General features: G+C 69.6%; 55 protein-coding genes (2 of these 55 only partly in view). 31 read left to right on the top strand and 24 right to left on the bottom strand.

The window, feature by feature from the left end; all coding sequences use genetic code 11:
* Together EAS64_RS07995 and EAS64_RS07990 are read right to left on the bottom strand one after the other, a co-directional pair.
* Window positions 1-441 carry the 5' portion of a 2OG-Fe(II) oxygenase gene (locus tag EAS64_RS07995; RefSeq protein ID WP_145851979.1) on the bottom strand. The gene continues 207 nt to the left of window position 1, outside the view, so 441 of the gene's 648 nt are visible here — the first part of the coding sequence; it begins with the start codon at window positions 439-441; the stop codon falls past the left edge of the window.
* Window positions 442-782: 341 nt separating this feature from the next.
* Window positions 783-1589: a GntR family transcriptional regulator gene (locus EAS64_RS07990; protein WP_145851978.1), complete on the bottom strand. Its 807-nt coding sequence runs from the start codon at window positions 1587-1589 to the stop codon at window positions 783-785.
* 248 nt (window positions 1590-1837) lie between these two features.
* On the opposite strand from EAS64_RS07990, the gene EAS64_RS07985 reads away from it, so the two are divergent.
* The 4 genes from EAS64_RS07985 to ligA all read left to right on the top strand — a co-directional run bounded on the left by EAS64_RS07985 (window position 1838) and on the right by ligA (window position 5615).
* Complete coding sequence (locus EAS64_RS07985; protein ID WP_145851977.1) at window positions 1838-2026, top strand: hypothetical protein; 189 nt, start codon at window positions 1838-1840, stop codon at window positions 2024-2026.
* 161 nt (window positions 2027-2187) lie between these two features.
* Window positions 2188-2373: a hypothetical protein gene (locus EAS64_RS07980; protein ID WP_145851976.1), complete on the top strand. Its 186-nt coding sequence runs from the start codon at window positions 2188-2190 to the stop codon at window positions 2371-2373.
* A gap of 62 nt (window positions 2374-2435) precedes the next feature.
* Window positions 2436-3503, top strand: a complete 1068-nt coding sequence (locus EAS64_RS07975; protein ID WP_246115564.1) for a uroporphyrinogen decarboxylase/cobalamine-independent methonine synthase family protein — start codon at window positions 2436-2438, stop codon at window positions 3501-3503.
* Window positions 3504-5615, top strand: coding sequence for an NAD-dependent DNA ligase LigA (gene ligA, locus EAS64_RS07970; protein ID WP_145851975.1), 2112 nt, complete (start codon window positions 3504-3506; stop codon window positions 5613-5615). It begins immediately after the preceding gene.
* A gap of 8 nt (window positions 5616-5623) precedes the next feature.
* On the opposite strand, the gene gatB is transcribed toward ligA, so the two are convergent.
* From gatB to EAS64_RS07930, 8 genes are all read right to left on the bottom strand, one after another.
* The gene (gene gatB / locus EAS64_RS07965) at window positions 5624-7108 is read right to left on the bottom strand and encodes an Asp-tRNA(Asn)/Glu-tRNA(Gln) amidotransferase subunit GatB (RefSeq protein ID WP_145851974.1); all 1485 of its coding nucleotides are present in this window, start codon (window positions 7106-7108) and stop codon (window positions 5624-5626) included.
* Window positions 7109-7110: 2 nt separating this feature from the next.
* Window positions 7111-8598, bottom strand: a complete 1488-nt coding sequence (gatA, locus tag EAS64_RS07960; RefSeq protein WP_145851973.1) for an Asp-tRNA(Asn)/Glu-tRNA(Gln) amidotransferase subunit GatA — start codon at window positions 8596-8598, stop codon at window positions 7111-7113.
* A 2-nt stretch (window positions 8599-8600) separates the two neighbouring features.
* The gene (gene gatC / locus EAS64_RS07955) at window positions 8601-8894 is read right to left on the bottom strand and encodes an Asp-tRNA(Asn)/Glu-tRNA(Gln) amidotransferase subunit GatC (RefSeq protein WP_145851972.1); all 294 of its coding nucleotides are present in this window, start codon (window positions 8892-8894) and stop codon (window positions 8601-8603) included.
* A 149-nt stretch (window positions 8895-9043) separates the two neighbouring features.
* Window positions 9044-11218, bottom strand: coding sequence for an acyltransferase family protein (locus tag EAS64_RS07950; protein ID WP_281283207.1), 2175 nt, complete (start codon window positions 11216-11218; stop codon window positions 9044-9046).
* Window positions 11215-12690 carry an AMP-binding protein gene (locus tag EAS64_RS07945; RefSeq protein ID WP_145851970.1) on the bottom strand — a complete coding sequence of 492 codons (1476 nt, stop codon included), beginning with the start codon at window positions 12688-12690 and terminating at the stop codon, window positions 11215-11217. The genes EAS64_RS07950 and EAS64_RS07945 overlap by 4 nt, the downstream gene beginning before the upstream one ends.
* On the bottom strand, window positions 12690-13091 hold the full coding sequence (locus EAS64_RS07940; protein ID WP_145851969.1) for a VOC family protein: 402 nt from the start codon (window positions 13089-13091) through the stop codon (window positions 12690-12692). Before EAS64_RS07940 ends, EAS64_RS07945 begins: the two co-directional genes overlap by 1 nt.
* A gap of 19 nt (window positions 13092-13110) precedes the next feature.
* Entirely contained in the window at window positions 13111-13875 is a 765-nt protein-coding gene (locus EAS64_RS07935; RefSeq protein ID WP_145851968.1) for a phosphosulfolactate synthase, read from the bottom strand.
* Window positions 13872-14501 carry a histidine phosphatase family protein gene (locus EAS64_RS07930; protein WP_187365758.1) on the bottom strand — a complete coding sequence of 210 codons (630 nt, stop codon included), beginning with the start codon at window positions 14499-14501 and terminating at the stop codon, window positions 13872-13874. Before EAS64_RS07930 ends, EAS64_RS07935 begins: the two co-directional genes overlap by 4 nt.
* 197 nt (window positions 14502-14698) lie before the next feature.
* On the opposite strand from EAS64_RS07930, the gene EAS64_RS07925 reads away from it, so the two are divergent.
* Window positions 14699-15400, top strand: a complete 702-nt coding sequence (locus tag EAS64_RS07925; RefSeq protein ID WP_145851966.1) for a response regulator transcription factor — start codon at window positions 14699-14701, stop codon at window positions 15398-15400.
* A complete protein-coding gene (locus tag EAS64_RS07920; protein ID WP_145851965.1) occupies window positions 15397-16767 on the top strand; it encodes a sensor histidine kinase in 1371 nt (456 codons plus the stop codon). Before EAS64_RS07925 ends, EAS64_RS07920 begins: the two co-directional genes overlap by 4 nt.
* Here the strand turns inward: EAS64_RS07920 and EAS64_RS07915 are convergent.
* Complete coding sequence (locus EAS64_RS07915; protein WP_187365757.1) at window positions 16736-17482, bottom strand: CE1 family esterase; 747 nt, start codon at window positions 17480-17482, stop codon at window positions 16736-16738. The genes EAS64_RS07920 and EAS64_RS07915 overlap by 32 nt on opposite strands.
* A gap of 4 nt (window positions 17483-17486) precedes the next feature.
* On the opposite strand from EAS64_RS07915, the gene EAS64_RS07910 reads away from it, so the two are divergent.
* Window positions 17487-17789 (top strand): hypothetical protein, encoded by a 303-nt coding sequence (locus tag EAS64_RS07910; protein WP_145851963.1) that lies wholly within the window; start codon window positions 17487-17489, stop codon window positions 17787-17789.
* A 107-nt stretch (window positions 17790-17896) separates the two neighbouring features.
* Here EAS64_RS07910 and EAS64_RS07905 read toward each other — a convergent pair whose 3' ends face one another.
* The 4 genes from EAS64_RS07905 to EAS64_RS07890 all read right to left on the bottom strand — a co-directional run bounded on the left by EAS64_RS07905 (window position 17897) and on the right by EAS64_RS07890 (window position 20835).
* The gene (locus tag EAS64_RS07905; protein ID WP_145851962.1) at window positions 17897-18853 is read right to left on the bottom strand and encodes a ketopantoate reductase family protein; all 957 of its coding nucleotides are present in this window, start codon (window positions 18851-18853) and stop codon (window positions 17897-17899) included.
* A 65-nt stretch (window positions 18854-18918) separates the two neighbouring features.
* Window positions 18919-19893, bottom strand: coding sequence for an NYN domain-containing protein (locus EAS64_RS07900; RefSeq protein ID WP_342782023.1), 975 nt, complete (start codon window positions 19891-19893; stop codon window positions 18919-18921).
* Between the two features lie 74 nt (window positions 19894-19967).
* Window positions 19968-20339: an ArsR/SmtB family transcription factor gene (locus tag EAS64_RS07895; RefSeq protein WP_145851960.1), complete on the bottom strand. Its 372-nt coding sequence runs from the start codon at window positions 20337-20339 to the stop codon at window positions 19968-19970.
* A 13-nt stretch (window positions 20340-20352) separates the two neighbouring features.
* Window positions 20353-20835: a winged helix-turn-helix domain-containing protein gene (locus EAS64_RS07890; protein WP_145851959.1), complete on the bottom strand. Its 483-nt coding sequence runs from the start codon at window positions 20833-20835 to the stop codon at window positions 20353-20355.
* On the opposite strand from EAS64_RS07890, the gene EAS64_RS07885 reads away from it, so the two are divergent.
* Window positions 20826-21587, top strand: coding sequence for an MIP/aquaporin family protein (locus EAS64_RS07885; protein ID WP_145852423.1), 762 nt, complete (start codon window positions 20826-20828; stop codon window positions 21585-21587). The genes EAS64_RS07890 and EAS64_RS07885 overlap by 10 nt on opposite strands.
* A gap of 145 nt (window positions 21588-21732) precedes the next feature.
* Here EAS64_RS07885 and EAS64_RS07880 read toward each other — a convergent pair whose 3' ends face one another.
* Window positions 21733-21930: a GNAT family N-acetyltransferase gene (locus tag EAS64_RS07880; protein ID WP_222849075.1), complete on the bottom strand. Its 198-nt coding sequence runs from the start codon at window positions 21928-21930 to the stop codon at window positions 21733-21735.
* A gap of 281 nt (window positions 21931-22211) precedes the next feature.
* Between EAS64_RS07880 and EAS64_RS07875 the strand changes: the two genes are divergently transcribed.
* Entirely contained in the window at window positions 22212-24872 is a 2661-nt protein-coding gene (locus tag EAS64_RS07875) for a phosphoenolpyruvate carboxylase (RefSeq protein ID WP_145852422.1), read from the top strand.
* A gap of 102 nt (window positions 24873-24974) precedes the next feature.
* Here the strand turns inward: EAS64_RS07875 and EAS64_RS07870 are convergent, their stop codons facing one another.
* Window positions 24975-25895, bottom strand: a complete 921-nt coding sequence (locus EAS64_RS07870; RefSeq protein WP_145851958.1) for a helix-turn-helix transcriptional regulator — start codon at window positions 25893-25895, stop codon at window positions 24975-24977.
* A 103-nt stretch (window positions 25896-25998) separates the two neighbouring features.
* On the opposite strand from EAS64_RS07870, the gene EAS64_RS07865 reads away from it, so the two are divergent.
* The 6 genes from EAS64_RS07865 to EAS64_RS07840 all read left to right on the top strand — a co-directional run bounded on the left by EAS64_RS07865 (window position 25999) and on the right by EAS64_RS07840 (window position 31648).
* Window positions 25999-27540: an MFS transporter gene (locus tag EAS64_RS07865; RefSeq protein ID WP_145851957.1), complete on the top strand. Its 1542-nt coding sequence runs from the start codon at window positions 25999-26001 to the stop codon at window positions 27538-27540.
* 47 nt (window positions 27541-27587) lie between these two features.
* Window positions 27588-28319, top strand: coding sequence for an alanyl-tRNA editing protein (locus tag EAS64_RS07860; protein ID WP_222849074.1), 732 nt, complete (start codon window positions 27588-27590; stop codon window positions 28317-28319).
* Between the two features lie 43 nt (window positions 28320-28362).
* Window positions 28363-29127, top strand: coding sequence for a biotin--[acetyl-CoA-carboxylase] ligase (locus tag EAS64_RS07855; protein ID WP_145851955.1), 765 nt, complete (start codon window positions 28363-28365; stop codon window positions 29125-29127).
* A gap of 76 nt (window positions 29128-29203) precedes the next feature.
* Entirely contained in the window at window positions 29204-29743 is a 540-nt protein-coding gene (locus EAS64_RS07850; RefSeq protein ID WP_187365755.1) for a PH domain-containing protein, read from the top strand.
* A 67-nt stretch (window positions 29744-29810) separates the two neighbouring features.
* Complete coding sequence (locus tag EAS64_RS07845; RefSeq protein WP_145851953.1) at window positions 29811-30485, top strand: response regulator transcription factor; 675 nt, start codon at window positions 29811-29813, stop codon at window positions 30483-30485.
* Window positions 30486-30640: 155 nt separating this feature from the next.
* Entirely contained in the window at window positions 30641-31648 is a 1008-nt protein-coding gene (locus tag EAS64_RS07840) for a sensor histidine kinase (protein ID WP_187365754.1), read from the top strand.
* Window positions 31649-31702: 54 nt separating this feature from the next.
* Here EAS64_RS07840 and EAS64_RS07835 read toward each other — a convergent pair whose 3' ends face one another.
* Window positions 31703-32620 (bottom strand): GtrA family protein, encoded by a 918-nt coding sequence (locus EAS64_RS07835; RefSeq protein WP_145851951.1) that lies wholly within the window; start codon window positions 32618-32620, stop codon window positions 31703-31705.
* A gap of 132 nt (window positions 32621-32752) precedes the next feature.
* A complete protein-coding gene (locus EAS64_RS07830) occupies window positions 32753-34165 on the bottom strand; it encodes a purine-cytosine permease family protein (RefSeq protein ID WP_145851950.1) in 1413 nt (470 codons plus the stop codon).
* Between the two features lie 205 nt (window positions 34166-34370).
* On the opposite strand from EAS64_RS07830, the gene EAS64_RS07825 reads away from it, so the two are divergent.
* The 7 genes from EAS64_RS07825 (at window position 34371) to EAS64_RS07795 (ending at window position 42954) form a co-directional block, all read left to right on the top strand.
* Window positions 34371-35513, top strand: a complete 1143-nt coding sequence (locus tag EAS64_RS07825) for a 5-(carboxyamino)imidazole ribonucleotide synthase (protein ID WP_145851949.1) — start codon at window positions 34371-34373, stop codon at window positions 35511-35513.
* A gap of 88 nt (window positions 35514-35601) precedes the next feature.
* Window positions 35602-37101 (top strand): helix-turn-helix domain-containing protein, encoded by a 1500-nt coding sequence (locus EAS64_RS45660; RefSeq protein WP_246115563.1) that lies wholly within the window; start codon window positions 35602-35604, stop codon window positions 37099-37101.
* A 42-nt stretch (window positions 37102-37143) separates the two neighbouring features.
* Entirely contained in the window at window positions 37144-37611 is a 468-nt protein-coding gene (gene purE / locus EAS64_RS07815) for a 5-(carboxyamino)imidazole ribonucleotide mutase (protein WP_145852421.1), read from the top strand.
* Between the two features lie 205 nt (window positions 37612-37816).
* A complete protein-coding gene (locus tag EAS64_RS07810; RefSeq protein WP_145851948.1) occupies window positions 37817-38020 on the top strand; it encodes a hypothetical protein in 204 nt (67 codons plus the stop codon).
* Window positions 38021-38109: 89 nt separating this feature from the next.
* Window positions 38110-39273: an acyl-CoA dehydrogenase family protein gene (locus EAS64_RS07805; protein WP_145851947.1), complete on the top strand. Its 1164-nt coding sequence runs from the start codon at window positions 38110-38112 to the stop codon at window positions 39271-39273.
* 82 nt (window positions 39274-39355) lie between these two features.
* Window positions 39356-41092 (top strand): ABC transporter ATP-binding protein, encoded by a 1737-nt coding sequence (locus tag EAS64_RS07800; protein ID WP_145851946.1) that lies wholly within the window; start codon window positions 39356-39358, stop codon window positions 41090-41092.
* On the top strand, window positions 41089-42954 hold the full coding sequence (locus EAS64_RS07795; protein WP_342782022.1) for an ABC transporter ATP-binding protein: 1866 nt from the start codon (window positions 41089-41091) through the stop codon (window positions 42952-42954). The genes EAS64_RS07800 and EAS64_RS07795 overlap by 4 nt, the downstream gene beginning before the upstream one ends.
* Before the next feature lie 104 nt (window positions 42955-43058).
* On the opposite strand, the gene EAS64_RS07790 is transcribed toward EAS64_RS07795, so the two are convergent.
* On the bottom strand, window positions 43059-44036 hold the full coding sequence (locus EAS64_RS07790) for a LacI family DNA-binding transcriptional regulator (protein WP_222849073.1): 978 nt from the start codon (window positions 44034-44036) through the stop codon (window positions 43059-43061).
* A gap of 254 nt (window positions 44037-44290) precedes the next feature.
* Here EAS64_RS07790 and EAS64_RS07785 point away from each other — a divergent pair, with 254 nt between their 5' ends.
* On the top strand, window positions 44291-45658 hold the full coding sequence (locus tag EAS64_RS07785; RefSeq protein WP_145851945.1) for a ricin-type beta-trefoil lectin domain protein: 1368 nt from the start codon (window positions 44291-44293) through the stop codon (window positions 45656-45658).
* On the top strand, window positions 45655-47805 hold the full coding sequence (locus tag EAS64_RS07780) for an RICIN domain-containing protein (RefSeq protein ID WP_222849072.1): 2151 nt from the start codon (window positions 45655-45657) through the stop codon (window positions 47803-47805). Before EAS64_RS07785 ends, EAS64_RS07780 begins: the two co-directional genes overlap by 4 nt.
* 148 nt (window positions 47806-47953) lie before the next feature.
* On the opposite strand, the gene EAS64_RS07775 is transcribed toward EAS64_RS07780, so the two are convergent.
* Together EAS64_RS07775 and EAS64_RS07770 are read right to left on the bottom strand one after the other, a co-directional pair.
* A complete protein-coding gene (locus EAS64_RS07775) occupies window positions 47954-48181 on the bottom strand; it encodes a hypothetical protein (RefSeq protein ID WP_145851944.1) in 228 nt (75 codons plus the stop codon).
* A gap of 216 nt (window positions 48182-48397) precedes the next feature.
* The gene (locus EAS64_RS07770) at window positions 48398-49051 is read right to left on the bottom strand and encodes a hypothetical protein (protein WP_187365753.1); all 654 of its coding nucleotides are present in this window, start codon (window positions 49049-49051) and stop codon (window positions 48398-48400) included.
* A gap of 239 nt (window positions 49052-49290) precedes the next feature.
* On the opposite strand from EAS64_RS07770, the gene EAS64_RS07765 reads away from it, so the two are divergent.
* Window positions 49291-49686 (top strand): hypothetical protein, encoded by a 396-nt coding sequence (locus tag EAS64_RS07765; protein WP_145851943.1) that lies wholly within the window; start codon window positions 49291-49293, stop codon window positions 49684-49686.
* Here the strand turns inward: EAS64_RS07765 and EAS64_RS07760 are convergent.
* Complete coding sequence (locus EAS64_RS07760; RefSeq protein ID WP_187365752.1) at window positions 49570-50367, bottom strand: class I SAM-dependent methyltransferase; 798 nt, start codon at window positions 50365-50367, stop codon at window positions 49570-49572. The genes EAS64_RS07765 and EAS64_RS07760 overlap by 117 nt on opposite strands.
* A 146-nt stretch (window positions 50368-50513) precedes the next feature.
* On the opposite strand from EAS64_RS07760, the gene EAS64_RS07755 reads away from it, so the two are divergent.
* The 5 genes from EAS64_RS07755 to EAS64_RS07740 all read left to right on the top strand — a co-directional run bounded on the left by EAS64_RS07755 (window position 50514) and on the right by EAS64_RS07740 (window position 54852).
* Window positions 50514-51017 carry an RNA polymerase sigma factor gene (locus EAS64_RS07755; RefSeq protein WP_145851942.1) on the top strand — a complete coding sequence of 168 codons (504 nt, stop codon included), beginning with the start codon at window positions 50514-50516 and terminating at the stop codon, window positions 51015-51017.
* Window positions 51014-51742 (top strand): hypothetical protein, encoded by a 729-nt coding sequence (locus tag EAS64_RS44600; protein ID WP_222849071.1) that lies wholly within the window; start codon window positions 51014-51016, stop codon window positions 51740-51742. Before EAS64_RS07755 ends, EAS64_RS44600 begins: the two co-directional genes overlap by 4 nt.
* Window positions 51739-52512: an ATP-binding cassette domain-containing protein gene (locus EAS64_RS07750; protein WP_222849070.1), complete on the top strand. Its 774-nt coding sequence runs from the start codon at window positions 51739-51741 to the stop codon at window positions 52510-52512. Before EAS64_RS44600 ends, EAS64_RS07750 begins: the two co-directional genes overlap by 4 nt.
* 73 nt (window positions 52513-52585) lie before the next feature.
* Complete coding sequence (locus EAS64_RS07745) at window positions 52586-54190, top strand: hypothetical protein (RefSeq protein ID WP_145851940.1); 1605 nt, start codon at window positions 52586-52588, stop codon at window positions 54188-54190.
* Window positions 54187-54852, top strand: a complete 666-nt coding sequence (locus tag EAS64_RS07740; RefSeq protein ID WP_145851939.1) for a hypothetical protein — start codon at window positions 54187-54189, stop codon at window positions 54850-54852. The genes EAS64_RS07745 and EAS64_RS07740 overlap by 4 nt, the downstream gene beginning before the upstream one ends.
* A 59-nt stretch (window positions 54853-54911) precedes the next feature.
* Here the strand turns inward: EAS64_RS07740 and EAS64_RS07735 are convergent, their stop codons facing one another.
* The gene (locus EAS64_RS07735) at window positions 54912-56330 is read right to left on the bottom strand and encodes an MFS transporter (protein WP_187365751.1); all 1419 of its coding nucleotides are present in this window, start codon (window positions 56328-56330) and stop codon (window positions 54912-54914) included.
* A 128-nt stretch (window positions 56331-56458) separates the two neighbouring features.
* Here EAS64_RS07735 and EAS64_RS07730 point away from each other — a divergent pair, with 128 nt between their 5' ends.
* On the top strand, window positions 56459-56572 hold the beginning of the coding sequence (locus tag EAS64_RS07730; protein ID WP_145851937.1) for a hypothetical protein. 315 nt of this gene lie beyond the right edge of the window; only the first 114 of its 429 coding nucleotides appear in the window; it begins with the start codon at window positions 56459-56461; the stop codon falls past the right edge of the window.

Below are 56572 nucleotides of genomic sequence, written 5' to 3'. Positions count from 1 at the left end.
CGCAATGCCTCGTGCCGCCGTGTCATTAGCGACGACGAGTTCGCCGCCTGAGGCGTGGTCGGTGAAGAAGAGCAGTCCGGTCAGCGGGTTGGAGTCGACGTGGCACTCGAACCGCATGCTTGTTCCCCGCTGGACGTTGAGCACGATGCCGTATCGGTCGTCTTGAGCGGCGCTGACATGCTCTGCGGAGATCTCGTTGGCGAGCTCGAGCATCTCGTTCCTGTAGGCCTTGTAGAGCCAGGGAACGTGGTTCCGCACCTGGTCGGCGTGGACGCGCCCGCGGGCGATCCGCTGAACGTCTGAGCTCTCCCGCGAGATGACCGGGGTGCGCGGGAACTCGCGAATCTCGGCGGCCGCCGCCGCAGCGGCGACGTCTTCCCGCCAGCCCGACGGGAGCCAGTCGTTCAGGTCAAAGGTCGTCCAGCGAAATCTCGGTGCCATCGAACTCTCGTTAGGAGCAATCAGTTTTCGTTATGTCTGTACCGCCAAGGTCTTGACCGGCAACCAGCGAGCGCGTGCCGTCGACGTCGCGGGAACGACGCCGACGGCACCCGGTGCTACCCCGCGAGGGGGTCGTAGTGCTCGTATCGATACTGCAGGGAAGGACGTGCGTGGAATTTCGCCATGGCCACTCCTCCTGTTCCGATTACCAATGAGTAACCCTATACTCAGGTATCCCCATAACCTCTCAAGTCACAACGCCTGCCAGCCTTGTGACCCGCGCCCGCTCGTGGCAAGCGGGAGCTCTCTTGTCCTGCTACTTCTTGTGCCCTAGGGCCGGTTCACGCTGGATGGAATCCGTCGTCGCCATACTGCGGAGCGGGAAGCTCGTCACCCACGTTCACGATGAACTGGTTCCGGTCAGTGGGGAAGACGGTCACGGTTACCCGCATCGGCGTCTTGTGCTGGTCGAAGGCTGTACGGAAGATCTCGAAGACCGTCGCGTCGTGGGAGATCCTGAAGAATTGCTGCTCGTTCTCGTCCGGGCTGCGTACCGTGACCCAGTCGCGGTACCCGACCTGCACGAGCCCGATGGTTTCAGCCAGGTACTTGACGGTCCCCCCCGCGATGTCCTCCGGCATCAGCAGTCGGGTTGCCCCCCTGGTGATGAAGTCGAAGGGGTAGAACGAGGTCTGCAGCGACCACGGCACGCTGTCGATGAATCGCTCCTGGTGCCTGCTGACGACCTGCATGTCTGGTGGCACGCGAAGTCGCCTGGTGATCCCCTCATGAGAGGTCTGCACCGTGACCCTCGGCAGGGTTTCAAAGGGCGTGCGGTGCTCCGCGCTCACCTGTGACAGATAGGAAGCGCCCTCGTCGCCGCCGTCACCGCTCCTGGGGTCACCGGTTAGCACCGTCACGAAGGGCTCGACCTGGAGAGTCACGAATGTGCCCTGCCCGGGGCGCGTTTCAATGAGGCCAAGGCCGGTGAGCCGCTTGATGGCGTCGCGGACGGTGTTCCGCGACGCTCCGTACTCTCCCCTGAGGTCGAGTTCGGTAGGCAGCTGGCTGCCCTGCGCGTACTGCCCGGTGTCGATTTTCTTCCGCAGATCCTCGGCGATCTGCTGGTACATCGGCTGCTTGGGCATGCCCTCCTCCTCTCCTCGGCAGCACCTTATACCAGAGGTTGGGACTGCTGGTATGAGCTGGTGTGTTGGTCCTAGCCTGGCGGGCCGTATGGACCGGTATTTTCCGGTTTATCGAGTGGTTTGTACCCGGCCGTCTGTGGTAGAACCAGATTATCCCAAAGGTTGGGATGACTAGAACAAGCTGGATGGGTTGGAAGGTCGGTTTAGTTCCTGACAATCCGACCAGCTAGAGCCGCATGGAGGCCACAGTGGCCGCTCTCATCACCATCGCGATCGTCATGTCCATGGCCGGCGTCCTGCTCGGTGCCTACATCAAGATCTGCTGCGCGATCCGCCGCGAGGACCGGATGAAGGGATCGCTCCGGTTTGACGCCCCAAGCCAGTCCGCGCGCAGTGCGCGCAACCTGGTCGGCATCAGCAACTCCAAGTGGGATTAAGCCGGAGCCGAGCGGGGACCGCCTGACGCCGCCGGGGGCCGTCAGGCGGTCCTCCGGGCCCTAGCCGCGGACGGGGCGGCTAGGGCCCGGAGGAGACCAGCGAGTCGACGGGGGACGGGGACTTAGATGGCATTCGGCACACAAGGACGGGAACCGGAGCGGTGAGCGGGATCGGGCTGGCGGCAGGCGTCATCGGCATGTTCTTCGCCGCGGGGATCGTGGCAGGCGTGCTGATCGTCGCGCTGCCGCGAATGCGGCGGCGGCGCCGCGACATGCACCAAGATGACGGCTGGCGGGCGCCGTCAGGCCTTGGCGGCGATGAGCCGCCACGCTGGCCAGGTGCGTGACACGACGACGCGGACGAGCGGGGCTTGGGCCGCCGTCGGAGTCGGCGGCTAAGCTCGACAGCGTGGCCGAAAAGCAAGCGTTTCCGTGGGCGCCTGGCGTCGCGACCGGGATCGGGTCGATGCCAGGAGACAACCCGATGGAGGCGGCGCGGACCATCGCGGGTGAGCTGCCCGACCTGCCGCACCTGGCGGAACTGCCAGGGCGCGGGCCAGGTGCCGACATCACCGGCCGTGCCGCCGCCCTGCTCGTCGACATCCCTGTCGAGCTCGCCGGGCCGCGCGGCTGGCGGATCGCGGAGCGGCCGGGACGCGACCTGCGCCGTGCCAGTTCGATGCTGTCCGCTGACCTGGACGCGATGGAGGAGACGCTCGACGGGTACGCGGGGCCGCTCAAGATCCAGCTGGCCGGACCGTGGACGCTCGCGACGACGCTGGAACAGCCGCACTCGCTGAACCCGGCACTCGCCGATCCAGGCCTGGTCGCCGATCTCGCCTCTTCGCTCGCAGAAGGCGTCGCCGCCCATGTCGCCGAGGTTGCCAAGCGAATCCCCAGGGCGAAGCTGCTTGTGCAGTTCGACGAGCCCGCCCTGCCTGCCGTGCTGCACGGCGCGGTGCCGACGCCGAGCGGCCTGTCGCGGGTCCGCGTCGTCGAAGACGAGGTGGCCAGGGAGAGGCTGCGCACGGTGCTCGCCGCCACGCACAGCTATACGGCGGTGCACTGCTGCGGTCACGACATCCCGTTCGGGATAATCATGAGCGCCGGCGCGGACGGAATCTCTTTCGACCCGGGTCAGCTGCGCAAACAAGACCTTGACGGATTCGCCGAGGCGGCGGAGGCCGGCCTCGGCATGCTGATCGGCGCGCTGCCGACGACGGGGCCGCGGGATAGCGCGCAGACGGGACGGTCCGGCCGCGACGAACGGGAGCGGCCGGTGCCGGCGGACACCGCCAGGATCGTCAGGGACCTGTGGCGGAAGATGGACCTGCCGTCGGCACAGTGCGCGCCGCAGGTGGTGATCACCCCTGCCTGCGGTCTTGCCGTGGCGTCGCCGAAGCAGGCGCGTGACGCGCTTCGCTGGTGCCGGGAGGCGGCTCAGGTGCTGCCGGAAATGATGGGAGAGCTCGGGTAAATGGAGCTGACGGAGGCCAGGCAGCGGCACGCGGAGCTCAGCGAGCATCTGCTCGACGCCCAGTACCGCTATCACGTGCTTGACTCGCCCACGATCTCCGACGCGGAGTATGACCAGGGCATCATGACGCTGAACGAGATCGAGGACAAGTACCCGGAACTGCGGACGCCGGACTCGGCGACGCAGAAGGTCGGCGGCATGATCTCGACGCTGTTCACGCCGGTGACCCACCTGGAGCGGCTGCTCAGCCTGGACAACGTGTTCTCCGCCGAGGAGTTCGGCAACTGGGCGGACCGGGCGGCCAAGCTCGGCGGGACCGGGCCTTACCTGTGCGAGCTGAAGATCGACGGCCTCGCGATCGACCTGGTCTACGAGCGCGGCCGCCTCGTCAGCGCCGCCACCAGAGGCGACGGGCGGACCGGTGAGGATGTCACGCTTAACGTCAAGACGATCAAGGCCGTCCCCGCCCGCCTCACCGGGGATGACGTGCCCGAGGTGCTCGAGGTGCGGGGCGAGGTGTTCCTGTCCGGGCAGGCGTTCGAGCGGCTGAACTCCTCGCTCCAGGAGGCGGGCAAGCCCGCCTTCGCCAACCCGCGCAACGCCGCCGCGGGCTCGCTGCGGCAAAAGGACCCGCGGATCACGGCCTCGCGCGCGCTTGGCGCGATCGTGCACGGCATCGGGCGGATCCAGGGTTCAGGTGAGATCGCGGGCGCGACGGCAGGACCGGACGCGGAGGGCCATCTCGAAGGCGCCCCCGACACGCAGTCCGGCTGGTACGAGCGGCTGCGCGCGTGGGGCCTGCCGGTCAGCGACCGCTACAAGGTGGTCGATGACCTCGCCGACGTCCAAGCCTACATCGAATACTACGCCGACCCCGGGCACCGGCACGAGACGCCCTACGAGATCGACGGCGTGGTGGTGAAGATCGACCCGACCGAGGTCCAGCGGACGATGGGCGCGACTAGCCGGGCGCCGCGCTGGGCGATCGCGTACAAGTACCCGCCGGAGGAGGTCAACACCAAGCTGCTCGACATCCGCGTCGGCGTCGGCAGGACCGGGCGGGTCACCCCGTTCGCCGTGATGACCCCGGTCAAGGTCAGCGGCTCGACCGTGGACCGCGCGACACTGCACAACGAGGACGAGGTCAAGCGCAAGGGCGTGCTTATCGGGGACACGGTGATCCTGCGCAAGGCGGGCGAGGTCATCCCCGAGGTGGTCGGCCCGGTCACCGAGCTGCGCACCGGGGACGAGCGCGAGTTCCTGTTCCCCCGCGAGTGCCCGGAATGCGGGACTCCGCTGCGCCGGGACGAGGGCGAGGTCGACTGGCGCTGCCCGAACAACGTGGCGTGCCCGGCGCAGCTGCGCGAGCGGCTGTTCTACCTCGCCTCGCGCAGCGCGCTCGACATCGAGGCGCTCGGCTACGAGGCGGTCGTCGCGCTGCTCAACGACGGGCTGGTGACGAACGAGGGCGACCTCTTCGGCCTGACCGACGAGAAGCTGGCGGCGAGCCCGTTCTTCGTGAACAAGGCAGGCGGGCTCAAGCTCGTCGCGCACGCGCTGCTCGCCAACCTCGATGAGGCCAAGACCCGGCCGCTGTGGCGGATCCTGGTCGCGCTGTCCATCAGGCACGTCGGGCCGACCGCGGCCCGGGCGCTCGCCGACGCGTTCGGCTCGCTCGACGCGATCGCGTCCGCCTCACCGGACGCGCTCGCAATCGCCGAGGGCGTGGGCCCGACGATCGCCGCCTCGGTGGTGGAGTGGTTCACCGTCGACTGGCACCGGTCCATCGTGGACAAGTGGCGGGCGGCGGGCGTCCAGCTCGAGACGCCAGGCTTCGACCCGTCGGCGGCATCGGCGCGGCTGCTCGCCGGGGTGACCGTGGTCATCACGGGCACGCTGCCCAACTTCAGCCGCGATGAGGCCGCGGAGGCGGTCCGCGCCGCCGGGGGCAAGGTGTCGTCCTCGGTGTCGAAGAAGACCAGCTTCGTGGTGGCGGGCGAGAATGCGGGCTCCAAGCACGACAAGGCCGTCGAGCTCGGCGTCCGGATACTCGACGAGCCCGCCTTCAAGCTGCTGCTCGAAGGCGGGCCAGACGCGATCCCCGAGGCTTAGGCCGCGGTCTAGGCGAGGCGCTCCACGATCAGGTCCTTGACCCTGGCGGCGTCCGCCTTGCCGCGGGTGGCCTTCATCACCGAGCCGACGAGCACCCCGGCCGCCTGCGGCTTGCCGCCGCGGATCTTCTCCGCCACGTCAGGGTTGGCCGCGATCGCTTCGTCGATGGCGGCGAGCAGCGCGGAGTCGTCGCTGACGACGGCGAGACCGCGTTCGGCCACCACCTCGTCCGGCGTGCCCTCGCCGTCCAGGACGGCCTCGATGACCTGCCGGGCAAGCCGGTCGTTGAGCGTGCCAGCGGCCACGAGGGCGGACACGCGCGCCACGTCGGCCGGGGTGATCGCCAGCTCGGACACCTCGACGCCAGAGTCGTTGGCGCGCCGCGCCAGCTCGCCGAGCCACCACTTGCGTGCGTCCGCCGAGGAAGCGCCCGCCGCGACGGTCTCCTCCACCGCGTCGAGTGCGCCCGCGTTGCGCAGCGCCTCAAACTCGAGTTCCGACAGCGACCACGCCTCGATCAGCCGGGCCCGGCGGGCGGACGGCAGCTCTGGCAGCGACTTCCTGATGGTCTCCACCCAGTCGGCGGCCGGGGCCACCGGCACCAGGTCGGGCTCGGGGAAGTACCGGTAGTCCTGTGCCTCTTCCTTTGACCGGCCTGAGGTGGTCGCCCCGGTGTCCTCGTGGAAGTGCCGCGTCTCCTGGATCACCCGGCGGCCCTCATCGAGCACCTCGGCCTGGCGCGCGACCTCGGAGCGGACGGCCCGCTCAACCGAGCGCAGCGAGTTCACGTTCTTGGTCTCGGTCCGCGTGCCCCACTTGTCGGACCCGATGAGCGCGATCGACGTGTTCACGTCGCACCGCATCGAGCCCTCTTCCATCCGCACGTCGGAGACGTCGAGCGACCGCAGGACGTCGCGCAGCTCGGTGACGTACGCCTTCGCGACTTCGGGTGCGAGGAACCCGGTGCCCGGGACCGGCTTGGTGACGATCTCGACCAGCGGGATGCCCGCCCGGTTGTAGTCGACAAGGGAGTACTCGGCCCCCTGAATGCGCCCGGTCGCACCGCCGACGTGCAGCGACTTGCCGGTGTCCTCCTCGAGGTGCACGCGCTCGATGCCGACCCGCACCGTCTTGCCGCCGACGGCCACGTCCAGGTACCCGTCGGAGCACAGTGGCTCGTCGTACTGGGAGATCTGGAAGTCCTTCGGCATGTCCGGGTAGAAGTAGTTCTTCCGCGCGAACCGGCACCAGGAGGCGATCGAGCAGTTCAGCGCCAGCCCAATCTTGATCGTGTACTCGATGGCCTTGGCGTTGACGACCGGCAGCGAGCCAGGCAGGCCGAGGCACACCGGGCAAGTGTGCGTGTTCGGGTCGGCGCCGAACGTCGTGATGCAGCCGCAGAACATCTTGGTCGTGGTGCCGAGCTCGACGTGCGTCTCAAGACCGAAGGTCGGCTCGTACTTCTGCAGCGCTTCTTCGTATGTCGCGGTCACAGCTAAAACAGCCCTTTCGCCTCGGCGAGCAACGGGTGCCCCCACCGTTCGGTAAACGCTGCCTCGACCGCCGCGGCCACCCGGTAGAGCCGGTCGTCGGCCAGCGGCGGCGCCATTATCTGCAGGCCAACGGGCAGGCCGTCCTCCGGCGCCACTCCGATCGGCACCGAGATCGCCGCGTTCCCGGCCAGGTTGGACGGGATCGTGCACAGGTCAGCCAGGTACATCGCCATCGGGTCGTCGGCGCGCTCGCCGATGTCGAACGCGGTGGTCGGCGTCGGCGGCGAGATGAGAACGTCCACCTGGCTGAAGGCGTTCTGGAAGTCCCTGATGATCAGCGTCCGCACCTGCTGCGCCTTGCCGTAGTAGGCGTCGTAGTAACCGCTGGACAGGGCGTAGGTGCCGAGCATGATCCGCCGCTTGACCTCGGCGCCGAAACCCTGCGCCCGGGTGACCGCCATGACCTCCTCGGCCGAGCCGCCCCCGGCCCGCAGGCCGTACCGCATCCCGTCGAACCTGGCCAGGTTGGACGACGCCTCGCTTGGCGCGATCAGGTAGTACGCGGGGAGCGCGTACTTGAAGTGCGGGCAGCTGACTTCGGTGACTTTCGCGCCGAGCGATTCGAGCAGTTCGACCGCCTCGGTGAACCTGGTCATCACGCCTGACTGATAGCCGTCGCCGGAGAACTCGCTGACGATGCCGATCCTGAGCCCGGCCACGTCACCGTGGCGGGCGGCCTCGACCACCGGCGGCACCGGGGCGTCGATCGACGTGGAGTCCATCGGGTCGTGGCCCGACATGACCTCATGCAGGAGGGCGGCGTCGAGGACCGTCCGGCCGAACGGCCCGGGGGTGTCAAGGGATGACGCGAACGCGACCACGCCGTACCTTGAGTTGCCGCCGTAGGTCGGCTTGGTGCCGACGATCCCGCATACCGCGGCCGGCTGGCGGATCGAGCCGCCGGTGTCGGTGCCGAGCGCGAGCGGTGCCTCGTAGGCGGCCACGGCGGCGGCGCTGCCGCCAGAAGAACCGCCAGGGACCTTGGACAGGTTCCATGGGTTGTGCGACGGCCCGTACCCGGAGTTCTCGGTGGAGGAGCCCATCGCGAACTCGTCCATGTTGGTCTTGCCGATGAGGACGGCCCCGGCGTCCCGCAGTCGCCGCGTCACAGTCGACTCGTACGGCGGTACCCAGCCGTCGAGGATCTTCGACCCGCAGGTGGTCGGCAGCCCGATGGTGGCGAACAGGTCCTTGACCGCGACGGGGACGCCGGCGAGCGCGCCGAGCGGCTCGCCCGCCGCCCGCTTGCGGTCCACCTCGCGCGCCTGCGCGAGCGCGTCCTCGGCGTTCACGTGCAGGAACGCCTTCACGGAACCGTCTACCGCGGCGATCCTGTCCAGGTGCGCCGCGGCGACCTCAACCGCCGATGCCTCGCCTGAGGCGACGGCGGCGGAAAGTTCGGCCGCCGTCTTCTTGATCAGCTCGCTCATCCCTACTCCTCGACCAGGATCCGCGGGACCTTGAACCGCTGCAGCTCTACGGCAGGCGCGCCGGACAGCGCTTCCTCCGGGGTGAGGCAGGCGATTGGCTCATCGGCGCGGAACACGTTGACCAGGCCGGTCGCGTGCGTGGTTGGCGGGATGCCGTCCGCCGCGACCTCCTGCACCTGCGCGACCGACGAGATGATCTGGTCGAGCTGCGGGGCAAGGTGGTCAAGCTCTTCGTCGCTGAGCGCGAGCCGGGACAGCCGGGCCAGGTGAGCGACCTCGTCGCGGGTAATCGGCATGACCCCATCCTAGGGCGCACGGAGCGTGAACCCGTAAGCGATTAACCGGCTGGTAACGGCGGCCGCCAAAGACACGCAGTAAGCAGCGTGTCACTTAGCGTAAAGCTGGTCGATGCCCGGTTACACGGGTCAGGTGACGTCTCAGCCGGTTACGACCTCGGCTGCGCCGCGAGCTTGGTGTTGGTGAAGAAGGCCCAGATCACCTGCGACGCGGCCGGCTTGCTGTTCGGCGGTCTCGGGTAGAGGTGCTTGCCCGTCGTGTACACCGCGAACCCGACGCGCGAGCCCTTCGCGCAGTCCGGCCACACGGTGTAGGTCAGGTTTCCCGACTTTTCGGTGACCGTCTTCGTCGAGCACCCGTCGGTCTCACGCAGCCGCGCGATCTGGACGGTGGCGGCGGGCGATTCCTGGCCCTTTTCGCTGGGCAAGTACGGTACCCGGTTGTCGTCAAGGGACGCGATCTGCATGATCTTCATCTCGTCAAGGACTTCGCAGCCGGGTATCGGGTCCGTCTTGACCATGGCGTAGCCGTCGAACAGGGTCGGGTTGGTGCAGGCGATCCGGTAGGCGAGGCGGCCGCCGTTGCTGTATCCCATGACGTAGATCGGGTGCGTGTGCCCCGGGTCGACCTTCGGCACGAGCGCCTCGATGAATCCGAGGTCGTTGACGGCCGCATTGGCTGCCCAGGAGCAGCAGCCGACCGCGTTCCACGTCTCCCGGTAGGCCAGCGGGTAGACGAGCTCCGCCTTGCCCGCCTTGACGTACGAGGTGAACTGGTCGCGGTTGATCTCCTGGTTCTGGCCCGCGTAGATGCCGGACAGCACCAGGATGATCGGCGCGTCCGCAGCCAGCCCGCTCTTCGGCGAGAGGGTGGTGTAGCTGCGGGTCATGTCGCCCACCTGCATCTTGCTGACCGAGGTGTTCCACGGCCGGTCGATCGCGTTGACGATCTTGGTGCCGGCGAATGCGCCGACGCTGGCCACCAGGGCGATTGACACCAGGATCGCCACGACGCGCGGCGACGGCTTGAACCGCTCGATCAGGCGGCTGAGGCGGCTGGCCTGCCGGTGCTTGGACTTGGCTCCCTTGTACTCGCGGCCGGTGAGCAGGAGGCTGAACGGGGTGCGCCGCACGGCGGACGCGATCACCCAGGACACCGCGTAGATGAACGGCACCATGATCAGCAGCAGGATCAGCACCTCGATGCTGGAGTGGTGCAGCCGGTGCATGGCACCGAGCAGGCCGCCGTCCGAACCGAAGTAGCTGGAGCCGATGATCAGCAGCAGCACCTGAAGGACCAGCGGGTGCGCCAGGTAGATGCCGAACGAGCTGGCAGAACCGGCGGCGGCGAACTTGCGCCCGCGTGCGCCGCGGTCGCTCCACAGCAGGCCGGCCGCGAGCAGTGCCATGCCGAAGGCGAGCGACTCGAAGATGACGACCGGCTGGAAGACCGCGCTCGCGTTGCCTGGCGTGGCCCCGTAAACCTCGATCTCGATCAGGTACACCGCGATACCGGCGGCCACGCCGGTCCCGGCCACGACGGCGATCCTGGGAATGGTGCCGATATGCCGCCTGGTGAACGCGCATAGCTCATCGAAGTGCCAGCCGGCGATCGCGCCGCCGATGACATACAGCAGGTAGGTCTGGACGTAATAGCCCCGCCCCGCGGTGCTCAGGAACTGGGCCCACAGCGAGGTGCCGTGCCTGCCGACGTGGTAATGCAGCCCGATCGTCAGCACGAGTTGGTACACGCACGCGGCGGCGAACAGCCACCAGTGGTAGCCCTCGGTCTTCTTAAGCACCCAGCGGATCAGCGGGAACAGCAGGTAGATCTGCATGCTGACCAGCAGGAAGTACATGTGGTACCGGGCGCCGGCGAACTCCAGGTCATGGATGAACGCGTCGGGGAACGCGCCGCGCGTGTGTCCGTTGGCCGCGTAGTAGATGGCCGACCACGCGATGTACGCGGGGAGCACCAGCCAGAACCGGCGCTTCCAGAACTTGACCGGCTTCAGCTCGCGGTGCCCGTAGTTGTAGCTCAGCACCAGCGCGGTGAGCAGGAGGAACAGCTCGCGGCTGGTGTGGAAGATGGTGGTGACCGCGCCCATGGTCATGGTGACGTGCCCGCCGGCGAAGGCGAGCGTGTGCACGCCCACCACGAACACCATGATGATCAGCCGGATGCCGTCGAACGCGACGATGTGCGGGCGCGAACGGCGTACAGCCGCGACAGCGGGTGCTGGCGCGGCTGGCCTGGGGGGCGGTGGAGGGCCGGGCTCGCCGACTGACTCCTGCGGGCCATGGTCTGACAAGGTAGAACTCACAGTCGTGCCGCCACGGCTTCCTTCAGCAGTCGTCGGGAGATCTTCCCGGTCGGCCCCAGCGGCATCTCCTCGACAAGGCAGAACTCGCTCGGCTGCTTGTGGCGGGGCAGCCGCTCTGCGCAGACCTCGCGCAGCAGGGTCTCAATCTCGGCCGCGACGGTGTCGCCGTGCGGCACCACGTAGGCGACCGGCCGTTCGCCGAGGACCTCGTCGACCGCGCCGATCACGGCGGCGGAGCGAACGCCAGGCTGGGCGAGCAGGATCTCCTCGATCTCCCGCGGGTAGATCTTCTCCCCGCCGCGATTGATCACGTCGTCGGAGCGCCCGACGAGGAACAGGTAGCCCTCATCGTCCAGGTATCCGAGGTCGCCGGTGTCGAGCCAGCCGTCGGCGTCAATCGCGCCTGGCCGTCCGCCTGATGCGTACGCCGTGATGGTGCCTGCGCCGCGGATGGTGACCCGCCCGATCTCGCCCGCGTCCGCCGTTCCGCCGCCCGGCACGGAGATGCGCACCTGCGAGGCGGCCGGCAGGCCGGCGGACCCCGGCTTGCGCGGCCCGTCGAGCGGGTTGGCGGTGATCATGCTGGCCGCCTCGGTCATGCCGTACGTCTCGATGATCGGGACGCCGAGACCGTTCTCGAACCGTGCGAGCGCGGCGAGCGGCAGCGGCGCGGAGGCCGAGCGCACGAAGCGCAGCCCCGCGGGCGGCTCCGCCGGCGGGTCCATCGCGAGGATCGAGATGATCGCGGGCACTGCGTTGATCCAGGTGATCTCCCGCTCGGTCATCCGGTCCCAGAACCCGCGCCTGCTGAACTTGCGGTCCACGGCCAGGTACGCGCCCGCGCGGAGCGTGCCGAGCACCCCGACGACTTCGGCGTTGACGTGGAACAGCGGCAGCGAGCAGTACCCGCGGTCATCCTTGGTGAGCTTGTGCCAGTCCACCACGCTCGACGCCACATGGGCCAGCTGCTCGTCGCGCAGCAGGATGCCCTTGGGCGTGCCGGTGGTCCCGCTGGTGCACAGGAAGATCCCGCCATCGGTACCGGTCGTCAGCGGGTCAGAATCAAGAACGCTGACCCCGAACGGGTACGTCGCTTCGCCGCCACCCGCCGCAGTCTCCGCACCGATGGGGTGCCGGCTGGTGATGGTGGCCGCGGGACGCGCCACGCTGAGCACTCGCGCGATGTTGGCGTCGGGCGCACCGGGGTCGAGCGGCACCGCGACCCGGCGGGCGGCGATGATCGACACCATCGCGACGGCATAGTCGAGCGGATCGGCGAGCCTGACCTGGATCCGGGCGCCGTGCGGAAGGCCCGCGTCATCCAGGCGCCGCTCCGTGTCGCGGACCACGTCCAGCAGGCCTGCGTACGTGATGCTCGCCGAACTACGGGCGTCCGCGAGGTAGACGTCATCGCCGTAGCACGCGGCTGCCTCGTCGATCCACGCCCTTATGACATTGTGATTGGCGTCCACTAGTACATCATCCGAGGGTCGTTGTAGTGCTTGAACTCCAGCAGGTTCCCGGTCGGGTCGGTGAGCACGAACGTGCGGTGCTCCTCAACGAGGCCCTCAAACCGCAGTGACACCTCGTAGTAGAACGGGATCTTCCTGGTGACCGCGCAGGCGTGCAGCGCCTCGAAGTCGGCGGCCTCGCGGAACGTGACACCGAAGTGCCTTGGGTACAGGCTCTCCGGGGCGGCGGGCTCGCCAGGGGTCAGATGGCACACCAGCTGGTCCCCGAAGAAGTCGAGGGTGATCCTATCGTCATACCGCCGGGCAAGCTTGCAGCCCAGCTTGGTGACGTAAAACTCCTGCGCCGCATCAAGATCATGCGTGGGGATGGCGAGGTGAAAGACGTCGGAAGTGGTTCGCACGGTCTGCCTAACTGGTTGATTACTCGAACTTGGTCAGGGTGTCGGAGCGCAGCCCGAGGCGGAGCGTCTCCAGGCCGATGACCCCCTGTGCCGGCACGTTGCCCAGGTTCACGTTGGGACCGATTCGAGTGATCATATGTGTCTGGAGGGCGGTGTTGGGGGCCTCAAAAAGCAGGGTGTCGATGCCGATGCCCGCGGAGAGCACGTCTTCGATCAGGCCGTACCGCAGCTGGCCGTCGGGGCGGCAGATGCCGGAAGATCCGCTTTCCCTGGCCTCAAGCGTGACGAGTGAGGCGCCCGCGTCGATGTCTTCCTTGATGGAGGCCACCCACTCGCTCGGCGGCAGCATCTCCGAGCGTCCCGGGTCCTTGAAGCCGACCTCGGAGACGATCGTGAAGTCGCCCGCGAGCTTGCGGATGTACCCCGCCTTCTCGGCGTTGGGCATCTCAATCGTGCCGTTGGATACCTCGATGTGCCGACACGAATGCTCTTCGCAGAAGCGACGATACTCCTCGAATCGCCCCTGAAGGACAAACTTCTCGAACAGTGTGCCGCCGAAGTAGAACTCGATCCCGTGGCTATCGAGGACGCCGATCTTCTCTTCCAGGCAGCCGGTGACGACCGACGTGCCCCAGCCGAACTTGACGAAGTCGATGTACTCGGCGCCGAGCTCGATCAGGTCGGTGAACAGGCGAAGCGGGATACCCCCGTCGATCACCATCGTCAGGCCGCTTGTCCGCGGCTTAACCGCCCTGTCAGGCAGCGTCAGCACGGTCCGGTTCATCGGTTTCCTCCTCGGGGTTGGGTACCGAATTCAGCGATTCGCAGCGTGGTGGCGTTACTCACCGGGCGCCACGTCATCTGGTCAACGGGGACGCCGTGCAGGTAGGCGTCGAGTACGCGCAGCGTGCCGCCGTGCGCGATGGCGAGCACGTCGCCCGGGGGCGCGTCGTCCGCTTCGCGAAGCTCGGCGGCGAGGGCATCGGCGAAGGCGGCGGCGCGCAGGTAGAAGTCGCGCACCGACTCGCCGCCGGGTGGCCTGATGTCGGGATCGAAGACGAGCCCGTCGGCGACGCCGGTAAGCGCCGGGTCGACCGAGGCGAGCGGTGTGCCCTCGAGCACGCCGAACGACCGCTCGCGCAGCCGCGCGTCGGTGCGCACGGGCAGGCCGAGCACCGCTGCGAACGCGGCGGCGGTCTGCCGGGCCCGGCACAGATCGCTTGCGTAGATGGCGCGGATCTCGCGGCCGCGAAAGCCGTCCGCGGCTTCGGCGGCCTGGCGCAGCCCGCGCTCGGTAAGCTCGGCATCGTCGTTGTGACCTTGGCAGATGCCTGCGATATTCCAGGTGGACTCGCCATGCCGGACGAGCCAGAGCGCCGGGCCTGTGGCCGGTTCGATGCTCTCGGACACTGCTGGGACAGCGGTGGCTGTACTTGACAGCGTTCGGGGGATCATGGCATGCAGCGTGGTGATCGATTGTTAAGAGATGCTTAAAATGTAACGGGCTTCAGGCAACTCTCAGTCTTCTCGCAGGCTTGGCTGGTTCATTTTCGCTGTGCAGGTACCGACCCGTGGGGCACCCTCCCACCCGCCACGAAGCACGTCCGATGGACAGGGTTAATCCACCGGACGTGCGGTCACGGCTGCTCGTCGTCGACGATGACAACGACGTTCGTGACTCGCTGCGGCTCGCCCTGGGATACGCCGGATACGCGGTGACTACGGCGGCCAACGGCGCGGAGGCGCTGAGCGCGGTGGCGCAGTCGCCGGTCGACCTGATCATCCTGGACGTGCTGATGCCCATGCTGAACGGACTGGACACCTGCCGCCAGCTGCGCAGCAGGGGAGACGCCACCCCGGTCCTCGTGCTGACCGCGCGGGACGCGATCGATGACCGGGTGGCCGGGCTCGAGGCAGGCGCCGACGACTACCTGGTAAAGCCGTTCGCGCTGCGCGAACTGCTCGCCCGGGTCAACGCGCTGCTGCGGCGTACGAAGCCCGCTCGGGACCTCCTCGGCTACGCCGACCTGACGCTCGACCTCACCACGCACACCGTGATGCGCGCCGGGTCTCACGTCGTGCTAACCAGAATCGAGTTTTCCCTGCTCGAACTGCTGGTCAGGAATGCCGAGCAGGTGCTCAGCTATGACGTGATCACCGACCGGGTGTGGGGCTATGGCGAGGCACCTGCCTCGAACGCGCTCCAGGTCTTCGTCGCGCTGCTGCGCCGCAAGCTTGAGGCCGACGGCCTGCAGCGCCTCGTGCACAACGTGCGCGGCGTCGGCTACGTGCTGCGGACCTTGCCGTGAGAAGCAGGATCACGCTGAAGACCAGGTTCACCCTGGTCGCGGCCGGCGCGGTGGCGGCGGTCGCGCTTGCCATCACCGCGGTCGCCTTCCTCGCCATCCGCACCGACCTGCAGAACCAGGTTCGCACCGAGGTCGCGGCGCGGGCGGACAGCGTGGTGCACGAGGCCCGCCAGTACCGGGGGCGCATCCCGGACCACTGGATCCCGCCGCACTCGTCCGGGTTCGGCGTGCTCACCTACACGCAGCTCATCACGGCCGACGGCGAGGCCTGGACGCCCGAGGGCGACACCGGCCTGCTCGAGCCGAGCAAGGCGGCCATCGGCGTCGCGGCGGGCAAGGTCGCCGCCTTCTACGCCTTCGCGCAGGTCAACGGAACCCAGTCCATGGTGCTCACCGCCCCGCTGGCCCGCGGCCTCGCCATGCAGGTCGCCGAGCCGCTCACGTCAACCAACCTCGAGGTCACCAGCGTCGGCGCGACACTGGCGATACTCAGCGCGATCGGCGTGTTCGCGGCCACACTGCTCGGCTGGGGCGTGGCGCGGGCCGGACTCGCGCCGGTATCCAGGCTGGCAAGCGTCGCGGAAGAGGTCTCGCTGACCGGCGATCCGGACAGGCGAGTCGAGGTGGGCCGCAGGGACGAACTCGGCAGGCTCGCCACGACGTTCAACGCGATGCTCGGCGCGCTGCAGCGGTCGCTCACCGCGCAGCGTCGGCTGGTCAGCGACGCCAGCCATGAGCTGCGCACACCGCTCGCCAGCCTGCGGCTCAACGTCGAGGTTCTCGCGGAAAACCCCGAGATGCCCGCCGCGGAGCGCCAGGAGGTGCTCTCCCGGGTGACCAACCAGGTCGCCGAGCTCAGCCGCCTGGTCGCCAGCGTGACCGACCTGGCAAGGGGCGAACCGCCTGCCACCGACCGCTCGGCCGTCCACCTCAACGCCGTCGTCGCCGACGCCCTCGAGGCAGCGCGGCGGGACTGGCCGAAGACTGAGTTCACCGCCTACCTGGCCGGAGGCGTCGTCGAAGGCAGCGCGGAACGACTGCGCGTCGCGGTCAAGAACCTGCTCGACAACGCGGCCAAGTTCGGCCCGCCGGAAGGACCGGTCCGGATCAGGCTGGCCGGCGGCCGCCTCACCATCCGTGACCACGGGCCAGGCATCCCGGAAGACGACCTGCCGTTCGTCTTCGACCGCTTCTACCGCGCGCTGTCCTCCCGCTCGGCCCCCGGCTCAGGCCTTGGCCTCGCCGTCGTCCGCGAGATTGTGGTCGGCCACGGCGGAACGATCGCCGCCGAGGCGGCGCCGCGCGGCGGAACCATCATGCGGCTGACGCTGCCGCTTATGGGAGCGGGGCAAGACCCCGCTTCGTGAAGAAGGACCACATCACCGGAGCCGCGCCGGGAACGCTGGCCGGCGGGCGCGGGAAGGAGTGCTTCCCGTCCTTCCACACCGCGAGTGCGAGCCGGTTGCCGCTCGCGCAGTTGGTCCACGTGGTCCAGGCGTACATGTTGCCCGGGTGGATCACGCTGGCCGGCGCTCCGCACTTGAGTGCCTTGTGCAGCCGCCCGACCACGGTGGTGACCGGCAGCGGCTCACGGCCCTTCCCGGGCTGGCTGTAGGACACCTCCGGGTCGTCGAGCGACGCGACCTGGATGATCGAGGTCGGCTTGCTGACCGCGCAGTCGACCATTGGGCCGCCCTTCACCATCCCGTAGGCGTTGAACAGGCCAGGGGTCGTGCAGGCCACCCGGTAGGCAAGGCGAGCGCCGTTGCTGTAGCCGACGAGGAAGATGTGCCGGGTATGACCTGGGTCGAGCTTGGCCACCAGCGCCTTCATGAAGCCGAGGTCGTCCACCTTGTGCGCCGACGCGTAGCCGCAGCAGCCGATGGCGTTCCACGACTCGCCGAGACCCACCGGGTACACGATCTCCGCCATCCCCGCCGCGGCGTAGGGAGTGAACTGGTCCCTGGTGATCTCCGAGGCGACGGTGGCACGGAGGCCGGCCAGCGACACGATCACCGGGGCGGTCTTCGGCAGCGGCTTGACCGGCGCGATGACCTCGTAAGTACGGGTCAGCTTGCCCACCTTCATGGTGTACGTCTTCGTCGTGGTGGTCGACGCCGCCATCTTGGCGCCCGCGGTAGTGGCGTCGCTCGGCGACGTGGCTGCGCTTGGCGACTTAGCTGGGCTCGGGGACTTGCTCGCGCTGGCCGGCGTGCTGGCACTAGCCGGTGTGCTCGCGCTCGGCGCCTTGCTCGCCGCGCTGGCTGACGGCGAGGCGCTGTTCGCGGAATGCGCACTGGCGCTGACCGCACGTGAACACGAGAACCCCGTGAGACCCAGCGTGATAAGGACCGCAATGATCCCAGCGATTCTCCGCATAACCCGATGACCCGTCCTTCGCTCGCTCGCTGATCCCGCCGGAGTGCAGGAATGCCTCAGACGCCGCCGCGCCAGCACAGCGTACCCCGCGTTGCGCCAGGTTCCTGCCGATTAGTCTCACTGCGCGCCGTGGTGCAAACTGGTCACCCTCTGCGACCAGGTGGCCTCTAGCAGGCGAATCAGCCGGGCGATGAGCGCGTTCGCCGGCGCCTCAATCCCATGCCGCGCCGCCCGTTCCGCGATCGCCCCGTTGAGTTGCGCGATCTCCGTGGGCCTGCCGTTCATCAGGTCCTGGAGCATCGACGCCAGATGCGATCCGGACGCCGACGGATCGAACTGCGCCTTCATCACGCGCAGTGCCGCCGCGGTGTCCACCGCCACGCCCTCCGCGTCGGCCACCGCGGCGATCTCACCGAGAACGCTCAGCGCGAGCGCGTCGAAATCGTCGTACCTGGCAAGCGCGGAGACCGGGATCGAGCCGATCGAGCACACCGTGTTCATCACGCAGTTGAAGGCCACCTTCGCCCAGATCACCTCCATCGCGTCGGCCGTGACCCGAGTGGGGATGCCGGCCGCGTTCAGCGCCGCGCCGGCCAGCCCGGCGGCTGCCGCGCCGGACGGCGAGACCGGGCCGAACACCGTCTCGCCTGAGCCGAGCGCGGTGATGTGGCCGGGACCGACAAGCTCGGTGCCGTACATGGAAACGCCCGCGAGCAGCCGTTCGTCCGGTGCATGCGCGCGCAGCGCCTCGATGTTGCCGAGGCCGTTCTGCAGCGTGAGCAGCAGCGTGGCGGGCCCGATGGCGCCCGCCGCCGCGGCGGCCACGGCGGCGGTCCCGGTGGCCTTGGCGAACACGATGACCAGGTCGGCGGGGACACCGGGCGCGGGGAACAGCATGGCGGGCACCGGGACAACCCTGGTCCCCGACTCATCGGTGACCCGCAGCCCGCGCTCGTTGATCGCGGCCACGTGCTCTGCCCACCCGTCAAGCAGCGTGACCTCGTGGCCGGACTCGAAAAGCGCGGCACCGTACCGGCAGCCCATCGCGCCTGACCCGGCGATGACGATCTTCATGCCTCTAGTCAGGCCTGCGCGGACCGCCCGGCGCAATTGGGGCTAGCCACAAACCGCCCGTCAGCTCAGCCGCGTGACTTGCCGACTCCGATGCCGAATTCGCGATGCACCCGCGCCCAGAACGCGTCCCGCAGCCACTCGCGCGCCTCCTGGTACGGGCGCAGCGACTGACCGAGTTCCTTCTCCGCCTCGACGAGCAGTTCCTTGTCGATGACCGGCGGCAGGATCGGGCCGGGCAGCAGGTCACGGATGTTGTCGGCGCCACGGGTCAGGATCCACTTGTGCGCGACGTGCTCGCCGGCCTCCTCGACGTGCCGCCGGTCGGGACCGAGGCGCGGCATCGGGCCGGTTTGCGACAGGTGCGGGCTCCGGGGGATCGGGCCGGTGGGCCGCGACACCGGATGCCGTTCACCGAAGAGCTGGGCAGGCGATGGAACGGTCGCCTGGACCTCGGGCCTGGCCTGCTCGGCAGCCGGGTTGCGCGCGAAGTAGGGGCGCACGAACGCAGAGTCGAGCACGTCCACCGTGTCCGACTCCCACACCAGCCGCTCCGCCTGGTTGGTGCCGTACGGCGGCTCGACGCCCCACAGGTGCACCCGCACGCCATAGGCCTGCGCCGCCTCGACCGCGGGCACCATGTCCTCGTCGCCCGCGATGAGCACCGCGTCGGTGATCGCCCGGTGCCTGGCCAGCGCCTCCATGTCGGCGCGGATGTTGGCGTCCACGCCCTTCTGCTGGCCGCGCGCGTTCAGGTTGCCGAGCCGGAGCTTGACCCAGGCCATCTGCGCGACAACGCGCTGGTCGATGGTGGGCACCCGGTCGCGGGCCGCGTCGTACCAGTAGACGCGCAGCAGTTCGCCGCGGAACAGTTCGTCGGCGTGCTTGGTGACCGCCTGGATCAGGCCGACGGCGTCGACCCGGTAGTCGCGGCGGGCGCTGGCGCCGAAAAGCAACTCGCCCGCGGCCGCGTAGATATACCCGACATCGACCATGACCGCATATCTGGCGAGGACGGGCATCGGGGCGGCGAATTCGCTCATCGTCATATGACTCTAGGGCAGTCCGGGCCGTGCGCGTGCCACTTGACGCGCGAAGTCGCCCGGAAGCCGTCAGGTCAGTCGGCAGCGATGGGTGCGGAGCGGCGGAGAATGTCGCCGAGCGCCGTCATCGTCTCGGGGACGACGCGGTAGTAGGCCCACTTGCCGCGCTGGTCGCGGCTCACCAGACCGGCGTCGACGAGCAGCTTCATGTGGTGTGAGACGGTTGGCTGGGCGAGGCCGACGGGCTCGGTGAGGTCGCAGATGCAGGCCTCGCCGCCCTCGGCGGCGGCGATCAGCGAGAGCAGGCGGACCCGGTGCCTGTCGCCGAGCGCGCGGAACAGCCGGGCCACTCGCTCGGCGGCCTCTTCGTCAAGCGCGCCCCCGGTCAGCAGCGAGCAGCAGGACGCCAGGTCGGCATCGAGCAATGGCAGGGGCGTGCGTGTCATGAACCTGATCCTCTCACATCGATTGACAAAACTCGATGCATCGAGAATAGTCGATGCATCGAGAAATTTGGATGGGAAAAGGAGAGGGTGCATGAGCGAGCTGCCTGGCTGCCGTCGCCGCCTCCGGGCGGTCTTGGCCGCCACCGCCCCGGCACCCTTCCGTTCGGGCTAAGGACGAAGGCCGAGGGACTTCGGACACCTGCGGGGCGAGTCGGCCGACTCGCCGGCTCAGGTCATCCAGGGCAGCGTCGAAGCTGCCGTGATCGCCGGCCGGGACCGGGTCGGGGACGAGCCGCAGGTAGCTGCGGCGGTGGTCGCCCGCCGAGCGTCGGCGCGTGATGATCCGGGCATCTTCAAGAACGCGCAGGTGATGGGCGAGCAGGTTGGACGGCATCGCGAGCAGCGCGCCGAGTTCCGAGGGGGACGCGTCGCCCTCGGCCAGCCTGTCGGTGATCAGTACATCGGTTAAGTCAAGATAGGCCCGTGATGAGTGCACCTAACCTGTGGCGGCGGCTGGTGGCCGAGTTCCTCGGCAGCGCGTTTCTCGCCGCCATCGTGATCGGCTCCGGGATCGCCGCGCAGCGGCTGTCGCCTGGCGACACCGGGCTTGAGCTGCTGGAGAACGCGGCGGCCACCGCGGTCGGGCTGTTCGCGATCATCTTGATGTTCGGGCCGGTGTCCGGTGCGCACTTCAACCCGGTCGTCTCGTTCGCCGACGCGACGCTCGGCGGGATTTCCTGGCGGGACGCCGCCGCCTACCTGCCTGCCCAGGTCGCGGGCTGCATAAGCGGAGCCGTGGTCGCCAACCTGATGTTCGGGCTTGACGCGGTGTCGATCTCGGTCAAGCAGCGGGCTAGCGGGCCGCACGCCCTGTCTGAGGTCATCGCCACCGCCGGTCTGCTACTGGTGATCTTCGCGCTCGCGCGGACCGGGCGGGCGGCTAGCGCCCCGGCGGCGGTCGGCGCCTACATCGGCGCCGCGTACTGGTTCACGTCGTCCACCAGCTTCGCAAACCCGGCGATCACGGTCGGCCGCATGTTCTCCAACACGTTCGCAGGCATCGCACCATCGTCCGTCCCGGTGTTCATCCTGGCGCAGGTCGGCGGCGGCATCGCGGGCGTGTTCATCATCAGGTTCCTGTACCCCGCGCTGACCCCGGCACAGGCAGCGCAGATCGTCGTGCCGCACGAGACGGACAACGGGTCGGGTCCCGAGCACGACCAGCACGTTTCAAGTGATGGAAGGTAGTCATTTCAATGCACATCGTGGCAATCGTCGGAAGTGACGCCGGGATCAGCGCCGCCCTGCGAGCGCGCGAGATTGATCCGCGGGCGGAGGTCACCGTTGTGGTGGCCGACGCTTACCCGAACTCCTCCATCTGCGGGAGACTGGCTCAGTCCATCCCCGCGACGTTGCTGCGCCGCTCGATCAGCACGGTGTCGCGCCAGCTGCCGTGGTGGCGGCCGACCCGCCGCCGCACGCCAACGGCACGGAACCCCGCCCGCTCGTGCAGCCGAAGGCTCGCGGTGTTTTCCGGGAACACGCTGGACTGGATTGTCCAGATCCCGCCGTGCTCGGCGACGTCGGACACGGAGCGGGCTGGTCAGCCATGACGTTCCTCCGTAGGCCACTGCGAGCTGCGAGCAAGGACAGGCCATCACGATATCGGCGGCTGCCAGCACAAGCGATCAGGCGGGCGGATCCCGACCCTGCGGCGATTGCTTTTAACAGTGGCTGGTTAGGCTCTGCAGCGTGGATGCCTACGCGAGCGACGCGCTTGGCGGCCCGGATTCCGGTCCCGCCGATGACCTGACCGAGGACGGTACCGGGGGAACGGGCCGCGCGCGCGATTCCGCTGCGCTGCCCGAACAGATGCGCAGGGACGTGCGGCTGCTCGGTGAGGTGCTCGGCGAGGTAATCAGCGAGTCCGCGGGCGCGGACCTGCTCGCCGACGTGGAGCGGCTGCGGCACGCGGTCATCGGTGCCCGTACCGCGGCGGACCGCGGTGCGCCCGCGGGGACCGACGCGGGCGATGAGATCGCCGCGCTCGTCTCCTCCTGGTCGTGGGAGCGGGCAGAGCTGGTGGCGCGGGCGTTCACGGTCTACTTCCACCTGGTCAACCTGTCGGAGGAGCAGCAGCGGGTGCGCGCGCTGCGGCTGCGTGGCTCCGGTGACCGGCCGCCGCGTGAGTCGCTTGCCGACGCGGTGGGCCAGCTGACCGCCGAGCGCGGCGCCGAGCACTTGGGCGAGCTGCTCGCGGGGCTCCGGGTGCACCCTGTGTTCACCGCGCATCCCACCGAGGCGCGCCGCCGTGCGGTGGTCGCGTCGCTGCGCCGGGTCACCGGGCTGATCACCGCGATCGACGACGAACGGGCCGGTGCGCTGCAGCAGGCGGAGAACCGGCGCAAGCTCCGCGAGGAGGTGGACCTGCTGTGGCGGACTGCCCAGCTCCGGGTGGCCGGGATGGCGCCGGCCGACGAGGTCCGCACCGTGATGACCGCGTTCGATGAGACGCTGTTCCGCCTTGTGCCCGTGGTCTACCGGGCGCTCGACCACGTGCTGCTCGGCCCGGACAGCGGCACGGTGGCCTCGCCCGTGCCGCCGTTCCTGCGGTTCGGCTCCTGGGTGGGCGGCGACCGTGACGGCAACCCGAACGTCACCGCGGCGGTGACCAGGGAGGCGGCGGTGATCCAGGCCGAGCACGCGCTGCGCGGCCTGGAGGCGGTCTGCGGCAGGATCGGCCGCGCGCTGACCGTCGACGCGGTGACCTCGCCGCCGTCGCCGGCGCTCAGCAGGGCGCTGGCCGCCGCCTCGACCGAGCATCCTGAGTTGCTTGCCGAGATTTCCGCCAGGTCGCCCGGCGAGCCGTACCGCGCCTGGCTGCTTTATGCGGCGGAGCGGCTCGCCGCGACCCGGACGCGGAGCCTGGACCTGGCCTACGGGAGGGCGGAGGACTTCGTGGCCGACCTGCGCCTGGTGCAGGCGGCGCTGGCGGAGGCCGGGGCGGTCCGCCAGGCATACGGAGAGCTGCAGCACCTGGTGTGGCAGGCGGAGACGTTCGGATTCCACCTGGCGGGCCTTGAGGTCAGGCAGCATTCGCGGGTGCATGCCCGCGCACTCGCGGAGCTGCGCGCCGGCGATCCGCCGTCGGCGATGACCGAGGAGGTGCTCGAGACCATCCGGGTGATGGGGTGGATTCAGCGCCGCTACGGCGTCGACGCCTGCCGCAGGTACATCATCTCGTTTACCACCTCAGCCGAGGACGTCGCCGCGGTCTACGAGCTGGCCGGGTACGCGTTCCCGCAGGGCGACGGCCCGGTGCTCGACGTGGTGCCGCTCTTCGAGACCGGCGAGGACCTAGCCAACGCGCCAGGCGTGCTGACCGGCATGCTGGCGGTCCCCGGTGTGGCGGCCCGGCTAGAGCAGACGGGGCGGCACCTGGAGGTGATGCTCGGTTACTCGGACTCGGCCAAGGAACTCGGCCCCGCTTCGGCGACGCTGCGGCTGTTCGACGCGCAGGCGGAACTCGTGGCCTGGGCGGCGGAGCACGACGTGAAGCTCACCATGTTCCACGGGCGCGGCGGCGCGATCGGCCGCGGTGGCGGCCCGGCAGGCCGCGCCGTGCTCGCCCAGGCGCCCGGCTCGGTGGACACTCGCCTGAAGGTGACCGAGCAGGGCGAGGTGATCTTCGCCCGGTACGGCAGGTCGGCGATCGGCCTGCGGCACCTGGAGCAGGTCACCTCGGCGGTGCTGCTCGCCTCATCGCCCTCGGCCGCCGAGCGCAACGCCGCGGCGGCGACGGCCTTCACTGACGTCGCCTCGGCCATCGACGTGGCCTCGAAGGGCGCGTTCCGCGCGCTCGTCGAGTCCGACGGGTTCGCCGAGTGGTTCGCGATGGTCAGCCCTCTCGAGGAGATCGGGGGGCTGCGCATCGGCTCACGGCCGTCGCGGCGCGGTCACGGCGGCGGGCCGCTCGGCCTCGAGGACCTGCGCGCGATTCCCTGGGTGTTCGCCTGGGCGCAGACCAGGCTCAACCTGCCAGGCTGGTACGGCCTCGGCAGCGGCCTGGCCGCCGCCGCCTGGGCTGGCATCCCGGCTGGTGACTCCGACGGCGATATCCCCGCCGAGGGGCTTACCGTACTGCGCCGCGCGTACCGGGAATGGCCACTGCTCGCCACCCTGCTCGACAACGCGGAGATGTCGCTGGCCAAGACCGACCGCTCGATCGCCTCCCGCTACCTAGCCCTGGGCGGCCGGCCCGACCTGACCGAGCGGGTGCTCGCCGAGTACGACCGCACCAGGCGCCTGGTGCTGGCCGTCACCGGGCACGACCGCCTGGTGGCCGGCCGTCCCGTGCTGTCCCGTGCGATCGTGCTGCGCGACCCGTACGTGGACGCGCTGTCCTACCTGCAGCTGCGTGCCCTCTCCGCGCTGCGCGCCGATGAGGTCGACCCGAAGGAGCGCCCCGCGCTCGACCGCCTGCTGCTTCTCACCGTCAGCGGCATCGCGGCCGGCCTGCAGAACACCGGCTGACCCGCGCCCGCTGGGCGCCCCGCCGCCCTCCGGCCTGTCCGCCTGCCGGCCCGGCCGCGCCGTCTCTCCATACCGGTTCTGGCACACAGAGCCAGAACAGGCTCAGAGGGCGGCCGCAGCCAGCCGAACCCGTTCGGGATGGTGGGTGTTCCAGCAGGGGAAGCGGGCGTCGCGGTCCGCGCCTTCGGCGAGCCGGGTGAGTGCCGTTGCGCTTGGCTCGTCGGCGGGGGTGTACACGACGAGGCGGGCGCCGGGGACGGCGGTGACCGCGAAGCTGGTGGACGTGGTGGTGATGTGGCCGACGGCCGGGTGGCGGAAGTGCTTGGTGTGGCTGGTCGGCTGTGCCACGTCGTGTGACGCCCAGGCCTCGGCGAAGGCCGGGCTGACCGCCTCGAGGCGGCGGATGAAGTGCGCCCACGCCGGGTCGCCGACGTGGCGGCCGTAGGCCGCGCGCAGCTGTCCGACCAGGCCCAGGCAGTGAATCCCCTTGTCCTGCAGCGGGCTGCAGCAGGCTGGGGACGTGAGGTTGACGAGCAGCGTGTTCCGCTCGCCCGCCGGTGCCCCGGTGATGCTCGGGAAGAGCGCGGCGTACACCTCGTTCCACGCGATCAGGTCGAATCGCTCGGTGAGCACGCAGGCGGGGTACTTGACGGCGTCGAGGATCTGCTGGACCTCTGGCGGGAGGGCGCAGTCGCCGCAGTCCGCCGCGGCGGCAGCCGCGCCCGGCAGGTCGGCGAGACGGAACAGGTGGGCGCGTTCCACCTGGTCGAGCCGGAGCGTGGTGGCGACGGCGTCGAGGACCTGGACGCTCGCGTTGATCGGGCGGCCCTGCTCCAGCCAGGTGTACCAGGTGACACCGACCCCGGCGAGCTGCGCGAGTTCCTCGCGGCGCAGGCCGGCGGTGCGGCGGCGGGTGCCTGGCGGCAGGCCCACGTCCTCGGGGCTGATCCGCTCGCGCCTGGCGCGCAGGAACGCGGCGAGCTCGGTCCTGCGGGCGGCGGTTGCCGTGGCCGATTCGGTCATGATCCTCATCCTCCCGCATGGCGGTCAGCCTTGCCAGGTGGTATTAGTACCAGGATAACCAGGCTCTTGGTACCAGCATAAGCGCAGCGGCATGCTAGGTGACATGACAGAACTCAGGGACCGCCCGGCCCTCGCCAGCACCGGCAGGGAAGGCCGGGCCGCCCGCGCCGTGCCGCCGGCCGTGGCGCTCGCCATCGTGCTGACCGGCCAGATTATGGCCGTACTCGACACCAACATCGTCAACGTCGCGGTGCCCGCCATGCACGCCACGCTCGGCGCGTCCGGCGCGGGGCTCCAGCTCATCGTGGCCGGCTATACGATCGCCTACGCCGTGCTGCTCGTCACCGGCGCGAGGCTGGGCGACATTCTCGGGCACCGCCGCGTCTACCTGGCGGGCGTGGCCCTGTTCACGCTCGCCTCGCTCGGCTGCGGGCTGGCGCCGTCGACGGGTGCACTCGTCGCGCTGCGATTCCTCCAGGGCGCGGGTGCCGCGGTCATGATCCCGCAGGTACTCAGCCTGATCCAGCGCAGCTACACCGCACCGGGACCGCGGGCGAGGGCGATGAGCCTGTACGCGACCGTCATCTCCGGCGGCGCCGTGCTCGGCCAGGTTCTCGGCGGCGTGCTGGTCAGCGCGGACCTGTTCGGCAGCTCGTGGCGCCCCGTCTTCCTCGTCAACGTGCCGATCGGGCTGCTCGTGCTTGCCGCGGGCCGGCTGCTGCCCGCTGGCCGCTTCGACGGGATCCGCACCCTTGACCTGCCGGGCCTCGCGGTGCTCACCCCTGTCGTGCTCGCCTTCGTGCTGCCGCTCGTCCTCGGTCAGCCGCTCGGCTGGCCTGCCTGGGGCTGGGTGCTGCTCGTCGCGTCCGTGGCAGGCTTCGCGCTGCTCGGCGTGGTGGAGCACCGGGTGGGCGCACGCGGCGGTCAGCCGATCCTGCCGAGGTCGCTGCTTGGCCTGCCCGGCATGGTTGCCGGCCTCGCCGGGCTTTTCGCGTCGCTTGCGGTGTTCGGCGGCTGGCTGTTCGGCCTGGCGCTCGAGCTGCAGGACGGCCTCGGCGACTCGCCGCTGCGGGCCGGCCTTACGTTCGTCCCGTGCGGCGTAGCCTTCGCGCTTGTCAGCCTGAACTGGCGGCGGCTGCCGGCGCGCTACCACGGAAACCTGCCGATGGCCGGGTTCGTGGTCAACGGGATCGGCCTGCTGTGGGCCGGGCTGCTGCTGCGGGACGGCGGCACGGGCGGCGTCTGGCTGTACGTCGCGCTCGCGGTCGCCGGCGGCGGCATGGCGGGGGCGTTCGGCGCGCTGATGGGCCGGGTGCTGTCCCGGGTGCCTGTGGCCAGCGCGGCGGACGCGAGCGGCGTGGTCGTCACGGTGAACCAGCTCGGCATCGTCGTCGGCATCGCCGCGTTCGGCTCGCTGTACCTGAACCTGGCGGGCAGGCTGCCTGCGGGGGCCGTGGCGGCCAGGCCCGGCGGCTTCGCCGTCTCCTCGGGGCATGCCTACCTCGCGGTGTCGGTCGCGCTCAGCGCGCTCGCGCTGACGGGTGCGGCGCTCGCCCTGGCGCATCACAGGATCGCCACGGCGGCAGCCGCATCCGCCGCCCCTGCCGCCCCGCTCGCGTCGACCGCCTCGCCCGCGCCTCGGTAGGCGCGGCGGTAGGCGGGGCGATGGGGCGCAGCAGTAGGCTGCCTAGCGTGAGCAGGACACATCGCCTTGACCTTGATGACCAGACGCTGCGCGAGTGGGACGCCGTGGTGCTCGACTCCGGACCTGACGGGATCGTTCTCGACCGGTCCGCCTTCTACCCCGGCGGCGGCGGTCAGCCGCCGGACCACGGTGTCCTGCTCTGGGGCGGGGTGCAGACCAGGATCGTGGACGCGCGCAAGACCGGGGACGACGTGTACCTGGTGCCGCTCGACACCGATCCGCTGCCGCCGCCGGGCACCGCGGTGCGCGGCGCGCTTGAGGACGACAGGCGCACGGCGCTGATGCGCACCCACTCCGGGCTGCACGTGCTGTGCGGCGTGGTCTTCCGCGACTTCGGCGCGCTGGTGACGGGCGGCAACATGGAGCCGCTCAACGCCAGGATGGACTTCAACCTGGAGGCCGTGCCGCCCGGCTTCAAGGAGGCCGTCGAGGCGGCGTGCAACACCGAGCTCCGCGCGGACCGGCGGATCGACGTCCGCACGCTGCCGCGCGACGAGGCGTTCAGGCTCCCCGACATCATCAGGACCGCGACCAACCTGGTGCCCGATGACGTCAAGGAGGTGCGGATCGTGGACATTGTGGGCCTCGACCAGCAGGCCGACGGCGGCACGCACGTGGCGTCCACGTCCCAGGTCGGCCGGATCTCCGTCGTCAAGGTGGAGAACAAGGGCAAGGGCTTCCGCAGGCTGCGGATCGCGATCGGCGATGCCAGTGACTAATCCTCCGAACGGTTGGGGGCTCCGTCTCCCCGCCCCCAGCGGCATGTGGACGCGGCTTGACGTGGTGGCGTCCACCGGCTCGACCAACGCCGACCTGCTCGCGCGGGCCACCGCCGAGCCGGCCGGCCCCGAGGGCCAGGTGCTTGTCGCGGAGGAGCAGACGGCGGGGCGGGGACGGCTCGGCCGGTCCTGGTCAAGCGTGCCCGGTGAGGCGCTGACGTTCTCTATGCTGCTGCGGCCCGTAACGGTGCCGGCGGACCGCCGCGGCTGGCTGCCGCTGCTTACCGGGGTCGCGGTGGTGTCCGCCGTCCGGTCGGTGAGTGCCGTCGACGCGGTGCTCAAGTGGCCGAACGACGTCCTGGCCGGCGAGCGCAAGCTGGCGGGCATCCTCGCCGAGCAGGCGCCTGACGAGTCGGCGGTCGTGATCGGCATCGGCCTCAACGTCGCGACTCCCGCGGAGTCGCTGCCCGTGTCGCCGTCCGGCCTGCGGGCCACCTCGCTGATCGCCGAGGGCGCCACGGTGGCCCGGGAGGATCTGCTCGCCGCGGTGCTCGGCGAGTTCGAGCACCGGTACGCGGCGTTCCGTGCGGAACCGGACCCGGCCGGGACCGGCCTGCTCGCGGAGTACCGTGCGCTGTGCGCGACCCTCGGCCAGCCGGTGCGCGCCGAACTGCCGCTCGGCCGGGTGCTGACGGGCACGGCCACCGATGTCGACGCGGCCGGCCGGCTGCTGATCGAGGAACGGCCAGGCGATCCGCCGGTGCCGGTCTCGGCGGGCGATGTCGTCCACGTCCGTCCGGCGAGTTGAGAATAAGTTCGCCGGCACGTCCCGGTATGACCCGGCATCTGCCGTTATTCCGCGGCTGCGCCTCTACCATGTCCCCATGGGTCATGACAGCTCGCTCGCGGTCGGCGAGGAGTCGGTAAAAGTTCTGCATCAGCACTGGAAGACGCTGGTGGGTCCGGTCGCGGCCGGGCTTCTCGTGGTGGTCGCGCTGGCCGCCGCCGAGGCGCTCATTCCGGGGAACAAGTACTCGGCGATCGAGCGGCTTGCCGTCGGGGTGGTCGCACTCGCGCTGCTTATCTGGTGGCTGCTGCTGCCCGTCCTGGTCTGGCGTACCACGGTGTATGAGCTGACGAACAAGCGGATGCGGCTGCGGGACGGGATCGTGACACGCAACGGCAGGGACATCCCGCTGTCGCGGATCACCGACGTCTCGTTCCGCAAGGGGGTGCTCGACCGGCTGCTCGGCTGCGGGACGCTCGTCGTGGAATCCGCCGGCGAGCACGGCGAGCTGGCGCTGACCGAGATCCCGCACGTGGAGCGAGTGTCCTCACTGCTGTTCCAGCTCGTCGAGAACGAACGGCTGGGCGACGACCGGGTTCCGCCGGACCGGAGCGACGACCGGCCTGCATACGACTGACCGGGATATCGCTGATGCCCGGCGCGCTGCGGATGCAACTGTTTTACCGTGGCTTTACGATCTACGTATGACCCGAGTGCTGCTCGCCGAGGACGACACCTCCATTTCTGAGCCGCTGTCCCGCGCCCTGCGCAGGGAGGGCTACCAGGTGGAGGTCACCCAGGACGGTCCGACGACGCTTGGGCGGGCGCTCTCGGACGGGGTGGACCTGATCCTGCTCGATATCGGTTTGCCTGAGCTTGACGGCCTTGAGGTGTGCCGCAGGGTCCGCGCCGAGGGGAACGGCGTGCCCGTGCTGATCCTCACCGCCAGGGCCGACGAGGTGGACACCGTGGTCGGGCTGGATGCGGGCGCCGACGACTACGTTACCAAGCCGTTCCGGCTCGCCGAGCTGCTCGCCAGGGTCCGCGCCCTGCTGCGCCGCGGCACGGCTGAGGTGCCAGGCACGGTGCGCGGCGTGCGGGTGGACGCGGACGCCAGAAGGGCCTGGCACGGCGACACCGAACTCGATCTGACCACGAAGGAATTCGACCTGCTGTGGATCCTGCTGCGGGACGCGGGCAAGGTGGTCACCCGCGAGCAGATCATGCGCGAGGTCTGGGACGCCAAGTGGTGGACGTCCACCAAGACGCTTGACATGCACATCTCCTGGCTGCGCCGCAAGCTGGGCGACGACGCGCACCACCCGCGCTTCATCACGACGGTGCGCGGCGTCGGGTTCCGGTTCGAGCGCGGAGACTGACGAGGTGAAGATGCTCGGACAGCACCGACCACCGGATACGTACTCGGCGCGGCAGGCGCCGTACCGGAGCTTGCCCCGGCGAGGGGGCTATGGGGGAGGGACTCCCCCATGCTTGGGGGGGTCTCCGGGGGGGTCATCCCCCCGGGGGGAATAGCGTGCGTCGCCGCCTGTGGCTGTCCGCGGCGGCGGTCGCGGTGGCCGCCGCCCTCGTCGCGGCCGTGCCGCTGCTCGTGGTCGCGGCGGACCGTGATGCCGGCCTGCTCGCGCTCGGCCTGCCGCTGCTCGTGGTGGCCGTCGGCGGCGCCGTGGTGCTTACCGGGATGGTGGCACAGCGGGCCGCCAGGCCGGTGGAGGAACTGGCCGACGCGGCCGGACGTCTCGGCACGGGTGACCCGCGCCCGGTGGGCCGCCGGTACGGGGTGAGCGAGCTCGACCAGGTCGCCGACGGCCTGGACAGCGTCTCCCGCCGGGTCACCAACCTGCTCACCGCCGACCGCGAGCTGGCCATCGACGCATCCCACCAGCTGCGCACCCCGCTGACCGCGCTGTCCATGCGGCTCGAGGAGATGATCGCCGCGGCGGACGAACCCGACGTGGTGCGCGAGGAGGGCACGGCGGCGCTGGCGCAGGCGGAGCGGCTCGCCGAGGTGGTCACTCAGCTGCTCAGCCCGGCTCGCCGGGTGGGCGCCGGATCGGCCGGCCTGATCAGCGTCGACAAGATCGTGCTGCAGCAGATCACCGAGTGGGAGCCCGCGTTCCGCCGGGCCGGGCGGAAGATGGTCCTTATCGGGGAGTCCAGGCTGCAGGCCTACGTCACCCCCGGCGGGCTTGCCCAGGTGATCGCGACGCTGCTTGACAACGCGCTGATGCACGGCAAGGGCACGGTGACGATCCGCAGGACGCAGTCCGCGAGTTCGGTCGTGATCGAGGTCGAGGACGAGGGGAACGGAGTGCCCGCCGAACTGGTTTCCCGCATCTTCGAGCGGAGCGTCAGCGGCCGGCCGGAAGGCACCGGGCTCGGGCTTGCGCTGGCCAGGACGATGACGACGGCCGACGGCGGCCGGATCGTGCTTGCCAGGCGCAGGCCCCCGGTGTTCGCGGTGTTCCTGCCGCGCAACCCGCCGTCGGGCCGGCCGAAGCCGGGGCGGAGCGGTCCCGCCTGACGGCGATCGCGGCGGCTCAGTTGCCCGGCCGCGCCTGACAGCGCGGGGCTCGTGTTATGGCTTGCGGTGGCGGCCCGCGGACGGGCGCGGTGCGGTGGGCGGCGCCACCGGGCCCGCGGCCATCGGGCCGGTAGAGCCCTGCCGCCTGGCGTCCTGCGCTGCCCCGGGAAGCTGGGTGCGGTGGGGTGAGGCCACGCGCCCGTTCGGGATGATCGCATTGTCTGTCCGCCGCTGCGGGTGCTCGGCCGTCTCCCACGCCCGGGCCGGGGCGGCGTCCCAGGCCGACGGGGCCTCACGCCTGGCGGACACGGGCTCGGCGTTCCACGCGGCCGCGCGTGCGGGCTGGTTCCACACCGGCGCGGGTGCCGGCTGGTTCCACGCGGGCGCGGCCGGCTGGTTCCAGGCAGGCGCGGCGGCCGCCACCGGGGCGGCGGCCATGCTGGCCGGCCGCGCGGGCGGCAGGAACGCCGGGTCGAGCTCCCACGGCGGGTAGTCGGGGAAGGCAGGGGCGTTGGACAGCCTGGCCGGGGCGGCCTGCGGCGGCGCGAGGAACACCCACTTGCGGTAGGCGTAGAACCGGAAGATCGTGCCGAGGCCGGTGCCGAGCACCGAGGCCGCGTTGAACTCGATCTTGCCGTGCAGACCGAGAACGTACGTGACGAAGCCGATGACGGCCTCGGCGATGAGCAGGCCCACCACGTTGAGCACGATGAAGAGCACCGCCTCGCGCCTGGCGGGCTGGTTCTCGCGCTCCTTGAACGTCCAGAAACGGGAGCCCAGGTAGGTCACTACGGTCGCGAGGGTGACCGCGACGGCCTTGGAGGCCAGTGGCCCGACGTGGTACTCGCTGTGCAGCACCGCGGTGCCGCCCAGGTCGACCACGGAACCTATGCCGCCGACGATGCCGAACTTGAGAACCTCGGGAAGCATCGTGCGAGCACGGGTATACAGGCCGGCGGCTGTGAGGGCCATGCGCGGATTGCCCCTTTCGTCGTGGTGCGCACCACCGTAGTCGACCTATTTTGCCGCGGAGTTACGAAGTGGCTGAATTGTTGTTGAGGGTTTCCCGGCCGGACAGGCGAGCCGGCCGGGAAACCAGTGCCGCTAGCTGGCGACCGCTGCGCTGGCGCGGCGGTCCGCGATCAGCCGCCAGGCGAGGTAGATCACAGCGGTGAGGACGAAGCCGACCTCGAAGGTCAGGTCGCCGAAGTTGCCGTTGTGGGTCGGGACCGTGCCGACATACCTGGGGGGCTGGTTGGCGAAGAGCCAGATCGAGACGACCACGCCGACAGCCATCGAGACCGGGCCCGCCCAGTTGGTGAACTTCCTGTTGAACAGCAGATGCTCGATCCGCGCCGGGTCCTGGCGGCGCCGCAGGAACATGTCACAGAACATGACGGCAAGCCAGGGTGCGATCCAGTAGGCGATGATCAGCAGGAAGTTGGTGTACTTGGCGCCGGCGTCGCTCAGCCCGGACCACGCGACGAAGAAGCCGATGGCGCCAAAGCCCAGAGCGACGATGGCCCGCCTGGCCGCGAGAGGCAGCTTGAAGCCGATCGCGGTGAACGAGATCGCGCCGGAGTAGATGTTAAGCGCGTTGGCGGCGATGCCGCCGATCACGATGGCGATCAGCGTCAGGTCGCCGAGCCAGGTGGGGAAGATGCCGGTCCAGCCGGCCGTCGGGTTGGCGTTCGAGGCGACGGCGGGCAGGGTGCCCGCGGCGGCGCCGACGGTCTCGAGTAGCACGCAGGACAGGAATACGCCGAGGAAGGACCACAGGGCGATGGCGGGCTTGCTCGTCTCCGGCTTGAGGTAGCGCGTGTAGTCGGAGGCGTAGGGGTTCCAGCCGACCGCGTAACCGAACGTCGCGCCGACCTCAATGAGGAAGGCGCCAGGAATCGTCTTGTGCACCGCGCCCGGGTTGGCCTTGCCGAACGTCCACACCGACGCGATCAGGAAGATGACCACAAGCACGGGGAACGCGTACCGCTCGAACACGTGGATCAGGTTGTGCCCGAGGAACGCCACCGCGAGCTGGAGGCCGACCACGATCAGCAGGGCGAGCACCTCGGGCATGTGGGTGAGCGCGCTCAGCGCGAGCGCGCCGCTGACACTGTTGACCGCGAACCAGCCGATGCCGGCGACGAGTGCGTTGATCCCCGCGGGCAGCACATTGCCCCAGTAACCGAAGCCGAGGCGGCTGAGCACCATCTGCGGCACGCCGTACTGCGGCCCCGCGGTGCCCAGGATGCCCAGGGTGACCGAGCCGAGCGCGGTGCCGAGCACGATCGCGAGGAAGGTCTCCCAGAAGCTGAGGCCGAAGAAGACCACGCCGATGAAGCCGACGAACACCGTCGCGAACTCCATGTTGGGCGAGGTCCACGTCCAGAACAGGTTGAGCGGCCGACCATGCCGCTCCTTGAGGGGGATGAACTCTGCACCCCCGGGCTCCACGGCGATTACTTTGTCGCCGTATGTCCCTTCTCTGACCTCAATGTCATCACCTAGCGTGGTCATCTCTGTTTGCGCTCCCTGCGGGCATGCATGGCGGGGTCGTGGGGATCTGGCTACCGGAGAGTCGCGCCATTGCGGCTTCGTGTCGCCACGTTGTTGTACCCAGGATTGGGTGGTTCCGCGTAGGCTACACCGCGTGCTTTCACCGTTGTCACCTGCGGGATCAAAAGGACCAGCCGGACCTATCGTACGTAAGTCGGTCACCGGCATGCCCGTCGTCGGCATGGTGGGCGGCGGGCAACTGGCGCGGATGACGGCAGCGGCGGCGGTTGGCCTCGGTGCCACCTTCCGGGTGCTTGCCGAGTCCGCGAACGAGAGCGCCGCGCTCGTCACGCACGACGTGGCGATCGGCTCGCATCTCTCTTTGCCGGATATCGCGGCCTTCGCCGCCGAATGTGACGTCATTACGTTCGATCATGAGCATGTACCAGGCGCGATCCTCGCCGAGCTAGAGTCAGCCGGGGTGCTCGTTCGCCCCGGCAGCGCCGCGCTCGGCTACACCCAGAACAAGCTGGCCATGCGCGAGCGGCTCAGCTCGCTCGGCGTGCCCTGCCCGCGGTTCGCGCCCGTCGTATCCGTGGCCGACGTCGAGAAGTTCGCCGCCGGGTCATGGCCGGTCGTGCTCAAGGCGGTCAGGGGCGGCTACGACGGCAAGGGCGTCTGGGTCTGCGACTCGGCCGTCGAGGCGGCGGAGGTCATCTCGCACGGCATACCGCTCCTCGCGGAGGAGTTCGTGCCGTTCAGGCGGGAGCTGGCCGCACTCGTCGCCATGTCACCGTCCGGTCAGGGTGCCGCCTACCCGGTGGTCCAGACGATCCAGGTGGACGGCATCTGCCGTGAGGTGATCGCGCCGGCGCCAGGACTCGACCCGGATCTTGCCATCGAGGCGGAAGCGATGGCCCTGGGCATCGCGGCCCAGCTCGGCGTGACCGGCCTGCTCGCCGTGGAGCTGTTCGAGACGCGGGCCGGCGGACTGCTCGCCAACGAGCTCGCCATGCGGCCGCACAACAGCGGGCACTGGACCATCGAGGGAGCGGTCACCTCGCAGTTCGAGCAGCACCTGCGCGCGGTGCTCGACCTGCCGCTCGGATCGTGCGTCCCCGCGGGCACCTTTACCGTCATGGCGAACTTGCTCGGCGGCACCGACCCGGACGTCTTCGACCGCTATATCCACGTGATGGCGGCCGACCCGACGGTCAAGGTGCACTTCTACGGCAAGGAAGTCCGCCAGGGCCGGAAGATCGGCCACGTCACGATCGTGGGCGGTCCCGGAGACAGCGTGGAGTCGCTGCGCGACCGGGCCCGCCGTGCGGCCAGCTACCTGCGCTGGGGCACTGAAGACGGGGAGTAACGGAAAATCCCTGATCAGGCGCTCTTACTTGCCACCGGCAATTACTCTGTCACGAGATGATTAAGCAGGGTCGGCATGTGGAGGCGTCGTGACAGTCGGCGAAACGCTGACCGAGGCCCGTTACCAGGCGGGCCTGTCGGTCGATGAGCTCAGCGAGCGCACCAGGATCCGCTCCACGGTAATCCGCAGCATCGAGCAGGACGACTACGCGGCGTGCGGTGGTGAGCTGTACGTCCGTGGTTACGTCCGCGCGATCGCGGGTGCGGTCGGCATCGACGCGCTGCCGCTGATCAGGGAGTTCGACCAGGCTCACCCGAGCGGCGGCCAAGGGGATGTTCCTCAGGCGGCGGAGGCGGCCGGCGTGCCTGACTCCGACGCGACGCGCTTCGACCTGACGGCGGTGCCAGCCGTCAGCCACCCTGCCGATCCCGACGCGACCCGCTTCGACCTGCCGGCGGTGCCGGCCTTCGACCCGCCTGCCGACCCGGACGCGACGCGGTTCGACCTGCCGATCATTCCCGGGCCGTCGTCCACCGCCGTGCCCAATCGCGCTGGGCCCTTTGACGCCGCGGACTTCGACACTGCTGCCTTCGACGCCGGCCTGCCGTTTGGCGCTGCGGCCTTCGGTACCGGTGCGCCCTACGGTGAGGCGCCGCCCACCGTGGGGACTCCCGCCGCGATGCCGCCGGCGGCGCAGCCGCCTGGCTCCCACGACACGCGGTTCGACCTCCGCCCGGTGACCGACGACCTGATGGCCGCCGGATATCAGCTCCCGGGGTCGCAGTCCCCGGCGTGGCCCGGCCCGCCGTGGTCGTCCGCGGCGCCGCCGCAGGGGCCGCCCGCCGCGGTGCCGTCGGTGCGGGGCAACGGCGGACGGGGCCCGAGGCAGCGAGCCATCGCGTACACGGCGATCGCCGTGGCGGCGGCGGTCGCGCTTGTGATCCTGGCGGTTCGCCTGGCGGGCGGCGGCGCGGCCACGCACGGCGCGGCGGGCGCCACGCCTTCTCAGCAGGCCGCTGCGGCGGGCAGTGCCAGCGCGAGCGCAGCCGCCAAGGCGAGTGCCGAGGCCAAGGCCAGCGCCGCCGCGAAGGCGAGCGCGGCCGCGAAGGCGAGCAAGTCGGCGGCGGCCGCCGCGCGCGTCACCCACCTGCCCATCGCGGCGGCACGCGCGTTCGGCCCCGACGGCTTCGCCGACGGCGACAATCCGGGCCTGGCCGGGTATACGATCGCCGCCAACCCCGCGGAGATCTGGTCGACGCAGTGGTACGCCACACCGGACTTCGGGATGCTCAAGCACGGCACCGGCCTGCTGCTCGACCTCGGCAGCCCGATGACGATCACCGGCGTCCGCTTCGACCTCACCCAGTACACCGGGACCAACCTGCAGATCAAGGTCGGCAACGGCACGACGCCGCAGGCCCTGCGCGTCGCGGCGTCCGCCAACGGCACCGGCGGCGTGGTCCGGATCGCGCTGCCGCACCCGGAGGTGGGCAGGTACCTGGTGATCTGGTTCACCCTGCTCGCGCCCGACGGTGCCGGCCACTACCAGGAGAGCGTCTCCCACGTGGCGATCGCGGGCCACCGCTAGGCTTTGCTCGTGCAAAGTGATTCGCCGCTGGTCGGCGTGGTGATGGGCTCGGACTCGGACTGGCCGGTCATGGAGGCGGCGGCCGAGGTCCTTGACGAGTTCGAGGTGCCCTACGAGGCGGATGTGGTGTCCGCGCATCGCATGCCGCGCGAGATGATCGCCTACGGCGAGCAGGCGGCGAGCCGCGGCCTGCGGGTGATCATCGCAGGTGCGGGCGGCGCGGCGCACCTGCCCGGCATGCTCGCCTCCGTCACACCCCTGCCGGTGATCGGGGTTCCCGTGCCGCTCAAGCACATGGAGGGTCTCGACTCGCTGCTGTCGATCGTGCAGATGCCCGCCGGCATCCCGGTGGCCACGGTCGCGATCGGCGGCGCCCGCAACGCGGGACTGCTCGCGGTACGCATCCTGGCGGCTGCCGACGAGGCGCTGCGCGCGCAGATGATCGAATTCCAGGCCCGGCTCACGGCCACGGCCAAGGCCAAGGGCGAGGCACTCCGCGCCCAGCTCTAACGGGGAATGACCACTCTCGGTGGCCAACCGAACACCTTCGGTATCGGTTTGGGCACGGTGCGTCGGCAGGGGTGTTTAGCCAAGCGCCGGTAGGGCATTCTAGAGCCTGCGCGGGCAGCCGGAACGGGACCGGATGCGAGTGTTCGGTGTGGGGATTGGGCACGCTGCGCGGGGGTCTAGGGGGTTGTTTGTAATGGCTTTCTCAGTGTCTAAGAACCGTCCGTTCCGTTCGCTGGGCTTCGGCAAGTCCAGCGGCAAGCATGCCGCACCCAAGGGCCGGGTACCCGAGCAGCGGCAGTCCGTTGAAACCACGACCACTCACGCGCACCGTCCGGCCCATGCGGCCACCATGCCGCGGCTGACCGGCCCGCAGGCCTCGTCGGCGGCCACGGACGACAAGGCGGCGTAAACACCGAGGTCTAACCGCGCCCGCCCGGCATCCAACGATTGCCGGGCGGGCGTTGCCGTGACCGGGCGGTTACTGATTAGCATCGAGACATGAGCACCTTCGCACTGTCGGAAGAGCACGAGGCACTGCGGGAAGCCGTCCGGGCGCTCGCGGACGACAAGATCGCGCCGCGCGCGGCGGACATCGACCGGGCCGCCGAGTTCCCCTGGGACGTGTACGAGGCACTGGTCAAGGCCGACTTCCATGCGGTGCACGTGCCAGAGGCCTACGGCGGGGCAGGCGGTGACGCGCTGGCGGCGGCGCTGGTCATCGAGGAGGTCGCCCGCGCGTGCGCGACGTCCTCGCTGATCCCCGCGGTGAACAAGCTCGGCACGATGCCGCTGCTGCTCGGGGCGTCGGACGAGGTGAAGCAGCGCTATCTGCCGCCCGTCGCGCGCGGCGAGGCCATGTTCTCCTACGCCCTGTCCGAGCCCGAGGCGGGATCCGACGCCGCCGCCATGCGCACCCGCGCGGTCCGCACCGAGGGCGGTTACCTGCTCAACGGCGTGAAGCGGTGGATCACCAACGCCGGGGTGTCCAAGTACTACACGGTCATGGCGGTGACCGACCAGGACAAGGGCGCCGACGGCATCACCGCGTTTGTCGTCGAGGACGGCGACCCTGGCTTCAGTTTCGGCGCGCCCGAGCACAAGCTGGGCATCAAGGGCTCGCCCACCCGCGAGCTGTACTTCGACAACTGCGAGATCCCCGAGTCCCGCCGCGTCGGCGACGAGGGGGAGGGGTTCAAGATCGCGCTGCGCACCCTGGACCACACCCGCGTCACGATCGCCGCGCAGGCGCTCGGCATCGCGCAGGGGGCACTCGACTACGCGCTCGGCTACGTCAAGGAGCGCAAGCAGTTCGGCAAGGCGATCGCCGACTTCCAGGGCCCGCAGTTCATGCTGGCCGACATGGCCATGCACCTGGAGGCCGCGAGGCAGCTCACCTACGCCGCGGCGGCACGCTCCGAGCGCGCGATGCGGGGCGAGAAGGTGCCCGACCTGACGTTCTTCTCCTCCGCATGCAAGACGCTGGCCTCCGATGTGGCGATGTCGGTCACCACCGACGCAGTGCAGCTGCTTGGCGGCTACGGCTACGTCAACGACTACCCGGTCGAGCGCATGATGCGCGACGCCAAGATCACCCAGATCTATGAGGGTACGAACCAGGTCCAGCGCATGGTGATGGCCCGGCAGCTGCTCAAGGGCTGGTGAATGGCCGTGTCCGGCTCAAGGCTGATTTCGGGCCGCCGCCCGGTGCGGTAAAGCAGGCGGAATACCCACCTACCCTTGTCCTGTGCTGATCCGCCTGCTGCGCACCTACCTGCGCCCCTACCGTAAGCCGCTCGCGTTCCTCCTGGTGCTGCAGTTCGCGCAGACGCTGGCCACGCTGTACCTGCCGACGCTGAACGCGGACATCATCGACAAGGGCGTGGTCTTGCACAACACGCACTGCATCCTGACGACCGGCGGCGTGATGCTGGCGATCACCCTGGCGCAGATCCTGTGCGCGATCGGCGCGATTTACTTCGGCGCGCAGGTCGCGATGGCCCTCGGCCGCGACGTCAGGCAGGGCATCTTCCGCCGGGTGCTGATGTTCTCCGACCGCGAGGTCAACCACCTCGGCACCTCGTCGCTGATCACCAGGACCACCAACGACGTCCAGCAGGTCCAGATGCTGGCGATCATGACGTTCACCCTGCTGCTGTCCGCGCCGATCATGTGCGTGGGCGGGATCATCCTGGCGCTGAACCAGAACGTGCAGTTGTCGTCGCTGCTGCTTGTCGCGGTGCCGCTGCTCGCCGTCATCCTGGCGCTGATCATCCGCCGGATGCGGCCACTGTTCCGGCAGATGCAGGAGCGGCTGGACGGCATCAACGGCGTGCTGCGGGAGCAGATTACTGGCGTCCGCGTCATCCGCGCGTTCGTGCGCGACCCGCAGGAGCGGGAGCGGTTCGCCGTCGCGAGCAACCAGCTGTTCGATGTGTCGCTCGGGGCAGGGAAGCTGATGGCGCTGATGTTCCCGTCGGTGCTGCTCGTGCTGAACCTGTCCACCACCGCCGTGGTGTGGTTCGGCGGGCACCTGGTCGCGGACGGGACGATGCAGATCGGGGCGCTGACCGCGTTCATCACCTATCTGGCCCAGATCCTGACGTCGGTGATGATGGCGACGTTCATGTTCATGCTCGTGCCGCGGGCCGAGGTCAGCGCGGAGCGGATCATGGAGGTCATCGACACCGAGCCGGGAGTCGCCGCGCCGGCCAGCCCTCGGCCCGCGGGCCAGCAGCCCGGCCGGCTTGAGCTGCGGGACGTCGAGTTCCGGTTTCCAGGTGCCGAGCAGCCGGTGCTGCACGACATTAGCCTGACCGCGTTGCCCGGGCGGACCACGGCGGTCATCGGCGGGACCGGCAGCGGCAAGACCACTCTCGTCAACCTCATTCCGCGGCTGCTCGACGTCACGGCCGGGTCGCTGCTTGTGGGCGGCGTCGACGTGCGGGAACTCGACCCGGCTGAGCTGTCGGCGGCCGTCGGGCTAGTGCCGCAGAAGCCGTACCTGTTCTCCGGGACGGTGGCGACGAACCTGCGGTACGGCAACCAGCAGGCCACCGACGAGGACCTGTGGCGTGCGCTGGAGATCGCTCAGGCCCGCGACTTTGTCGAGCGGATGCCAGACGGGCTGGATTCGCGGATCGCGCAGGGCGGCACGAACGTGTCAGGCGGCCAGCGGCAGCGCCTGGCGATCGCCCGCGCGCTGGTGCACAAGCCGCAGATCTACTTGTTCGACGACTCGTTCTCCGCCCTCGACTACGCGACCGACGCGCGACTGCGATCGGCGCTGGCGACCCAGGTGACCGACGCGACCATGATCATAGTTGCGCAGCGGGTCGCCACCATCAGGCACGCCGACCAGATCCTGGTGCTTGACGCTGGCCGGATCGTGGCGCGCGGCACCCATGCCGAGCTGATGGAGTCGAGTGAGACCTACCGGGAGATCGTCCTCTCCCAGCTAACCGAGCAGGAGGCTGCGGCGTGAGCGAGGAACGGGCGACGCCCGAGCGCGGGCCGCGTCCAGCGGCCCCTGCGCAGGGCCCCGCGCGCTTCATGGGCGGCATGTCCACCGAGAAGGCGCTGGACTTCAAGGGCTCGGGCAGGCGGCTGCTTGGCATGCTCAGCCCGTACCGACTGCTCGTGATCCTGGCGCTTGCCCTCGCGGTCGGCAGCGTGACCCTGTCCGTGCTCGCGCCCCGGCTGCTTGGCGAAGCGATCAACCTCGTCTTCGACGGGTACGAGTCGCACCACGGCGTGGACTTCGGTCACGTGGGGCAGATCGTCGTCGTCGTGGTCGCGCTCAACGTCGGCGCCTCGGTCTGCGCGCTGTTCCAGGGCCGGCTGACCGCGACCATGGTCCAGCGGTCGGTGCTCCGGCTTCGCGAGCAGGTGCAGGCCAAGCTGTCTCGGCTGCCGTTGAGCTACTTCGACCGGCAGTCCCGCGGCGAGATCCTGAGTCGCGTCACCAACGACATCGACAACCTCCAGCAGTCCGTCCAGCAGACGCTGAGCCAGCTGGTGACCTCGCTGCTGACGATCGTCGGCGTGCTGGCGCTGATGTTCGTCGTGTCCTGGCAGCTGGCCCTGATCGCCCTGGTCACCGTGCCCGCCTCCGCGGTGGCGATGCGCAAGATCGCCAAGCGGGCGCAGCCGCAGTTCATCAGGCAGTGGAAGTTCACCGGGCAACTGAACGGCCACATCGAGGAGATGTACACCGGGCACGCGCTGGTGACCGCGTTCGGCCAGCGGGAGGAGGCCTTGGCGACCTTCACTGAGCAGAACGGGGCGCTCTACCAGGCCAGCTCCCGTGCGCAATTCATCTCCGGCACGATCCAGCCGCTGATGATGTTCATGTCGAACCTGAACTACGTGCTGGTGGCCGTCGTCGGCGGCCTGCTGATCGCGGGCGGCTCGCTCACCCTCGGCGCGGTGACGGCATTCATCCAGTACTCGCGCCAGTTCAGCCAGCCGCTGACCCAGGTCGCCAGCATGGCGAACCTCCTGCAGTCGAGCGTGGCATCCGCCGAGCGGGTGTTCGCGCTGCTCGACGCTCCGGAGCAGGCGCCTGACGCCGCCGAGCCGGTCAGGCCCGCCGAGGTCCGCGGCCGGGTCGAGTTCGACGACGTGTCGTTCAGGTACGCGCCGGACCGGCCGCTGATCGAGCACGTCTCGCTGACCGTGGAGCCAGGGCACACCGTCGCCATCGTCGGCCCGACCGGCGCGGGCAAGACGACGCTGGTCAACCTGCTGATGCGGTTCTACGAGATCGATTCGGGCACGATCCTGCTCGACGGCGTCGACACCGCGAAGATGAGCCGGGAGGAACTGCGCGGCCTGACCGGCATGGTGCTGCAGGACGCCTGGCTGTTCGGCGGCACGATCGAGGCAAACATCGCCTACGGCTCGCTCGGCGCCACCCACGAGCAGGTCGTCGAGGCAGCGAAAGCGACGTACGTGGACCGGTTCGTGCGGACGCTGCCCGATGGCTACGACACGGTGCTCGATGACGAGGCCGCCAACGTCAGCGCGGGAGAGCGACAGCTGATCACGATCGCCCGCGCCTTTCTGGCCCGTCCTGCCGTGCTCATCCTGGACGAGGCGACCAGCTCGGTCGACACCAGGACAGAGGTGCTCCTCCAGCGCGCGATGGCGTCCCTGCGGCAGGGCCGGACCAGCTTCGTGATCGCCCACCGGCTGTCTACCATTCGCGACGCCGACGTGATCCTGGTGATGGAGAACGGGCACATCGTCGAGCAGGGAACGCACTCGGTGCTGCTGGCGGCGGGCGGCGCGTACGCGCGGCTGTACGAGGCACAGTTCGCCCAGGCCATGGAGGAGGTCGCCTGATTCGCTCGCGTGTCCGGCGGACGTGTGCGTGCTACTGAAGGGGTGAACGCTGAACCGGTGGCCCGGGCGCCGGGCCGGTACTGCCCCGCACGATCAGGCGCGTCTCAAGCTCCATGCTCAGCGCCTCGTGGGGGTGCCCGTCGAGCTCGCGCATCAGCATCGACGGCCGTGCGGCCCATCTCCTGCAGCGGCTGGCGGACGGTGGTGAGGCGAGGTGTCGTGGCCCGGCTGACGTCGATGTCGTCGAAGCCGGTGACGGAGAGGTCTTCCGGCACCCGCAGCCCGCGGGCTGCGGCCGCTTCCATCACCCCCACCGCGACCTTGTCGTTGAAACAGACCACGGCGGTTGGCCGCGGCCGCATGTCGAGCAGTTCCCCGCCGGCCCGCACTCCCGTTTCCGCCGCGGGCTCGCCGTGCCGTACCAGTTCCTGGTCGCCAAGCACGCCCGCCTCGGCCAGCGCAGCGAGGTGACCGCCGACCCGGTCGTCTCTGGTGCGCCAGTACGGCGGACCGGTGACCACCCCGATCCGTCGGTGCCCGAACTCAATCAGGTGCCGCGTGACGGCACGAGCGCCGGAAAAGTGCGCTGCGGAGATTGACACCATGTCACGCGGCACGCTGGTGCGCGGGTCCACCAGCACGAATGGGTAGCCGCGCGAGGCTAGTACCTCAAGGTCGGCGTGCGGCTCCGGTGGAAGAATCAGCACCGCGCCGCAGGCGTCGCGGCGGCCGGGCAACTCGCGCACCACGGTGGACTCCACCACCGCGTCGCCTGCGTCGAGCAGCATGCCCTGGCCGTGCAGCGCGAGTGTCTCCGCGACCGATGTGACGATGTGCCCGAAGTAGTCGGTGAGCAGGTAGGGGCAGCGCACGAACACGGGCAGGCGAGTGACCCGGGCCGGGGACCGCGGGCGCGGCTCAGGCGCGCGGTCGCCAAGCCGTTCAACCACCTGGCGCACCCGCTCACGGGTATCCGAGGCGACGTTGCCGCCGCCGTTGAGCACCCGGGAGATGGTGGCGATCGACAGCCCGGTCTCTGCCGCGATGGCGCGCACAGTGACCCGGCCGGTTCCCCCTGCCAAGCCTGAAACAAATTCTTGTTTCATTGCCTCTCCAGAAGAGCGCCTTGGCTAAGGATTAACAAAGAATCAACACCGCACAAGGTGTCTTGACGCTTATGCACCGCGCTGCTCCAATAACTGACAAGAAGGTTTCCTATTTGTTTCTGAAACGCATTGTTTCAGAAACAAAGCAGACCTCCAAGTCCGCCCCGGCGGGTCACCTCGGCAGTGCCGCGTCCCGCCAGAACCCTTGGTCGAAGGGATCACCGATCACCATGCGCATACCAAGAACCCCAAGGAAGTCGTGGTCGGCCGCACTCGCCTTGGTCGCGGCCACCGCACTCGGGTCCGGCGGCTTCGCGCTCGCCACCGCGGGATCTGCCGCCGCGGCCGGCGCCGCCTTCCCGGCCCATTTCGCCGCTCCTTACCTGCAGATCAGTTCGTCGGACGCGGGAGACATGGCAGCCGACGAATCCGCGACCGGATTGAAGGACTACACGCTGGCCTTCCTCATCCCGCGGTCGGGCTGCACACCGTACTGGGAGGATGACGGTTCTGGAGTAGGCGCCTTCGCCTCGCAGATCAGTGCCATTCAGTCATCAGGCGGCAACGTCATCGTCTCCTTCGGCGGCGCATCTGGCGCTGAGCTCGCCCAGACCTGCACGAACGTCTCGCAGCTGACCGCCGCCTACCAGAACGTGGTGAATACCTACGGCGTCACCCGGCTGGACTTCGACATCGAGGGCGGCGTGCTATCGGACACCGCCTCCACCGCGCGGCGCGACCAGGCGCTCGCCGCGCTGCAAGCCGCGAACCCGGCGGTGCAGGTCGACTTCACCCTCGCCGTCTCACCGCAAGGACTGCCAACCGGCACCGGCTCGGAGTACGCGCTGCTCCAGGACGCTAAGGCCAAGGGCGTGAAGGTGTCCGTCGTGAACATCATGACGATGGACTTCGGCGCCGGGTCCAACGACCTCGCGGACGCCGAGTCCGCCGCGCAGGGAACCGCTGGCCAGCTCGCGGGCCTGTACGGGATCTCCACCTCGGCGGCCTACGCCATGATGGGCCTGACGCCGATCGCCGGCACCAACGACGACGGCACCGTCTTCTCCACCGGCAACGCCTCGTCGCTGGAAAGCTTCGCCGCCGCCAACGGCGTCGCGGAGCTGTCCTTCTGGGAGGTCGACGGCTACGACAAGCCAGTCGGCTATCAGTACTCATCGATCTTCAACAAGATCACTGGCAGCAGCGGCGGCGGCACTACGGCCAGCGGGCCGATCACCGGGTATCAGGGCCTGTGCCTGGATGACCGCTCGGCCAGCACCGCGAACTTCAACCCCATTCAGGTCTACAGCTGCAACGGCACCAACGCGCAGAACTGGACCGTCAACAGCAACGGCACCCTAACGGTCCTTGGCGACTGCCTCGATGTCGCCGGCGCCGGCACGGCCAACGGGACCAAGGTTGACCTGTACCCGTGCAACGGCACCGGCGCGCAGTCCTGGGTCCACCAATCCAACGGCGAGCTCGTGAACACGAACTCCGGCAAGTGCCTCGACGACACCGGCTACGGCGGCTCCGGCACCCAGGTGCAGATCTGGGCCTGCGCCGACACCTCCAACCAGCAGTGGAATATTCCGTGAAGCGCCGACTCATCGCCGTCCTCGCGACGATAGCCCTCATGGTCGGCCTCGCGATGGCGTCCGCTCACCACGCACAGGCCGCGACCACCGGGGCGATCACCGGATACCAGGGCCTGTGCCTGGATGACCGCTCGGCCAGCACCGCGAACTTCAATCCCATTCAGGTCTACACCTGCAACGGGACCAACGCCCAGCAGTGGACCGTCGCATCCGGCAACACGCTGCAGGTACTCGGCATGTGCCTGGACGTCAACGGGGCAGGCACCGCGAACGGCACCCTCGTGGACCTGGACACCTGCAACGGCACCGGCGCGCAGGTCTGGGTACCGCAGTCCAACGGCGAGCTGATCAACCCCAACTCAGGCAAGTGTCTCGACGACACCGGCTTCGGCGGTTCGGGCACCCAGGTGCAGATCTGGGCCTGCGCCGACTCCGCCAATCAGCAGTGGACGCTGCCGAGCGGCGGGGCGCCCCCGGGCAACACGCCGAATTTCGGGTCGAACGTCTACGTGTTCAGCACCTCGATGTCCACGAGCACGATTCAGGGCGACATCAACGCGGTCTACAACACGCAGCAGTCGAATCAGTTCGGCACCCAGCGCTATGAGCTGATGTTCGAGCCGGGCATCTACAACGTCAGCGTCCCTGTCGGCTTCTACACCGAGGTCGTCGGCCTCGGGCAGAACCCGACGCAGACGGTCATCACCGGCGGCGGCATCTACGCCAACGCCGCGTGGAACAACGGGAACGCCACGGAGAACTTCTGGCGCGGCGTGGAAAACATCACCATCGACCCGTCGTCGGGCAGCACCGAGTGGGCGGTCTCGCAGGCCGACCCGATGCGGCGGGTGCAGATCGACGGCAACCTCGTGCTCGACGACAACTCCTCGGGCAACACCTCGAGTAACTGGTCGTCGGGCGGCTTCATCAGCGACTCGGTCGTCACCGGCCAGGTCAACTCGGGCACACAGCAGCAGTTCATCATGCGCAACGACAAGCTGGGCAGCTGGACCGGCTCGAACTGGAACATGGTGTTCGTCGGCAGCACCGGAGTGCCGGGCCAGAGCTTCCCGAGCCCGCCGTACACGACGGTGAGCCAGACCCCGACCGTCGACGAGAAGCCCTACCTGTACATCGACTCGTCAGGGAACTGGAACGCGTTCGTGCCGTCGAACAGGACGAGCTCGTCTGGTGTCTCCTGGGGATCGGGGAACACGCCGGGAACCTCGCTGCCGATTAGCGATTTCTATATCGCGACGCCAGGCAGCACGGTCTCCCAGATCAACGCCGCGCTGGCGGCCGGCCAGGACCTGCTGTTCACTCCCGGCGTCTACCAGGTCAACGGCACGATCAACGTCACCAACCCTGACACCGTGGTGCTCGGACTCGGCCTGGCCACCCTGGTGTCCAACGGCGGCGCCGCGATCGTGCAGACAGCCGATGTCAACGGCATCCGCATCAGCGGGCTGCTGTTGGACGCAGGCACCGCCAACAGCTCCGTCCTCGTGCAGATCGGCCCGTCCGGGTCCAGCGCCAGCCACGCGTCGGACCCGATCGTGCTTTCTGATGTCTTCGCCCGCATTGGCGGCGCCACCGTGGGCAAGGCCACGCAGACGCTGCAGATCAACAGCGCCAATGTGATCGGCGACGACCTGTGGCTGTGGCGGGCGGATCACGGCAACAGCGGCACCGTCGGCTGGACGACCAACACCGCCGCCAACGGCATGGTCGTCAACGGCGCCAACGTGACCATGTACGGACTCGCGGTCGAGCACTACCAGGCCGTGCAGGTCCAGTGGAACGGCAACGGCGGAGCCGACTACTTCTACCAGAGCGAAATGCCCTACGACCCGCCGAGCCAGTCCGCCTGGATGGACGGCTCCGCGGACGGCTATCCGTCTATCGCGGTCGCCAGCAGCGTGACCAGCTTCAAGGCCTACGGCCTCGGCGTCTACTGCTACTTCAACGTGAACCCGAGCGAGATCAGCGCGAAGGCGCTCACCTCGCCGGCCACGTCCGGAGTCCAATGGAACGACATGGTCACGGTCTCGCTTGGCGGCACGGGAACCATCCAGCACATCATCAACGGCACGGGTGCCACGGTGAACTCATCAAGCACGGTAGCCGACCTGACCGCCTACAGCTGACCACAACCCCGGTAGGCCCGGCCGCATCGAGTGAAGTCGATTCGGCCGGGCTCTCCGGCGCTGCTACCGCAACCGCGAGGGCCGCCGGACTATTCAGTCCGGCGGCCCTGGTGGTACCGATTCCCCGCTGGGGACGTACCCCCGTGAGCTACGCGGCGAGCAGCCGCTCGAAGAACGAGCGGTAGAGGCGCAGGCCCTGCCTGAGCTCCTCGGTGGAGATCTGGTCGCCGCCTGCCCAGCGGTCTTCGAGCTCGGCGCGCTCGGTGGCGAACATCGAGGCCAGCCGCTGCATGAGCTCCGCTACCAGCGCGTCGGCCTCCTGGACCGCGACTTTCGGCTCATCGACGAACTCCGCCTGAATGTCCTTCCAGCGCATGGTGATGCTCTGCAGTTCGCCTTCGTCCAGCAGGCTGGCGTGCGGTCCGGCCCCCGCTGCGGTGCTGCCGTCGGGAATGCCGCGGTCAGCGCGCCCTGGTCCCGCGAGATCCGTGCCGAGGAGACCGGCGTCGTCACGGTTAGCTGTGACCTGGGCTGGCAGCGGCGATCTGCTCCGTGGTCAGCCCCCGGTCCTGGGTGTTGTCAGACTCGTTCATCATCCGTCTCGCCGTCCTATCCTGTGGTTGTCGTATTCCGCGTCAGCAGCCACGGGACCGGAGCTGTCGATTTCCCCGGCCTCCGCGTCGTCCGCGATGACCTGGGCATGTGCTGCGCCGTCGCCTTCCGGGCGGAGCAGTTCGTCGAACAGCGACCGGTACCGCAGCAGTGCCTCGCGCAGGTCTTCTGTGCTTGCCTGCTGGGTCTGGGCGCGCTGCTGTACGGCATGCGCGAACCGGTAATTCTCCACGGTGTCCGGATGGTCGACCGAGACTAGGTCGGCCTGCGTATCGAAGTCGTTCATCGGGTAGCCCCGCGCTTCCATGACTCGTGTGATGAGGGCGTCGGCAGCACCCGCGGCTTGCGCCGGCTGGTCGACGAAGCGCTCCTGCAGCTCACGCCATTCTTCGGCGAAGCTCAGCCGGGTGGCTTCCGGCAGCGGCTGCACGTCGAACTGTGCACGCTGCCTCTGACGTGCGAGAAGCTCGGCCTCAGCCGCCCGCCGGTCCTCGCGGTTCTCTACTGTGCGGTCGTATTCCGGGCCGAAGTGGTCGCGGAGCACGGCGGTCCTGCGCTGCCTGGCCCGCACCGCGACCAGTGCGACGACGACCACTACAGCGATGGCGATCACGACCCATATCCAGGTAGCCATCTGATTCTCCTATCTTCGGAGCTGCTGCTACCCAGTCACAGAAGCCCAAACGGCCACGCATCCGCTCACAGACGGGGCGCCCGAGCCAGGCGCCCTCGGCCAAACCCTGTTTCATCCGGCCGGCCCCGGGCAGAGGTCGGCGGACCTTGCGGCAGCGGCGGGCCCTGCTGGACGCGCGGCGAGCTGGAACGACTTGCCTGGTCCGTGGCCGCCGCCAGCAGCCAACCACGGGAGAAGCCATGACTGACCCGAAGACTTCGCGTCATGTCGAGATCAAGGACGACGACGACCGGACCGCCGCGGTAGCGGAAGTGACGACCGCCGCAGGTCCGGAAGGCACCGTCCGGACCTCCATGCACGCGAAGAACGAGCACGTAAGGCCCGGGGACCGGACCGCATTGGTCGATGAGGTGATGGACCTGCCCGAGGTCAGGGCAAGCGACCGGGTGGAGGCCGCCGTCCCGCTCGGTGATGCCGAGTCGGTTGAGCGGCTCAGGGAGCGCACGGACGATGCGGTCCTACGGGCAGCGGGCAGCACCACGCTCCTCGACGCGAACGTGCCCCAGGATGACGAGCACCGGCGGGCCCAGCCGCCGACCGGGGACCAGCCCGCCGATGCCGGCGACGAGTCCTAAGACAGCGGCGAGAACGCAGGCTACGGGCGGGCTCAGGCGGAGGGTCTCGGTCCTCAGCCGCGTGAAGCCGGCGCCTCGCAGCAGGTCCTCGATTTCGCGGGCGGCGCCGCGGGTCGTGTCGGCTGTGGCACCCGCGCAGCGCGGCTGGTACACGATCGCAATGCGCCCGCCGGGCGCCAGCCGTTGCCGCAACTCGGCGAGCCGCTCGGCGGGCGCAGGCCAGAATCCCAGAGAGTTGACGGCGATGATGGCGTCGAAGGGGCCGTCGAGAGCGGGCGGAATCTGCTCGACGGAGGCCCGCACCAGGGTGACCCGCCCGGCCCTGATGGCGGCGGCGTTGCGCCGTGACGCCTCCCTGACCATTACTCCCGAATGGTCCATGCCGTACACGTGGCCTGCGCCGGCGCGGACCAGTTGCGCGATCGCCACGCCGGGACCGAAGCCGATCTCAAGGACCCGGTCGGCGGGCCGTATGCCGAGCAGCGATATCGCCCAGCGGCTGCGCTGCCTGTTGGACGGGCGGTAGGCCATCTCCCAGGCGGACACGCGGCCCGCCGTGCCCCGAGGATGATGCGCCTGGCCGACGACGTCGCGGTCCAGGGCACGCACCGCGGCGATTCCGGCATGCGAGACCACGTATTCCACGGCTGTTGTCGCTGCCCCTCGGACTGCCCGTGTCATGTTTGCCTCATGTCGTGTTCCCATGCCCGGCAGTCAACGCCTTCAAGTGCAGCTGAAGTCAATAAACAAGGCGGCCTGCTCACCATCGGGGAACTCGCCCGCCGCGCTGGTGAACCGCACCGGCCTCCGGTGCAATAGATGAAGTGATGAACGACGACGAGCTCATCGCGGCCCTGGCCGCGGGCGACGACACGGCACTGCGCGAGCTGTTCACGCGGCACGCGCCGTGGCTGGCCGCGCGCCTGCGGGCCGCGCTGCCGCCGCCGGACGTCGAGGACGTGCTCCAGGAGACGTTCCTCGCGGTGTGGAAGGGCGCGGGCGGCTACCGGCCGCACGGGACGCCGCAGGCCTGGATCTGGGTGATCGCCCGTAACCAGGCCGCACTCCTGCTGCGCAAGCGCGGCCCCCTCGCCGTGCAACTCGAGGAAATCCCGCAGGCTGGCGCGGACCCCGCCGAGGCCGCCGCGATCCGCGCCGACATCGCGGCGGCCCTGTCGGGTCCGGAGGGAGACGTGCTGCGCCTCATGTACGTGGAAGACCGCCCCGTCGCCGAGGTCGCCGCGCTGCTCGGCGTTCCCGCTGGAACGGTCAAAAGCCGCGCCCACCGCGCTCGCCGCCTGCTGCGGGCCGCCTTGGGAGGAGCAAGATGAGCATCCCGAACGGAAGCGGCCGCCTCTCATCCGCCGATGACCCGCCGGGCGGTGTCGACCTGAACCGGGTGTGGACCGGGGTTGCCGCCGAAGTCTGGCGCCGGCGGCCAAGCCGGCTCGAGCGCGCCGCGTCGCGGCTGCTGCGCTCACCCGGCCTGGCTCGTGCCCTGGTCACCACCCCGTCGCTGCTGCTGCCCTGGCTGATCTCGACGGTCGTCGTGTTCGGCGTCGGCGCGCTGGTCAGCCTCGGGCAGGGCCAGCCGCTCGTCTGGCTGGTGGCGCCCGCGGTCGCGGCGACCGGCGTCGCCTTCGCGTACGGCCCGGGGCTCGACCCCGCCTGGGAACTGGCCGCGAGTTGCGCGCTGCCCGACCGGATGGTCCTGCTTACCCGGGTGGTTGCCGTGTTCTCGGTGAACGTCGTGCTCGGGCTGCTGGCCAGCGCGGCGTCTGGCGCGGCAGCGGCGCTGACGTTCGGCTGGCTGATCCCGATGGCCGCGGTATGCGCGCTGGCGCTCGCGGTCGCGGTGGCCGCCAGGTCGGCGCTGGTCGGCGCCGCCGCGGGAATCGCCGGCTGGGTGATTACCGTGCTGTCCGCCCAGACCGCGAGCGGCCAGGTCACCGCCTCGGTCACCAACGTGGCCGCCTATCTTCCCTACCTCCTGGTCGCGGCCTGCTGCGCCGCGATCGTCAGCTACGCAACCCGCCCGCGAAGGGGGCAGCAGTGAACGTCGACATAACGGATGCCCGCCGCTCGTTCCGCAAGAACAAGGCGGTCGATGGCGTGGACCTTCAGCTGGGGCCAGGCGTCTTCGGCCTGCTCGGCCCCAACGGGGCGGGTAAAACCTCCCTGCTGCGCATGCTCGCCACCGTGCTGCCGCCCTCGTCGGGTGAGATCCGGCTGCTCGACCGGGACCCGCGCGGCGCCGCGGCACGCAGGGAGATCCGGCGCCGGCTCGGCTACCTGCCGCAGAACCTCGGCTATTACCCGTCGTTCACCGTGGTTGAGTTCATCGAGTACTTCGCGCTGCTCAAGGAGATGCCGTCGGCTGCGGTGCCCAAGGCGGTCGCGACGGCGGTGGAGCGGGTGGATCTCGGCGTGAAGGCGAAGGCCAAGCTGCGCACGCTGTCCGGCGGCATGCTGCGCCGCGTCGGCATCGCGCAGGCGATCGTGAACGATCCGGACCTGCTGCTGCTCGACGAACCCACCGCCGGCCTCGACCCGGAGCAGCGGGTCCAGTTCCGGTCGCTGATGCGCTCGCTCGGCGAGCGCGCCACGGTGATCGTGTCCACGCACCTGGTCGAGGACGTGGGCGCGGCGTGCGGTGAGGTGGCGCTGATGTCCGACGGGAAGATCGTGTTCCGCGGCACGCCGGCCGAGCTGACCGCCCGCGGCGAGGGGCACGGCGTCGGCGACGCGCCGCTTGAGCGCGGCTACAGCGCGGTACTGTCCGCGGCACGGCTTTCCGGGGCACAGTCGGGAGCGGTGTCCTCATGAGCGAGCTTGCGAGCGAATCGGCAAGTACTGTGCGTCCGCGAATGCGGACTCCGAGCGCCAGCGAGGTGTCCTCATGAGCGTGCTGAGTGTGCCCCCTTCGCGGTCGGCACCGTCCCGGCTGGCCCCATCCTGGCTGGTGCTGCCCGGGCCAGTCCGGGCGCTGCGGCTCGAGTTCAAGCGGAGCGCGGTGCCGTGGGTGCTGCCGCTGCTCGTGGCGGTGTTCTACTACGACGCGCTGCGCACGGCCGAGGGGTCACCACCCGTGTGGTCGGTGCGGGCCTCCGTCATCTACGACCACATGCCGTGGGCGTTCGGCGTGTTCGCGGCCGGGCTCGCCGCCTGGGCGGGGTCGCGGGAGGGCCGCAGGAAGACCGTGGATCTGGTCGGCACCACGCCGCGCGCGGCGTGGGCGCGGCAGTCCATCGCACTGGCGGGAACGCTGTGCTGGGTGCTGCTCGCGTTCCTCGCCGGGGTCGCGGTGATCTACGTGCAGACCGCCCTGCAGGCGACCTGGGGCGGCCCGCCGCTATGGCCGGTCTTTGTCGGCGTCGCCTGCGTGACCGTGGTGACCGTGCTCGGTTTCGCCGCCGGGGTGTTCTTTCCCGGGCGGTTCACCGCGCCGCTTGCGGCCATCGCCGTGTTCCTGCTCTTCCAGGTCGGCTTCCGCCAGGTACTGGGCATGTCGGAGACGTCTGGCACGTACGCGCTGCTTTCCCCTGACACTGGTGCGCCGCCGCCCGACTTGGGGACCTACTACCAGGTCGCCCCGGATGTCTCGATGGTGCAGGTCATGTTCATGGCCGGAATCGCGGTCGCGCTGTTCGGCGTGCTCGGCCTGGCGCAGGGGCTGCGCGACCTGGCGGCGGGCGGCGGCAGCGCGGCGCTGCGCGCCGTGCTCGCCCGCGGTGACGGCTGGCTGGTCCGCGCGGTCGCGGCCGTGCTCATCGCCGGCGGCGTGGCGGTGTCCGCGGTCGCGTTCTCGCTGGCGGGGACGGCGCGACCGGAAGCGGTGACCGGCGGGTGGGAGATCCCCGCGGTGCACTCGGCGGCCACCGACCAGCCGGTCGCCGCTACCCCTGACTGCACGTCCGGGTCCGGGTTCCAGGTATGCGTGCACCCGGCCTTCGGCTTCTACCTGCACCAGGTCGCCGCGGAGCTCGACCCGGTGGCCGCCGAGATCGCCGGCCTGCCCGGGGCGCCGGTCGCCGCTCGCGAGGCGGCGAGCCAGGTCAGCGGGCAGGAGGTGCTGAGCGGCATCTCCGGCAACCCGCCGGTGTTCGTGTACACCGCCGATCATGTGGGCGCCTACTTCGGGCTGTTCTTCGGCTTCGACCCGCAGGGCTGGCAGGAGGGATTCCAGGAGGGGCTGCTCGACGCGTTCCTCGAGGCGCCGGCCCCTCCGGGACCGTCAAGCGCCAGGAGTAACGGTCCCGCCCAGCTTGACGCGGCGCAGCAGGCGGTGGAGGACGTGCTGCTTGCCGGGGTCGGCTCGCCGCCGCTCGGCGCGTCAGCCGGCCACACGGCGTCGAACGGGAAGCTGAGCGAGGCGACGCTGGCCGACATCCAGGTCGCGGCGCAGCGGTTCGGCGCGCTGTCCGCCAGCGCGCGGCACGCCTGGCTCGCTACCCACCTGGCCGCCCTGCGGGCCGGCACCGTCACCCTGGCGCAGCTCCCGTGACCGCCGCGCCGGTGCTGAAGCCGCCGGCCGCCCCGGCCGGGACGGCGCGGCGGCTCCCGGGAGGCATCCGGCTGACCTGGCTGCACCTGCGTACCCGCCGCGTACCGGCCGGCGTCGTCGCGCTTGCCGTTTGCGGCGCGGTGCTGCACGCGGCGCTGCGCTGGAACTGGACGTTCGACTCAGGGCCGTACGCGCAGCAGGTCCCGATGATCATCGAGGCGGGCGCGGCGGCGGTGATCGCGGTGACCGCGCACAGCCCGTTCGGCGAGCAGGAACGGGCGGCCGGGTGGTGGCTGCCGTTCCTGCGGCTGTTCGCCGCGCTCGCGCTGACGGGCATCGCGATCCTCGCCTTGCAGCTGGGCGCGACCGGGCAGAGCCTGAACGCGGGCGTGCTCGTGCTGGCAAGGAACGTGATCGGGTTCACCGGCCTCGGGCTGGCGTGCTCGCTGGTCACCGGCGGTCTGCTGGCCTGGACGCTGCCGCTCGGCTACATGATGTTCTGCCAGTACGCGCTGCTCGAATCCTGGCGGGCCCCGTGGGCCTGGGCCGTCCGGCTGCCGGCCGACCGCGGCGCCTGGATCGCCACGTCCCTGGTCCTCGCGGCCGGCCTGCTGCTGTTCACCGTCCGCGGTCCCCGCACCCGCCTCAGCGATGACAGTTGACGGGCAGGAGAATCCGAGGTCCCGCCCGGCTCCCGGCAGTTGCGTCTTCGACAGGACTTCTAGGTGTCAGCGGCTTCGTCCGCCGAGCGCGGCGAGGTGAGCCTGCCGGGGAGCCGCGTTCCCGCGATGACCGCGGTGACGGCAACCGCGATGGCGAACGAGAACGCCAGTGCCACCGCGGTGCCATGGCCGGTCCCGGTGCTTGACGCGGCCACGATCGCTCCCGCCACTCCGATGCCGACGGCCTGACCGAGCACGTCGCAAAGCTGCAGAGCCGAGGTCGCCCGGCCCTCCTCGCCCGGTGCCGCGCGATCGAGCGTGGTCAGCGACAGCGGGGAGTAGGCGGTGCCGATTCCTCCGCCTGCCACTGTCCACGCGACGATCGCCAGTGCGGGAGGCACGGATGGCAGCAGCACGGCGCACATCAGGGCGACGCCAACGGCGACCAGGCACTCGCCGATGCGGACCAGGCGGCGCGGACCGTAGCGGGCGATGCACCTGGCCTGCACCCACGATCCCGCCGTCCAGGTGAGGGTCGACGCGGTGAGCGCGATGGCGGCCAGCACCGTCGGGGCATGGCGGACGGTAACGATCGCATACGGGACATAGGCGTCACCCGCGAAGAAGCAGCACGTGAGCAGCGCCCTGCTGAGGATCGTGACGGTCAGCCCAGGCCGCGCGGTCAGGTATCTGGGCGGCGTCAGCCGGCGCAGCGAGGCAGCGAGCAGGACTCCGCCTGCGATGCCGCCGCCGACGACCACGGGCAGGACGCCGGAGTTGAGCGAGGCGAGCGCCGTGCCGGCGCCGGCGACTACGCCAAGCACGGCCAGGTACGGCACCGTGGCCGGGTCAGGATTCGCGGGCGGCGGGACGTTCCGCAGGGCAAGCACGACAAGCGCTCCTGCCGCGACCACCAGCGGGATCAGGCCAAGGAACACCCAGCGCCAGCCAACCGCGGTGGCCACCAGGGCGGCGATAGCCGGCCCGACCAGGCCGGGCACCACCCACGCGGTGGACAGCACGGCGAACATGCGCGGTCGCGCACCGTCCGGGTAGCACCGGGAGATCGCGACGTAGGCGACCGCGGGTACGACTCCCGCGCCAAGGCCCTGCACTGCCCTGCCCGCCACGAGAACCGCCATGTCCGGCGCGGTCCCGCCTATGACCAGGCCGAGAGCGAACAGGCCGAGCCCGTAGAGCATCGGCCGGCCCAGGGACACGCGGTCTGCCAGTGTCCCGGCCACCACGATCCCGACTAGGCTCGCCAGCAGGAACGCGCTGAACACCCATCCGTACAGGCGCAGGTCGCCCAGGTGGCGGCCGACCAGCGGCAAGATGGTGGCGACGGCGAGTGCCTCGAACGCCACGAAGGTGACCGCGAGCACGAGACCGACCGTGAGCGCGCGGCGCGAGGGCGCCCATATCCCGTCCGCCCGGCTGTCTGCTGTCGTTGCGGTCCTGGTCACGTCTGTGCTCACCAGGCCGAGAGTAGAACCTCAACTGCGGTTGAGGTCAAGCACGGTCGTCGATGTCAGATATTTTTGACATCATGTCAAACAAGGCTTACGCTCTTGCATGTAAAGAATTTTAGACATCGGGAGGGGCCGTGACCCACCAGGAAAAGCGCGCGTGGATCATGCTGGTGGTATCGGCGGCCGCGTACGGCGTCTATGCGGCGGTGATCCTCAGCCGGGCCGGCGGCCATCCGCTGGTCCGGGTC

Source organism: Trebonia kvetii (assembly GCF_007827045.1).
Lineage (GTDB): Bacteria > Actinomycetota > Actinomycetes > Streptosporangiales > Streptosporangiaceae > Trebonia > Trebonia kvetii.
The sequence above is the reverse complement of the archived record's forward strand: the minus strand, read 5'-3'. Positions and strand labels throughout refer to the sequence as shown.

Coding starts and splice junctions, on each gene's coding strand:
- EAS64_RS07990 (WP_145851978.1), bottom strand. CDS start 1,589: ATGCCCAAGCAGCCGATGTACCAGCAGATCGCCGAGGATCTGCGGAAG.
- ligA (WP_145851975.1), top strand. CDS start 3,504: ATGGAGCTGACGGAGGCCAGGCAGCGGCACGCGGAGCTCAGCGAGCAT.
- gatA (WP_145851973.1), bottom strand. CDS start 8,598: ATGAGCGAGCTGATCAAGAAGACGGCGGCCGAACTTTCCGCCGCCGTC.
- gatC (WP_145851972.1), bottom strand. CDS start 8,894: ATGCCGATTACCCGCGACGAGGTCGCTCACCTGGCCCGGCTGTCCCGG.
- EAS64_RS07935 (WP_145851968.1), bottom strand. CDS start 13,875: ATGAACCGGACCGTGCTGACGCTGCCTGACAGGGCGGTTAAGCCGCGG.
- EAS64_RS07925 (WP_145851966.1), top strand. CDS start 14,699: ATGGACAGGGTTAATCCACCGGACGTGCGGTCACGGCTGCTCGTCGTC.
- EAS64_RS07910 (WP_145851963.1), top strand. CDS start 17,487: ATGGTGTACGTCTTCGTCGTGGTGGTCGACGCCGCCATCTTGGCGCCC.
- EAS64_RS07905 (WP_145851962.1), bottom strand. CDS start 18,853: ATGAAGATCGTCATCGCCGGGTCAGGCGCGATGGGCTGCCGGTACGGT.
- EAS64_RS07900 (WP_342782023.1), bottom strand. CDS start 19,893: ATGAGCGAATTCGCCGCCCCGATGCCCGTCCTCGCCAGATATGCGGTC.
- EAS64_RS07895 (WP_145851960.1), bottom strand. CDS start 20,339: ATGACACGCACGCCCCTGCCATTGCTCGATGCCGACCTGGCGTCCTGC.
- EAS64_RS07885 (WP_145852423.1), top strand. CDS start 20,826: ATGAGTGCACCTAACCTGTGGCGGCGGCTGGTGGCCGAGTTCCTCGGC.
- EAS64_RS07875 (WP_145852422.1), top strand. CDS start 22,212: ATGCGCAGGGACGTGCGGCTGCTCGGTGAGGTGCTCGGCGAGGTAATC.
- EAS64_RS07870 (WP_145851958.1), bottom strand. CDS start 25,895: ATGACCGAATCGGCCACGGCAACCGCCGCCCGCAGGACCGAGCTCGCC.
- EAS64_RS07865 (WP_145851957.1), top strand. CDS start 25,999: ATGACAGAACTCAGGGACCGCCCGGCCCTCGCCAGCACCGGCAGGGAA.
- EAS64_RS07855 (WP_145851955.1), top strand. CDS start 28,363: ATGTGGACGCGGCTTGACGTGGTGGCGTCCACCGGCTCGACCAACGCC.
- EAS64_RS07850 (WP_187365755.1), top strand. CDS start 29,204: ATGGGTCATGACAGCTCGCTCGCGGTCGGCGAGGAGTCGGTAAAAGTT.
- EAS64_RS07845 (WP_145851953.1), top strand. CDS start 29,811: ATGACCCGAGTGCTGCTCGCCGAGGACGACACCTCCATTTCTGAGCCG.
- EAS64_RS07835 (WP_145851951.1), bottom strand. CDS start 32,620: ATGGCCCTCACAGCCGCCGGCCTGTATACCCGTGCTCGCACGATGCTT.
- EAS64_RS07830 (WP_145851950.1), bottom strand. CDS start 34,165: ATGACCACGCTAGGTGATGACATTGAGGTCAGAGAAGGGACATACGGC.
- EAS64_RS07825 (WP_145851949.1), top strand. CDS start 34,371: ATGCCCGTCGTCGGCATGGTGGGCGGCGGGCAACTGGCGCGGATGACG.
- purE (WP_145852421.1), top strand. CDS start 37,144: ATGGGCTCGGACTCGGACTGGCCGGTCATGGAGGCGGCGGCCGAGGTC.
- EAS64_RS07805 (WP_145851947.1), top strand. CDS start 38,110: ATGAGCACCTTCGCACTGTCGGAAGAGCACGAGGCACTGCGGGAAGCC.
- EAS64_RS07785 (WP_145851945.1), top strand. CDS start 44,291: ATGCGCATACCAAGAACCCCAAGGAAGTCGTGGTCGGCCGCACTCGCC.
- EAS64_RS07775 (WP_145851944.1), bottom strand. CDS start 48,181: ATGCGCTGGAAGGACATTCAGGCGGAGTTCGTCGATGAGCCGAAAGTC.
- EAS64_RS07770 (WP_187365753.1), bottom strand. CDS start 49,051: ATGGCTACCTGGATATGGGTCGTGATCGCCATCGCTGTAGTGGTCGTC.
- EAS64_RS07765 (WP_145851943.1), top strand. CDS start 49,291: ATGACTGACCCGAAGACTTCGCGTCATGTCGAGATCAAGGACGACGAC.
- EAS64_RS07760 (WP_187365752.1), bottom strand. CDS start 50,367: ATGACACGGGCAGTCCGAGGGGCAGCGACAACAGCCGTGGAATACGTG.
- EAS64_RS07755 (WP_145851942.1), top strand. CDS start 50,514: ATGAACGACGACGAGCTCATCGCGGCCCTGGCCGCGGGCGACGACACG.
- EAS64_RS44600 (WP_222849071.1), top strand. CDS start 51,014: ATGAGCATCCCGAACGGAAGCGGCCGCCTCTCATCCGCCGATGACCCG.
- EAS64_RS07745 (WP_145851940.1), top strand. CDS start 52,586: ATGAGCGTGCTGAGTGTGCCCCCTTCGCGGTCGGCACCGTCCCGGCTG.